This window comes from Pseudomonas sp. C7.1 (assembly GCF_056312395.1).
This window is the reverse complement of sequence record NZ_JBWDTL010000003.1, coordinates 3,066,222-3,123,892: the sequence shown is the minus strand read 5'-3', so window position 1 is coordinate 3,123,892 and position 57,671 is coordinate 3,066,222. Positions and strand designations below refer to the sequence as shown.

Here is a 57,671-nt window from a genome sequence, read left to right as displayed (position 1 = left end):
GTCTGGCGCAGGCGTGTGGGATCGCCGCTGATCACCCGTGGCACTTGCGGTTGCATAAAGCTGATCAGCTCGACCTTCTGCTGTTCGGCCTTGGCGCGGAAGATATCCAGGCAGTCTTCGATCAGCGCGTTAAGGTCGAATTGCACGTCATCCAGCTCGATCTGTCCGGATTCGAGCTTGGAGATATCGAGAATTTCGTTGATCAGGGTGAGCAGTTCGTTGCCCGAGCTGTGGATGGTCTGCACGTAATCGCGTTGCTTGGCCGAGAGCGGGGTGCCGAGTAGCAGTTCGGTCATGCCCAGTACGCCATTCATCGGGGTACGGATTTCGTGGCTGATTTTGGCGAGAAATTCCGCCTTGGCTTTTAGCTCGGCGGAGCTGGCTGCGAGTTCGCGGCTGGTGCTGAAGTGATCCTGCATGATGCGTCGCTGTCGCTCGCTCAGCGCCATGCTGAGGATAAAACCGCTGACCGCAGTAACCGCTAGCAGGCCGTAGGCCATCCACTCGCTCTGCACCGCCCAGTAACCGAAAAGGATTGGCAGTGCGCAGATAAAAGCCGCGCAGAACAGCAATACCGCCAGGCTGAACAGCCGCGCCGGCTGGTAGCCATGCCGCCAGTGGGTCAGCGATACCAGCAGGATACTCAAGGCGGCGATGGCGTTGAGTAGGTAGACCAACTGATTGAGTTGCAGGTTAGTGACCACCAGCAGGGCTACGCAGGCCAGACTGATTACCACCACTTCGCCGGTGAGCAGATGGTTTAGCGGCGTGCTTGGGCAGACCGTATGGAAAAAACTGGCGGTAAAGCACAGGGCGCAGAGTGCGGCCAGCAGCATCGACAGGTTGGCGATCTGCGGTTGCAGGCTTTGCCATTCGCTAAGCCAGGGCGCACTGATGCCGAGCAGGCTGACCACCGCGATCAGCTGGCAGGCCTGGGTGGCCGCCAGCCAAAGGCCGCTGACAGCGCGGGTGTAGGCAAAACGCACAAGGTTATAGGCCACCAACATGCCGAGGCAGCCGAGCAACAGGCCGAACAGCAGTGGGCGATTGTCATCGGCGACCATTGCCTGCGCGCTTTGCAGGGTAATGCTGGGGCGCAGTGCATGCTCCGAGGCCAGGCGTAGGTAGATATCCAGCGGCTGTTCGGTCTTGGGCAAAGGCAGGAGGAAGTCGCGGCTGGCCAGTGGCCGGCTGGAAAACGGTAGATTGCTGCCGGTGTGAGCCTGCTCGATCAGCGTATCGTCTTGCAGCACATACAAATCGAGATAGGCCAGATAGGGCGCGAACACCCGCAGCATCTGCGCGTCAGTGTTGGCCGGTATACGGTGATGCAGCCACAGCGCGCTGTTGCCGCCGGGGGTATAGAGCTGAGTGAGATCGGTGGAGCGGAACTGCGCCTGGCGCTCGGGGCTGCGTACATCATTGAATTGAAGCTCGGCGCTTGGGTCGGTGAGGCTGGACCAGGAAGCCTGTGCCCCCGCCTGAGCCGACGCTGCGGTGAGCGCCATCAGCAGCGTACTGAGTAGCAGGTAGGTGGCAATCCTCAGCCGGCGCACAGTGAAGTCCCTTCAGAAATAAGTGGTCGGATTATAGCCAAGCTGTTCGCGAGGGAAATATGACAAAGGTGGCCAATTGGCCACCTTTGTCGTTATTTACCTTCACTTATCCCCGCGTTCGCGGGCAATGGCGCGGTAACCGATATCGGTGCGGTAAAAGCTGCCATTCCAGCGGATCTTCTCAGCCAGGCGGTAGGCCTGTTGCTGGGCTTCCTCAACGGTGCGGCCAATGGCAGTGGCACAGAGTACACGGCCGCCAGCGGTAACGATCTGGCCGTCTTTGAGTGCAGTGCCGGCGTGGAAGACTTTGCCTTCCAGTTGCGCGGCAGCATCCAGACCTTCGATCACATCACCCTTGGCGTAGTCAGCCGGGTAACCGCCGGCGGCGATCACTACGCCGACCGTCGGGCGCGGGTCCCAGGTGGCTTCGACCTTATCCAGCGCCTTGGCCAGTGCAGCTTCGACCAGCAACACCAAAGAGCTTTCCAGGCGGCACATGATTGGCTGGGTTTCCGGGTCGCCAAAACGGCAGTTGAACTCGATAACCTTCGGCTTGCCGGCTTTGTCGATCATCAGCCCGGCGTAGAGGAAGCCGGTGTAAACATTGCCCTCGCTGGCCATGCCGCGCACGGTCGGGTAAATCACTTCGTCCATCACCCGCTGGTGTACGTCAGCGGTGACTACCGGGGCGGGGGAGTAAGCGCCCATGCCGCCAGTGTTGGGGCCGGTGTCAGCATCGCCAACGCGCTTATGGTCCTGGCTGGTGGCCATGGGCAGCACGTTCGCGCCGTCGACCATCACGATAAAGGAGGCTTCTTCGCCATCGAGGAACTCTTCGATGACCACACGCGAACCGGCGTCGCCAAAGGCATTGCCGGCGAGCATATCGCGCACGGCGTCTTCAGCTTCAGTCAGGGTCATGGCGACGATCACGCCTTTACCGGCGGCCAGGCCGTCGGCCTTGATTACGATTGGCGCGCCGACTTTTTGCAGGTAGGCCAGGGCTGGTTCGACTTCGGTGAAGTTCTGATAGTCGGCGGTAGGGATCGCATGGCGCGCAAGGAAATCCTTGGTAAAGGCCTTGGAACCTTCCAGCTGCGCGGCGGCAGCGGTGGGGCCGAAGATATCCAGCTTGCGCGAGCGGAACAGATCAACCACGCCCTTAACCAGCGGTGCTTCCGGGCCGACGATGGTCAGCTGCACGTTCTTCTCGGCGAAATCAGCCAGCTGCTCGATGGCCAGCACGTCGATATTGACGTTCTCGCACTTGGCTTCAGTGGCAGTGCCAGCGTTGCCTGGCGCAACGAAAACCTTCTGCACGCGCGGGTCTTGCGCGACTTTCCAGGCCAGGGCGTGTTCACGACCGCCGCTGCCGATGATCAATACGTTCATGGGGTATCTCCTGAGCGTAGCCCGGATGCAATCCGGGGCTTTTAAAGGGGCGCTCCCGGATTTCATCCGGGCTACGTTGTTGCAATCGTGTAGCGATGGGTATCGCCTACGGCTCAACCCATCCTACGAATCTTCGCTGCCCGTAGGATGGGTGGAGCGCAGCGATAGCCATCAAATCAATGACGGAAATGACGCATGCCGGTGAAGACCATGGCGATGCCTGCCTCGTCTGCCGCTGCGATGACTTCCGCATCGCGCATCGAGCCGCCTGGCTGAATCACTGCAGTGATGCCATTGGCAGCCGCATTGTCCAGGCCGTCGCGGAACGGGAAGAAGGCGTCGGACGCCATCACCGAGCCGGCAACCTGCAGGCCTGCGTGCTCTGCTTTGATTGCGGCGATGCGGGCGGAGTTGACCCGCGACATCTGGCCGGCGCCGACACCGATGGTCTGACGGCCTTTGGCGTAGACGATGGCGTTGGATTTAACGAACTTGGCCACTTTCCAGGCGAAGATCAGGTCATGGATTTCCTGCTCGCTGGGCGCGCGTTTGGTGACGATCTTCAGGTCGCTTGCTGCGATCATGCCGATATCGCGGCTCTGTACCAGCAGGCCGCCGTTGACGCGCTTGAAGTCCCAGCCAGCGCTGCGCTCGGCCGGCCATTCGCCGCATTCGAGCAGGCGTAAATTGGCTTTGGCGGCGACGACGGCGCGCGCCTCGGCACTGATTTTCGGCGCGATAATCACTTCGACGAACTGACGCTCGACGATGGCCTGGGCGGTGGCACCGTCCAGCTCACGGTTGAAAGCGATAATGCCGCCAAACGCGGATTCGGTATCAGTGGCGTAGGCCAGCTCATAGGCCTGGCGAATGCCGCCTTCGCTGTCCAGGGCCACGGCCACGCCACACGGGTTGGCGTGCTTGACGATCACGCAGGCCGGCTTGACGAAGCTCTTCACGCATTCCAGGGCAGCGTCGGTGTCGGCGACGTTGTTGAACGACAGCTCTTTGCCCTGCAGCTGGATGGCAGTGGCGACACTGGCTTCACCCTTTTGCGCTTCCACGTAGAACGCCGCGCTCTGGTGCGGGTTCTCGCCGTAGCGCATTTCCTGGGCCTTGACGAACTGGCTGTTGAAGGTGCGCGGGAAAGCGCCGCGTTCTTCGGTAGACAGGCTGTCGCGGCTCTGGTCGATGGTGCCCAGGTAGTTGGCGATCATGCCGTCGTAAGCTGCGGTGTGCTCGAAGGCTTTCAACGCCAGGTCGAAGCGCTGGGCGTAGCTCAGGCCGCCGGCTTTCAGCGACTCGACGATGCCGGCGTAGTCGCCCGCGTTGACCACGATGGCCACGTCTTTGTGGTTCTTCGCGGCGCTGCGGACCATGGTCGGGCCGCCGATGTCGATGTTCTCGATGGCGTCAGCCAGGTCGCAGCCGGGCTTGGCCACGGTGGCGGCGAAGGGGTAGAGGTTGACCGCGACCAGGTCGATGGGCTTGATGCCGTGCTCGTCCATCACTGCGCCATCAATGGCACGACGACCAAGGATGCCGCCGTGGATCTTCGGGTGCAGGGTCTTGACGCGACCGTCCATCATTTCCGGGAAGCCGGTGTAGTCGGCCACTTCCACAGCAGCGATGCCGTTGTCCTTGAGCAGCTTGTAAGTGCCGCCAGTGGAGAGGATTTCCACATTCAGGGCGACGAGCTCGCGGGCAAACTCAAGGATGCCGGTCTTGTCGGAAACACTGATCAAGGCACGGCGAACGGGGAGGCGGGTGGTCTGGTCGGTCATTTCAGAGTCCATCAGGCGGGAGTTTTGGCAATCAAAAAGCTATCAGCAAAAAAGGCGGCTTATGTGGGCCGCCCTTTTCGGGAGTTCGGGGTTACAACAGGTCGTATTGCTTGAGCTTCTTGCGCAGGGTGCCACGATTCAGGCCGAGCAGCTCGGAGGCCTTGGTCTGGTTGCCCTTGACGTAATTCATCACGGTTTCCAGCAGTGGCGCTTCCACTTCGGTAAGCACCAGGTTGTACACGTCACTGACGTCTGCGCCCTCAAGGTGGGCGAAATAATTGTGCAGGGCCTTTTCAACGCTGCCGCGCAGGGTTTGTCCCTCTTCGCTTGGCGTATTGAGATGCTGTTTCAAGCTACTGTTATCACTCACGGGAGCCATTCCACTCTCTAAGGTCTCAGTCAACATCGTCATGCGGCCACCCCTTCTCCATTGTTATGACGTTCGCTGAAAAACTCGCGAACGTTGGTGCACTGCGCGTCCGTACTGTCCAGACGATTGAAGTGGGCGCGGAACTCCCTGGCGCCCGGCAAGGTTGCGAGATACCAACTGACATGCTTGCGGGCAATGCGTACGCCCATTACATCGCCGTAGAAGGCGTGCAGTGCAGCCAGATGTTCAAGCAGAATGCGTTCCACTTCGAGCAGGCTGGGCGCCGGGAGTTGTTCACCGGTACGCAGGTAATGCTCGACCTCACGGAATATCCACGGCCGGCCCTGTGCCGCGCGACCGATCAGCAGGCCATCGGCGTCGGTGGCAGCCAGTACGGCTTTGGCCTTCTCTGGCGAGTCGATGTCGCCATTGGCCAGCACCGGAATCGACACCGCCTGCTTGATTGCGGCAATGGTGTCGTACTCGGCCTCGCCCATATACAGGTCGGCGCGGGTGCGGCCATGCACGGCCAGCGCGACAATCCCGGCGTCTTCGGCGATTTTCGCCACGGCGATGCCGTTCTTGTTTGCACGATCCCAGCCGGTGCGGATCTTCAGGGTCACCGGCACATCCACGGCGGCGACCACGGCCTGAAGAATCTCGCGAACCAGTGCCTCGTCTTTCAACAGGGCGGAGCCGGCGGCCTTGTTGCAGACTTTCTTGGCCGGGCAGCCCATGTTGATGTCGATAATTTGTGCGCCCATTTCCACGTTGCGTCGCGCCGCTTCGGCGAGCATCTCGGGATCACCGCCGGCGATCTGTACCGAGCGTGGCTCGGGATCACCACTGTGCATCATGCGCAGGCTCGACTTGCGGGTGTTCCACAGGCGCACATCGCTGGTGACCATTTCCGACACCACCAAACCCGCACCCAGTCGCCTGCACAGCTGACGAAACGGCTGATCAGTGACACCCGCCATGGGGGCGAGGATCAGCGAGTTGGACAATGTATAGGGGCCGATGCGTAGCGCCGACATAGGGCTTCCCTGCTCAAGAGACCTGCTGTTGAACAAATAGGAGAGTGCGAAAAAGGGTGGGCATGATACCCGCTCTGGGTGATCGGAGAAAGGCTGTTTTGAACAAATTCTGAACAGTTCTGGGCTTATCGCGAAGGGTTTGGTTGCGGCGGATTTTCAAGCAATCCGCAGCGTGTAGGCTATTCCGGCGAGTGAAAGCTCAGGCTGTAGTTCACCGCCTGGGTGCCTGGGTCGAGGATGTCCAGGGAGATATGAATAGGCGTCTGCGGCGGCATTTCCGCATTGCCGGCCAGCTCGCCTGCGAGGTATTCGCTGGGTTTGAAGCGGCGGCTGGCGAGCAGTTGGCCGTTGATATCGGCAAAGCGCATTTCCAGCAGCGGGAAGGGCTGGGAGAAGGGCGCGCGGTTGTAGAGGATGGCGTCGACCACCAGCGCGCCGCTGAATTCCGGATGGCTGCGCACCACCAGGTTGCTGCTCTTGACCTGGGTGATGTCGACCTTGGACGGCAGTTGGCAGCCGATTGACGGGCACAGCTGCTCAAACCAGGGGCGGTACTGGTCTTGGCGCGCCAGCTCATGGAAGTGATACATCACGTACTGCCCGGCAAGCGCCGCAGCGCCGATGAAATTCAGCAGGCCCCAGCCGATCCAGCGGCCCCAGGGCTTCTTCGGTTGTTGCCAGTCCAGTTGCAGCGGTTCGTCATCCAACTCGAACAGGCGCTCATCGCGCAGTTCGGGTTCGCTGCGTGCGGTCTTTTTGGGTGCGGCTACGGCGGGCTCTTCATCGGCCAGGTTATCGGCTGGCGCGCTAAAGGGCTTGCGCTCGGCATGCAGTTCAATGTGCTCGATTTCCGGCTCGGGGTGGCGACGGTCGAGAGCGTTGAGGTCGAGCGGCGGCTCGCCATCGGGCTTGCTAATCGCTGCGGGTGCAGGCGGCGGAATGGGGCGCGCCGGCGGCGTCAGCGGCTGGGGTTTGACGCTCAAGGTGGTGGCAGGCTTGCTCAGTTCATCCTGCAGCAGGGCTTCGGCCCAGCGCTCGTCGTGCGGGTCGTGCTCAGTCGGCTCGGGCGTCAGAAAATTTTCGTTGTATTTCGGTGCGCTATCAATCGCCAGGAACTGCTTGGACAGCTGCTGTTCCTGGGCTTCGAGTTTGGCCAGCTCTTCATCCAGATCAAGGCTGTCCAGGTCCAGGTCGTCATGAATCCACAGCGTGTCGCTGGCTTTGCTGCTGGCGGGCGCGGCCGGTAGTGCAGGTGCTGCGCGGGGCATAGCTGGGCGCGGAGCGGGCGGCTTGCTGGGTTGTGGCGCTGGCGTTGGTGCAGCCGCAGCGGGGCCAGGCAGTTGCTGGCCCTGCTCGCGCAGCTGTTGCGCGGCATTGAACACATGCAGGCAGGCTCCGCAGCGCACGGCACCATGGGCGGCACCCAGCTGCGTGAGGTTCACGCGAAAGCTGGTGCGGCAATGGGGGCACTGGGTGACGAAGCTCTGGGTCATGCGGCGATCCGGCTAAACGAGGCGGCTAGTCTAACGCAAGTGCTTGGTAATGCAGCAGCTGCGTACTGGGGCGGTTAGCGGCGTACGCCACTAATACGCACCCAGCCGTCTTTATCGGCTGTCGGGTCGAGGATAAAGGCGTCGTTGTAAGCGGCGCGCACCTCGTCGGCCTGTTCGGCGAGGATGCCTGACAGCGCCAGGCGGCCGCCCGATTTGACCAGTCGGGTGATCTGCGGTGCCAAGGCCACCAGCGGGCCGGCGAGGATATTGGCAACCACCACGTCCGCCGGCTGTTGTGGCATATCGTCTGGCAGGTAGAGCGGGAAACGCGCCGGATCGATGCCATTGCGCCCGGCGTTGTCGCGCGAGGCCTCGATGGCCTGGATGTCGATATCGGTGCCGACTGCCTGCGGCGCGCCAAGCAGCAGGGCAGCAATTGCCAGGATGCCCGAGCCGCAACCGAAGTCGATCACGCCGCAATCCTGCAGGTTCTGGCCATCCAGCCATTCCAGGCAAAGTGCGGTGGTCGGGTGGGTGCCGGTGCCGAAAGCCAGGCCCGGATCGAGCAGCAGATTGACGGCGTCCGGCTCTGGGGCTGCGTGCCAGCTCGGCACAATCCACAGGCGCTGGCCGAAACGCATCGGCTCGAAGCCATCCATCCAGCTGCGCTCCCAGTCCTGGTCGGCGATCACTTCGGCGTGGTGCTCCGGCAATTCGGCGCCTGTCAGCAGTTGCAGGTGGGCGAATACCGCGTTTTCGTCGGTATCGGCCTCGAACAGGGCAAGCAGGTGGGTGTGTGACCACAGAGGCGTGGTGCCTAGGTCCGGCTCGAAAATCGGCTGGTCTTCGGCATCCATAAAGGTCACCGACACGGCGCCGACTTCCAGCAGGGCGTCTTCATAGGTTTGCGCCTGCTCTGGGGTGATGGCGAGACGGACTTGTAACCAGGGCATGGGAAACCTCGTGAACGTTGTGGCGTGATGGCGCAAAGTGGCGCGCAGCTTACTTGAAGCGGTGGGGCGGCTGCCACTGCCGGTCAGGCAGAAACGACAAAGGCTGCCCAATGGCAGCCCTTGTCAAAAACTTGAAGAATGACCTCGCGAGCTAGAGCGAGACAAGGAAAAAACAGCCGAGGAAGCGGAGTTTACGTCTGTAAATGAGCATTCCGAGGCTGTTTTTGACGCAGTATCGCCGACGCGCAGCAGGTCATTGCGGTTTAGTGCTTATCCATACCCAGTTTCTTTTCTAGATAATGGATATTCACGCCGCCTTTGCAGAAGCCTTTATCGCGAACCAGCATGCGGTGCAGCGGCACGTTGGTCTTGATGCCGTCGACGACGATCTCGTCCAGGGCGTTGCGCATACGGGCTAGGGCCTCGTCGCGGGTGGCGCCGTAGGTGATCAGCTTGCCGATCAGTGAGTCGTAGTGCGGCGGTACGGTGTAGCCGCTGTACAGGTGCGAGTCGACGCGGACGCCGAAGCCGCCTGGGGCGTGGAAATGCTTCACCTTGCCGGGGCAGGGCATGAAGTTGTCCGGGTCTTCAGCGTTGATCCGGCACTCCAGGGCGTGGCCCAGCAGTTTCACGTCTTCCTGCTTGTACGACAGTTTGTTGCCGGCGGCGATGCTGAGCATCTCCTTGACGATGTCGATGCCAGTGACCATTTCCGAAACCGGATGCTCAACCTGTACGCGGGTGTTCATCTCGATAAAGTAGAAGTGGCCGTCTTCGTAGAGGAACTCGAAGGTGCCAGCGCCGCGATAACCGATCTCGATGCAGGCATCGACGCAGCGTTGCAGCACTTCGGCGCGAGCTTTTTCATCAATGCCCGGTGCTGGCGCTTCTTCCAGGACTTTCTGGTGGCGGCGCTGCAACGAGCAGTCGCGGTCGTACAGGTGGATGGCGTTGCCCTGGCCGTCAGAGAGTATCTGGACTTCCACGTGACGTGGGTTGCCGAGGAACTTCTCCAGGTAGACCATCGGGTTACCAAACACCGAACCGGCTTCGCTGCGGGTCAGCTTGGCCGATTTGATCAGGTCTTCTTCCTTGTACACCACGCGCATGCCGCGACCACCGCCGCCGCCAGCGGCCTTGATGATCACCGGGTAGCCCACTTCGCGAGCAATCTGCAGGGCAGTTTCCTCGTCTTCCGGCAGCGGGCCGTCAGAGCCAGGCACCACAGGCACGCCAGCCTTGATCATGGCGTGCTTGGCCGAGACTTTATCGCCCATCAGGCGAATGGTCTCGGCTTTCGGGCCGACAAAGGCAAAGCCGGAGTTTTCCACCTGTTCGGCGAAATCGGCGTTTTCCGCCAAAAAACCATAGCCGGGGTGAATAGCGGTGGCACCGGTGACTTCAGCGGCGCTGATGATCGCTGGAATATTCAAATAGGACAGCGCGCCAGTGGCGGGGCCGATGCACACCGACTCGTCAGCCAGGCCCAGGTGCATCAGTTCACGGTCGGCGGTGGAATGCACCGCGACGGTCTTAATGCCCAGCTCTTTACAGGCACGCAAGATGCGCAGGGCGATCTCGCCGCGGTTGGCGATCAGAACTTTTTCCAACATCGCTGGCTCTCCGTGGATCAAACGATGGTGAACAGAGGCTGGTCGTATTCCACCGGCTGACCGTTCTCGCCCAGGATGGATTCGATCACGCCGCTGGTTTCGGCCTCGATGTGGTTCATCATCTTCATCGCCTCAACGATGCAGAGAATGTCGCCTTTCTTCACGCTCTGGCCGACTTCAACGAAGTTGCCCGACGTCGGGCCGGAGGCGCGGTAGAAGGTGCCGACCATCGGCGAGCGCACCACAGTGCCATTCAGCTTGGCGGCAGCCGGGGCTGCAGCTTCAGCGGCGACTGGGGCGGCAGCAACCGGGGCAGCTGCAGGCGCAGGCGCCTGGGCGTACATCGGCTGTTGCATAAAGGCTGGCTGCTTGCTGTGACGGCTGATGCGCACGGATTCTTCGCCTTCGCGAATCTCCAGCTCGTCAATACCGGATTCTTCCAGCAGCTCGATCAGTTTTTTGACTTTACGAATATCCATAGTGGTTCAACTCCCGGTGAGGTCAGGGGCGCTTAAGTTCAAGTTGTTCGAGTGCAGCCTCCAGGGCCAGCCGATAACCGCTGGCGCCAAGGCCGCAGATCACTCCCACCGCTACATCGGAAAAGTAGGAGTGATGGCGGAAAGCTTCGCGTTTGTGCACGTTGGACAAATGCACTTCGATGAATGGGATGCTCACTGCCAGCAATGCGTCACGTAATGCGACGCTGGTGTGAGTAAAAGCGGCAGGATTGATCAGGATAAAGTCGACACCTTCGCCTTTCGCGGCGTGAATACGCTCAATTAGCTCATACTCGGCATTGCTCTGCAGGTACAGCAGATGGTGGCCCGCCTCACGCGCACGGCGTTCCAGGTCGAGGTTGATCTGCTCCAGGGTGACGGCGCCGTAAACGCCCGGTTCGCGGGTGCCGAGCAGATTGAGGTTGGGGCCGTGCAATACCAATAAGGTCGCCATGATCCTTAATCCTTGTTTTTCTACTGCGCAGGACTATGCCGCGACAGCGCGGGGCTGTCCAGTTCTCAGCAATAGTCGACACGATGACCGCAGATTGCGGCAAATATATGACTCGGGAGGTTAAAAACGTTCCCGTGCCGTGCCCAGGCGGGCTGCAAAGGTTGTCGCGTCCACCTCACCTACGACACGCAAGTCCAGCCATTCGTCACCCTTGGCGTCGAACAGCAGAATCGCCGGTGGGCCGAACAGCTGGTAGCGGTCGAGCAGGGCGCGCTGTGCAGGGTTGCTTTCGGTGATGTCGAAGCGCACTAGCTGATAGTCGCCCAGCTGGCGGCCGACTTCCGGGGCGTTGAGTACTTCGCGCTCGATCACCTTGCAGCTGATGCACCAGTCGGCGTACCAGTCGAGCAGCAGCGGTTTGCCGTTGTTTTTTGCAGTGAGCAAGGCCGCATCCAGCTCGGCGGGCGTGCTGATGGTTTGCCACTGGCCGGTTTGTACCTGGGTGGCTTCGGCGCTGCTGACCACACGGCCGAGGGGGCGCAGCGGATCATCCTGGCCTTGCAATGCGCCGACCCAGGCCACTAGGGCGTAGACCAGCAGCGGCAGGCCGAGCAGTTGCGCGAGTTTCTGATGATGGGTTTTCGGCGTCAGTTCCAGCGCGCCGAGCCAGAGTGCGATGCCGGCGGCGAGCAGGCCCCACAGCGCCAGGCTGACTGGGCCGGGTACGACGCGCTCAAGCAGCCAGATCGCCACCGCCATCAGCAGTGCGCCGAACAGGTTGCGCACGGTGAGCATCCACGGGCCGGATTTTGGCAACAAGGCGCCGCCGCCGACGGCGAACAGCACCAGCGGTGCGCCCATGCCCAGGCCCAAGGCCAGTAATTTGAGGCCGCCGCCGAGGGCATCGCCGCTGGCGCTGATATACAACAGCGCGCCGGCCAGTGGCGCGGACACGCAGGGCGAAACCAACACGCTGGACAGTACGCCGAGGGCCGCTGCGCTGAGAATCGTGCCGCCGTGCAGGCGTTGGCTCAGGCGCTGTAACCGGCCGTCGATGGCTGCCGGCAGGCGCAGTTCGAGAAAGCCCAGGCTGGCCGCGCCAAACAGGGCGAAGAAGACCGCAAAGGGCACCAGCACCCAGGGTGATTGCAGGCGTGCCTGCAGGTTGAGTTCCGCGCCGAACAGGCCCATCAGCGCACCGAGAATGGCAAAGCTCAGGGCCATCGGCAGCACGTAGGCCAGGGACAAGACCAGGCTGCGCATACCGCCCGGTTGGCCGCGCAGCACCACGCCGGTGAGGATCGGCAGCATCGGCAGTACGCAGGGGGTGAAGGTCAGCGCCAGGCCGCCGAGAAAGAACAACGCCAGATCTGTCCAGCTCCAGGGTGTTGGTGCATCAGGTGTGGAATTGCTGGATACCGCGCCGCCGCCAATGGCCAGTACCTCGGTTTCCGGCGGGTAGCACAGGCCTTTATCGGCGCAGCCCTGGTAGTTGACGCTGAGGTTGAAGGGGCGATTGTCCGGGTTGTCGACCGGCACCTCGACATCCAGCACCTCGTAGTACACCTCGACATCGCCGAAGTACTCATCATGCTTGGCCTGACCGGCCGGCAGCACGGCCTGGCCCAGGCTCACGTCGGCCGGCTCGCTGCTAAAACTGAAGCGGTGCCGGTACAGGTAATACCCTTCGGCGGCGACAAAACGCAGCTTCACCGATTCGCTTGAACTGCTGATCAGGCTGAGCTTGAACGCCTCGCGCACCGGCAGGAAGTCCGCGCTGTTGTTTAGCGGCGCGCCGAGTTGCGCAGGGGCGGGCGGCTTGTCGAACAGGCTGGCGCTGGCCGGCAGTACGACCAGAAGCAGAAGCAGGCTGAGTAAACGGTGCATGGCAGGCTCGTGAGACGGGAGTTGCCGCATCATAGCGGAGGCGGGTGGCTCAGGGCACGGCCCAGGCTGTAAGCGGTCTTGTCTACAGGCTAGATGGTGCGCGACAGATTGCCGCGCTAGCTGCTGTTAAACGCGAAACGCCTGCACGGCAGTATGCAGTTGGCCGCCAAGCTGCAGCAGTTGCTCGCCCTGATTGCGGCCCTCGCCGATGCGCTGCAAGTTGTCGCCGCCCAGTGTGTGGATGCGCTCGCTGTGGCCGCGAATCTCGCTGACCGCATCACTCTGCTGCGCAGTGGCATCGGCAATGCGCTCGGCCATGTTGGCGATGGTGCGGATCGCCGCGACGATCTCATCCAGTGCGCCATCGGCGGCTTCGGCCTGGCTGGCGGTCGCTTCGGCATGCTCCACCTGGGTACGCATGGCCTGCACCGATTGTCGCGCGGCCTGTTGCAGGCGGCCGATCAGCTCCTGAATTTGCGCGGTGGCGCCGCTGGTGCGTTGCGACAGCGAGCGCACTTCATCGGCGACCACGGCAAAACCACGCCCCTGCTCACCGGCCCGCGCCGCTTCGATGGCGGCATTCAGCGCGAGCAGATTGGTCTGCTCGGCGATGCCGCGAATCACCGTCAGCACATTGCCGATGGTCGCGGTTTCCTCGGCCAGGCGTTCGATGGCCTGGGCGTTGCCCTGTACTTCATCGACCAGCGAGTGCAGGCCGGTAAGGCTGTGGCCAATCACCTGCTGGCCCTGTTCCAGGGCGCGGTTGGCGTCGCGGCTGGCGTCCGCGGCCTGGCTGGCGTCGCCGGCTACCTGTTGGATGGTGGCCTGCAGCTCGCCGAGCGCATCGCGAATCTGCGCGGTGTCGCCGGCCTGGCGCTCGGCGCCGGTGTGCAGGCCGCCGCTGAGGTCGGCGAGGGTACGGCTGGAGCCGACCACCTGTTCGGCATGTCGGCGAATGGTGCCGACCAGATCGACCAGGTAGGCGCGCAGACGATTTAGCGATTCTTCGATATCGCACAGCTCGCGGGCGCGTGAGCCGAGATGGATGTCATTGGCAAAGTCGCCGGCGGCCCATGCCGACAGGGCAGGCACCAGGCGCTCCAGTACACGGGTGAGGCGACGCTGGATGGTATCGATGATCAGCGCAATCAACAGAATCAGGCCGATCATCAAACCGAGGATCAGCTGCACCTCGCTCTGGATACGCCCATGTTCGGCACGCACCAGCGGCTCCAGTGCGGCCAGCGCCTGTTGCACCTGGTCGATCTGTGTGCGGGTGCTGTTGGCCAGGGTGGTACGTTGTTCGATCAGGCTGCGGGTGCGTTGCAGCTCGGCCGGGTAACGGCTGATCAGGTTGGCCAGGTCGCGCTTGAGGGCGATGCCACGGTCTTCGGCCTGACTACTCTCGCTGCTGGCGTCCAGCCCCAGTAGGTCGGCAAACGAGTCGCTGGACGATTGGCTGGTGCCGGCCACCCCAAGTAGAGGCAGGTCACTCAGCGCTTGCGCCGGTTTGCCCAGGGCCGTCAGCTCGCGCTCGACCTCGCTGGCCAGCTCGCTGCGACCGCTACGCACCAGCTTGTCGCGGGCATGAGCCAGGCGGGTGAGATGGCGTGCAGCGATAAGCAGTGGTTTGCGGTAGTTGGCGGCGGCACTGGCTTCGCCGCTGTCGGCGTACTGTGCGAGTTGCTCAAGTGTGCCATCTATTTCCCGCTCGGCCTGCAATAGCAGGCCCTGGGGGTCGCCCGATAGCTTGCCAGCGGCCAGTAGCTCGTTGGCGCTAAAGGCTTTGAGTTCGGCGAGGCTGGGGCGCAGGTTGGCGACCAGCTGCGTGGGCAGCTCGGTCAAGGCCTGTTCGAGGCTGTCCAGTGATTGCAAGGCGGCGCTGTGGCGCAGGGCGTCACCGCTTTCCAGGTAGACGCTGATGTTCTGCGCGACTTCGCCCTGAAACTGCTGCGACAGACTCAGGTAGCGCGCCATCAGCAGATAAGGGCGCTCCAGGGCGCGCTGTGACCACCAGAGGGTGATGGCCAGGGCCACGCAGACGGTGACCAGCAGCAGGGTATTGAGATTGGTAAGGGATTTAAGGCGCATAGGGCTCGACCGGCAGCGAACGGTTCCGGCCGCTGACGCATGGGTCAAGGCGGCTGCTAAGCCTCAGAATTTATTGCTTTTTCGTGACCGGAATATGACAGCATCGACTGCGTCACAGTTTTCTGCTGGATGGATGGATGGATGGATGGAGATGGCGATGGCTCAGGTGCAGCGGGGCGAGTCTCAGTCGCCCTGGTAGATCGCCACCTGATTGCGTCCGCCGTGCTTGGCCACGTACAGCGCCAGGTCGGCCTGCTGCGAGAGCAGTTTGCCGTCCAGTTGTGGCGCCAGCTGGGCGATGCCGCAGCTGAAGGTGCAGGACAGGTCGTGGGGCTGCGCCGAATACTGGATTTCTGCGAAGCGCTGGCGGATTTCGTCGAGCACCCGCCGCGCCGACTCGGCGTCGGTGTCGGACATCACCACAGCGAATTCTTCACCGCCGTAGCGGCCGATATGGTCGCTCTTGCGCAGGCGCTGCTTGAGAAACAGCGCCAGGCTTTTGATCACCCGGTCGCCCATGGGGTGGCCGTAGGTGTCGTTGACCTTCTTGAAGAAGTCGATATCGATCATCGCAAAGCTCAGCGGCTGGCCGTCGCGCTCGGCGCGGAAGCGTGCATCTTCGAGCAATTGCAAAGTGTGGGTGTGGTTGTACAGGCCGGTCAGGCTGTCGCGCACCATACGCGCCTTTAGGCTGCGCGCGCGGGCGGCGCGGTTGCGCACAGTGGCGATCAGATGGCGCGGCTTGATCGGCTTGGTAAGGAAGTCGTCGCCGCCCTCGCTCATCGCATCGAGCTGCTTGTCCAGATCGTCTTCGGCGGACAGGTAGATGATCGGCACACTGACATAGCGGTCGTTGTGGCGGATCACCTGGGCCAGTTCCGGGCCGTTGCACTCGGGCATATACATGTCGAGGATGATCAGGTCCGGCTGAAAATCGGCCAAATGGCTCATGGCCTGGATCGGCTCGATCAGGGTGCGGGTGACAATGCCGGCGCTGTTGAGTACGCGCTCGGTGTGCGTGGCCTGGGCCCGCGAGTCGTCGATGATCAGCACCTTGTAGGGTTCGTACTGCGAGACGTGGGTCAGCACTTCGATGCGCTCGAACAGGTTCGAGGCGTCCAGGCTGCCGGTGAAGAACTCCTGACCACCGGCGCGCACGGCAGACAGGCGGGTCATGGTGTCGGTGTCTTCCGGGCTGAAGAACAGCAGCGGGATCTGGTGCTCCAGGCCTTCCTGCACGCTTTTGGCCAGCTGCAGGCCGCAGCCGGGGCCGGAGAAGTCGACTTCCATCAGAATTGCCGCCGGGTGGCGTTCGCGCATGGCATTGCGAAACGCGTTGGCGCTGTCCAGGGCAATTGCGTTCATGCCGAAGAATTCCAGGCGTTGTACCAGCTGTTCGGCGCGCTCCAGGTGTTGCAGCGCCAGGTACACCGGTTTGCGCAGCGGTGGCAGCACGGTTTGCTCGAAGCGGTCGCCGTGGCGCAAGCCGGTGCGTGACAGGCGCTGCAACAACTGGTTGAGCTGGCTGATCAGCTCGCTATTGAGGCGACCACGGTTGTCGGTCACCAGTTGCAGGCAGCTTTCGATTTCCTGGGCCAGCTGGCTGTGTTCGGCTTGATCGAAGCGTTCGGCATAGCGCTGCAACAGTTGCGTTGCCTCGCGCAGTTCGCCCATGCCGGCTTCATTCCACTCGCTGCGCTGCAGTCGCTGCCAGACTTCCAGCACCTGGCGCGCCTGATTGATCACGCGCTGGGCGAAGTGCTGCTTGAGACGGTCGCGGCTGGGGTCTTCTTGCTCGATCATGGCCCGGTGTCGGTTAGCGCAGCGCGTGGCTGCAGGTGATGGCTTAGTGCTAGCAATGCTAACACTCGTTTGAATTTTTGCGAGTGCCGTCGATCTATTGGCGTCGGCCTTCTGTCTAAGGCATCACAGATATGCCATCGGCATAACCGGCGCTAAGTTTGCCGTTCGCCGCTGCGCAGAGGGTCGCGCTTCCCTTATAGTGCAAGGCAGTTGCGCAACCCTGCTTAAAGGTTGTGGTCGAACGAGGAGCCACCGGTTTGTGCAAGCCGGTCGCGAGCTTGTTACTTGGGTAATAAAAGGACATTGCCATGCTGGATTGGAAGAATCGAACTGCCGGTGCGCATGATGGCGCCGCCAATACCTCACCGAGCAAATCCACGGGAAGCCTGGCCACGCGTATGGTCGCTATCCTGCTTGGGCTCTACCTGGTGGTAGCGCTGATGGTGGGCTGGTACTGGAGCCAGGAGCCGGAACAATTCTCCGTGCAGCAGCGCGCCGAGACGGCCGCCCAGGCCAGCGGGCGCAGGCTGGTGAATGGTTACACCACGGTGGAGACCCTCAGGCAGGTTGCCAGCACTTTGCTCGACAAGCCGGGCGGTTATCTGTCCAACGACCTCGCCCCGCCAGGCTTGTGGCTCGACAATATGCCGAGCTGGGAGTTTGGCGTGCTGGTGCAGGTGCGCGATATGTCCCGCGCGCTGCGTAAGGACTTTACCCGCTCGCAGTCGCAGTCCACCGAAGACGCCGATTTGGCCAAGGCCGAGCCGCGTTTCCACTTCGACCATAAAAGCTGGGCGCTGCCGGCTTCTGAAGCTGAATACGCCGAAGGCATCAAATCGCTGGACCGTTACCTTGAGCGCTTGGGTGATTCGAACAAGGGCAGTGCCCAGTTTTATACCCGCGCTGACAACCTCAACAACTGGTTGGGTGACGCGGCCACACGTCTGGGTTCGCTGTCGCAGCGCTTGTCGGCCAGCGTTGGCCAGGTGCGCTTGAATACCGCAGAGGTCGACCCTGCGCAGGCCGATAGCGTGGCCCAGGCTGACTTTGTCGAGGGCGTGAGCTACGAGACGCCGTGGCTGCAGATTGATAACGTGTTCTACGAAGCCCGTGGCCAGGCCTGGGCCTTGGCGCACCTGCTGCGCGCCATCGAAGTTGACTTCGCCGATGTGCTGGCGAAGAAGAACGCCACTGTCAGCGTACGCCAGATCATTCGCGAGCTGGAGGCTGCGCAGGAAACCCTGTGGAGCCCAATGATTCTCAATGGCAGCGGTTATGGCCTGTTGGCCAACCACTCGCTGGTGATGGCCAACTACATCTCGCGTGCCAACGCCGGGCTGATCGACTTGCGCCAATTGCTGTCGCAGGGTTAAGCCGTGGCTTGGACCGCAGCCGAGGCGGCGCACCGCGCTGCCTCGGATGCCGAGCGCATCGCCTGGGTCGACGAGCAGGACCGCGTCCTGGGCGGCGTATTGCGCAGCGAGCTGCGCGCACGGCATCTGCTTGGGCGCGGCACCTACATCCTGCTGTTCAACAGCGCGGGTCTGCTGTGCGTACATCGGCGCACCCTGAGTAAGGCGCTGTACCCCGGTTACTGGGATGTGGCGGCTGGCGGCATGGTGCTCGAAGGCGAAAGCTACGCCGAATCCGCCGCGCGCGAGCTGGCTGAAGAGCTGGGTATTGAGGATGCGCAGCTGGTCGAGCATGCGCATTTTCTCTACGACGCGCCGGAAAGCCGCCTGTGGTGCATGGCCTATTCGGCAGTGTCCGATGCGCCGCTGCGCCTGCAGCCGGAGGAAGTACTGGAAGCGCGGTTTATTTCCATCGACCAGGCCCTGGCCGAGACGCAGCACCTGCCGTATTGCCCCGACTCGCTGGCCGCCTTGCAGCGTTATCTGGCGGCTATTGCGTAGGATGGGTTGAGCGCAGCGATACCCATGTGGTTGTGACGCCTCAAGCTGAATTGATGGGTTACGCCTGCGGCTAACCCATCCTGCGTTGTGCTTTGTCCGGGATTTTGAGCGCTGTTGTAAGGCATCCTGAACGACGTCGCCAATCCGCCGATTAATGGCGCATTTTTACACTTAGCAGCTGCGGTTTTTGCCGTTACACTGCGCCGCCTTTAACGTGGCTGTCGCGTAGCGACGACTTCCTTTTGCCCCTCTCCCCCGGGAGAAGGTGGCGCGAAGCGCCGGATGAGGGAGTCCTCACGCCATACCCATTATGCCCTGGCCGTGTATCGCCAGGGTGCGCTGCCTGGGGCTTCGCGGTCGGCTACGGTCGACCAGTCGCTATCCTGACCCCTTCGAGGAGCAACCGGTGGTCAAGAAAGCTTCCTCATTCGCCGCTCTCAGCGGCCTGGTGTACTCCACCGACAGCGGCCGGCATTGCCCGGGCTGTAGTCAGCCGGTGAACGCCTGCATCTGTAAACAGTCCCTGACCCCTGAAGGTGATGGCATTGCCCGCGTACGCCGCGAGACCAAAGGTCGCGGCGGCAAGACGGTGACCGCGATCAGCGGTGTACCATTAGCCGAAGAGCCTCTTAAGGATCTGGTCAGCGCTTTGAAGAAACGCTGCGGTTGCGGTGGTTCGCTCAAGGATGGGGTGATCGAGATTCAGGGCGATCACGTCGAGCTGCTGATTGCCGAGCTGATCAAGCACGGCTTCAAAGCCAAGAAATCCGGCGGTTAAACCGGTCTTTTCTAAACTTCCTCGGCAGGTGGACAGTCCACAGCCGGGTAATTGTCATTTCCAGACTTTAATCTGTAAGCGTCTTGGCTGTGCCAAGGCCATTATCGCCAGCAAGGGAGACATCGATGTCTGCACGACGCACACGTAAAGATGACGGCAGCCAGTGGACCGTAGCGGATAGCCGCAGCGTCTACGGCATTCGCCATTGGGGCGCGGGTTATTTCGCGATCAATGACAAGGGCCGTGTCGAAGTGCGCCCGAATGGTCCACAGAGCACGCCGATCGATCTCTATGAGCAGATCGACGAGCTGCGTTCCAGCGGCCTGTCACTGCCGTTGCTGGTGCGTTTTCCGGACATCCTGCAAGACCGCGTGCGCCAACTGACTGGCGCCTTCGACGCCAATATCGCGCGCTTGGAATACCAGAGCCCGTACACCGCGCTGTACCCGATCAAGGTCAACCAGCAGGAAGCGGTGGTGGAAAACATCATCGCCACGCAGAACGTTTCTATCGGCCTGGAAGCCGGCTCCAAGCCGGAGCTGATGGCCGTGCTGGCGCTGGCGCCGAAGGGCGGCACCATCGTTTGCAACGGTTACAAGGACCGCGAATTTATCAAACTGGCGCTGATGGGGCAGAAGCTCGGTCACAACGTATTTATCGTCATCGAGAAAGAATCCGAAGTGCAGCTGGTGATCGAGGAGGCGGCCGAGCTCAAGGTTGCCCCGCAGATCGGTCTGCGTGTGCGCCTGTCGTCGCTGGCATCGAGCAAGTGGGCCGATACCGGTGGTGAAAAGTCCAAGTTCGGTTTGTCCGCAGCGCAGCTGCTGTCGGTGGTCGAACGCTTCCGCGCGGCCAAGCTGGATCAGGGTATCCGCCTGCTGCACTTCCACATGGGCTCGCAAATCGCCAACCTCGGCGACTACCAGCACGGTTTCAAGGAAGCCATCCGCTACTACGGCGAGCTGCGCGGTCTGGGCTTGCCGGTCGACCATATCGACGTTGGCGGTGGCCTGGGGGTGGATTACGACGGCACCCATTCACGCAATGCCAGCTCAATCAACTACGACATGGACGACTACGCCGGTGTGGTGGTGGGCATGCTCAAGGAGTTCTGCGACGCTCAGGAGCTGCCGCATCCGCATATCTTCTCGGAAAGCGGCCGCTCGCTGACCGCGCACCACGCCATGCTGGTGGTGCAGGTTACCGATGTGGAGAAACACAACGACGAGATCCCCAAGATCGAAGACGTCACCAGCCTGCCGGAAACCGTGCGTTACCTGGTCGAGCTGCTCGGCCCGACCGATATTGAGATGGTTACCGAGACCTACTGGCGCGCCACCCACTACATGAGCGACGTGGCCAGCCAGTACGCCGACGGCAAACTCAGCCTGACCGAGAAGGCCCTGGCCGAGCAGTGCTACTTCGCCGTATGCCGACGTTTGCACAACTCGCTGAAGGCCCGTCAGCGCTCGCACCGTCAGGTGCTCGACGAACTCAACGATAAGCTCGCCGACAAGTACATCTGCAACTTCTCGGTGTTCCAGAGCCTGCCGGATACCTGGGCCATCGGCCAGGTGCTGCCTATTCTGCCGCTCAATCGCCTCGACGAAGAGCCGCTGCGCCGCGCTGTGCTACAGGACCTGACCTGCGACTCCGACGGCAAGATCCGTCAGTACGTCGACGAGCAGAGCATCGAGACCAGCCTGCCAGTGCACGAAGTGCGCGAGGGCGAGGACTACCTGCTGGGCATCTTCCTGGTCGGTGCCTACCAGGAAATTCTTGGTGACATGCACAACCTGTTTGGTGACACCGACTCGGTGAACATCTACCAGAATGCCGACGGCAGCGTGTACCACGCCGGGATCGAGACCCACGACACCATCGAGGACATGCTGCGCTATGTGCACTTGTCGCCAGAGGAATTGATGAACCACTACCGCGACAAGGTCGCCAGCGCCAAGATCAGCCCGCGCGAACGCACCCAGTTCCTTGATGCGTTGCGGTTGGGGTTGACCCGTTCGTCTTACCTGTCGTCATAAGCTCGCACTGAATGCAAAAGGCCCCGCAATGCGGGGCCTTTTGCTATCTGCTGACATTAATTAAAAACCGTGGATGTAGGGTGGATGACGCTCTTTTCATCCACCTTCAGGATGCAATTGGTGGATGGGTGAAGCGTCATCCCCACTACGCCAAACCAGTAGCCCGGATGCAATCCGGGGGGGGTTAAGCCCCGATCAGGCTCTGCCCGCATACGCGCAGCACTTGCGCGGTGACGGCGCCTGAACCCGGCTGGGCGAACCAGGCCACGGCTTCGGCGACATCTTGCGGCAGACCGCCCTGGCCCATGGAGTTCATTCGCCGGCCGGCTTCGCGGATGGTCAGTGGGATGGCGGCGGTCATCTGGGTTTCAATAAAGCCGGGGGCCACGGCGTTGATGCTGATGCCGCGCTTGGCCAGCATTGGTGCCCAGGCCTGGGCCAGGCCGATCACGCCGGCCTTGCTCACTGCGTAGTTAGTCTGGCCCATATTGCCGGCGATGCCGCTGATCGAGGCGATCAGCACCACGCGGCCATTATCGTGCAGCTTGCCGGCGTCCAGCAGGGCCTGTGTCAGCACCTGCGGGGCGTTGAGGTTGACGTTGATCACCGAGTTCCAGAAATCGTCGCTCATCTTCGCCAGGGTCTTGTCGCGGGTGATGCCAGCGTTGTGCACGACGATATCGATGCCGTCCGGCAGCGCATCAATCAGCTGTGCGGCGGCATCTGCGGCACAGATATCCAGAGCCAGGCTACGGCCACCCAGGCGTGCAGCCAGGGCGTCGAGAGCGTCTTTGGCCGGTGGCACGTCCAGCAACACCACGTCGGCACCGTCGCGGGCCAGCGTTTCAGCGATGGCCGCACCGATGCCGCGCGAGGCACCGGTGACCAGAGCCTTCTTGCCGGCCAGGGGGCGCGTCCAGTCCTTGACCTGCTCGCTGCAGGCATTCAGGCGCAGCACCTGGCCGGAGACATAGGCGCTTTTCGGTGAGAGAAAGAAGCGCAGCGTGCCTTCCAGCTGCGCCTCGCCGCCCTTGCCGACGTAGATCAGCTGCACGTTGCCGCCATGGCGGATTTCCTTGCCCAGGGAGCGGCTAAAGCCTTCCAGCGAGCGCTGCACGCTGGCGGCAATCGGGTCTTTCAACGATTCCGGGGCGCGGCCGAGGATCACCACGCGCGGGCATTTATCCAGGCCCTTGAAGGCCGGCTGGAAGAAGTCGCGCAGCTCGATCAGTTGCTCGAAACGGGTAAGACCGCTGGCATCGAATACCAGCGCCTTGAGCTTGGGGCCATGCTCGGCGGTCCAGCGCGGCAGCTCGAATTGGCCTTCGCGGGTGGCGAACAGGGCATCGGTCAGCTTGTTGGCAAAAGGCAGCACGGCGCTGACCAGGCTGCCTTCGCCGCCAATCAGCAGGGCACCGTCCACCGGTCGGCTGCGCCCGGCCATCCAGCGCTCCAGCAGTAGCGGCGCGGGCAGGCCGAGCGCGCTTACCAGGCGGCGACCGGACGTGGAGTTGGCAAAGGCGAGATAACGGTCGGACATGGGGCGGCTCCTGCGCACGGATAAAAAGTGCACCCACTCTACGCAGGCGACAGAAATGCGCAATTGACCGCGTCGCCTGCTGCATTGGCAAGGCGGCCAATGCCACACTGCAGGGACAGGTTAGCCTGTGCGCCATTATTCTAAGACCCATCCCAGATCAGGAGTCATCCATGACCCAGCCGCGTCGCGTCGCCATCGTTGGTGGTAACCGCATTCCGTTCGCCCGCTCCAATACCGTCTACGCCACCGCGAGCAACCAGGAGATGCTGATCAGCGCGCTGGATGGCCTGGTCGAGCGCTTCAACCTGCATGGCGAGCGCCTCGGTGAGGTGGTGGCCGGTGCAGTGCTCAAGCATTCACGGGATTTCAACCTGACCCGTGAGTGCGTGCTCGGCTCGCGTCTGGCCCCGCAAACCCCGGCCTATGACCTGCAGCAAGCCTGCGGCACGGGCCTGGAAGCAGCGCTGCTGGTGGCCAACAAGATCGCCCTGGGGCAGATCGAGTGCGGCATCGCCGGCGGCGTCGACACCACCTCGGACGCGCCGATCGGGGTCAACGAAGGGCTGCGGCAGATTCTGCTGCAGGCCAACCGTGGCAAGAGCACCGGTGACAAGATCAAGAGCCTGCTGCAGATTCGCCCGCGCCACCTGGCTCCGGCCATTCCGCGCAACGGCGAGCCGCGCACCGGGCTGTCGATGGGCGAACACTGCGAGCTGATGGCGCAAACCTGGGCGATTCCTCGGGATGAACAGGACCAACTGGCTGTGGCCAGCCACCAGAAACTCGCCGCCGCCTATGCCGAAGGCTGGCACGATGACCTGCTCACACCGTTTCGTGGCCTGACCCGTGACCAGAACCTGCGCGCCGATATCAGCCTGGAAAAACTCGCCACCCTCAAACCCTGCTTCGAGCGCAGCCCGCGCGGCACCCTCACTGCCGCTAACTCGACGCCGTTGACCGATGGCGCATCCCTGGTGCTGCTGGCCAGCGAGGACTGGGCCAAGGCCCGTGGCCTGCCGATCCTCGCTTACTGGAAGGACGGCGAAGCGGCGGCAGTGGATTTTGTGGGTGCGGGCAAGGAAGGTCTGCTGATGGCCCCGGCCTACGCTGTGCCACGGCTGCTGGCGCGCAACAAGCTGACGCTGCAGGATTTTGACTACTACGAAATTCACGAAGCCTTTGCTGCCCAGGTGCTGTGCACCCTCAAGGCCTGGGAAGACGCCGACTACTGCAAGACTCGCCTGGGCCTCGCCGCGCCGCTGGGTTCCATCGACCGCAGCAAGATGAACGTCAAGGGCAGCTCGCTGGCTGCCGGCCACCCCTTTGCCGCCACTGGCGGGCGCATCGTCGCCAACCTGGCCAAGCTACTTTCGGTGGCGCAGGAAGGGCGTGGGCTGATCTCGATTTGCGCCGCAGGCGGTCAAGGTGTGACTGCAATCCTGGAAAAGTAATCAAACAGCGGTATCCGCACGCGGTGCGGGTACTGATGTATGCAACTCCGTGATTTGGAGCGGCCCACGAAAGTGGCGCCGCTCTTTTTTAGGCCATGTCTGCGTTAGCAGTTGCAGGAAATCTTAAGAAAGAGCGCCGCTCATACAAAGGCCTACAGCACGGAGCAACAGGTAATGAGTACATGGCCCTTATTGCCAGTCCAGGCTTAGCTGCGCCTGCCAGGCAAAGCGCTCGAAGTGCGTGGCGATCAGGTGCTTGAGCTTTTCCAGGTCTTGCTGGTTATTGCTCAGGGCGGTGATATGCAGGCCCGCGTTGTCTGCATGCAAGTGCGAGAGGCCGAAGGCGAACTCGATGCGCCCTTGGTACTCATCAAAACTGACCGGCAGTTTGTGGGCGAACTGCGTGCACAGGCGGCTGATATAAAGCGCCGGCGTGGCGGTGGCGACATAGCTGGAGGCAATGCACGGTGCGTTGATGCCGTTGCAGCGGTCAGGGTGGGCATGGCGCTGGAGGGCCAGCTCGTTAAATGCGTTGTGCGCGTAGAGGTCAGGCCTCTGGGTAACAATGCTGATGCCAGATTGGGCACGTTTCATGGTTATCTCCCCCAATCACTGCAGGCTCAGGCAAAGCGCCTGTGCTGGGTAAAAATCAGGTCCAGTGCGTTAAGGCATGAGGTACTGGCCGAATATGAATTCCATGGGACAGTGCTTAAAGCCTTTTGGTTGCATCGGGCGCTTGCTTGTAACGCCAGGTTTACTCCGTTTGGTGGGCTATAACGCGCCGTCAGCCGGCGTGGTTGAGCGGTTTTTGCCATCTTTGTGAGGTCTGCGTAATACCCCATAACATGGGTCGTGCTGACAGGAGGGTGGGCGCTGCGTAAAGATTGCCGTATAACGGGCAGCAGAGTCGATTTGGGCAACACAGGACCCCTGATTAAAGCTGATGAAGACGCCAAAACGTATTGAACCCCTGGTCGAAGCCGGGCTGGTCGATGAAGTGATACGCCCGCTGATGAGTGGTAAAGAAGCGGCGGTCTATGTGGTGCGCTGTGGCGAAGAGCTGCGCGTCGCCAAGGTCTACAAGGAAGCCAACAACCGCAGTTTCCGCCAGGCCGCCGAGTATCAGGAAGGCCGCAAGGTGCGTAACAGCCGTGATGCCCGGGCCATGGCCAAGGGCTCGAAGTACGGTCGCAAGGGTCAGGAGGACGCTTGGCAGAATGCCGAAGTGGCTGCGCTGTTCCGTCTGGCCAATGCTGGCGTGCGGGTGCCCAAGCCATATGACTTCTTGGAAGGCGTGTTGCTGATGGAGCTGGTCGATGACGGTGAAGGCGACGCCGCTCCGCGCCTCAATGATGTCGACCTGCACCCGGACGATGCCCGTGAGTTTCACGCTTTTATGATTCGTGAAGTGGTGAAAATGCTCTGCGCCGGCCTGGTGCATGGTGACCTGTCGGAATTCAACGTGCTGCTTGATCCTGGCGGCCCGGTGATCATCGACTTGCCGCAGGCTGTAGACGCCGCCGGCAACAACCATGCGTTCAAGATGCTTGAACGTGATGTCGGCAATATGTCCGCTTACTTCGGCCAGTTCGCCCCGGAATTGAAGTTCACCAAGTACGCCAAGGAAATGTGGGCGCTGTATGAGGAAGGTGCGCTGACCCCGGAGAGCCCACTGACCGGTGAGTTCGATGACCCGGAAGAAGACGCTGATATCGACGCAGTCATGCGCGAGATCAAGGCCGCCCTAGCCGACGAAGCGCGCCGCCAGGCGCTGCTGAATGCCGAAGACGAACCCAAAGGCGAAGAGCCGCCACCGCCTTGGGCACAGTAGGCAGACAGTGTTGCTGATAAAAATGCCGCTTACCTGATCAGGTAAGCGGCATTTTTTATGTCCGTTATTCACGGGTGCCAGCGTTCAGTTTGTAGGGTGGATGACGCTTTTTTCATCCACGCATCCAGATGCGAGGTGGTGGATGGGTGAAGCGACATCCATATATGGACTCCTCCCGTTTTGCCAGTGAAATACACATCCAACGAACCTAGGTACGACTGCTTCCGTATATCCGGCTTCTGATAAGGCGTTGGGTGCCTTGAGCCATGATGAATATCCGCTCATGTGTTCCTGATCGCCCTAGCGGCCTTGGTTTACAGAGGGCCTGTGGGTAAAGCAGGTTTTACACATGCCGGCTCGACCGGTTCGTCATCACTGCATGTCACTGTGCAATCGTGGTGGATCTTCTACGGTGTCACTTCATTCCTGCTTGGGTACTTCAGGTTTACGCCTCAGCAGGTTGATAGTCTTCCCCTTGCTGAGGATCGCCCAGATGATCCGGGCATTCTTGTTCGCCAAGGCGACCGTGGCGATATTTGTGTTGCGTCGACACTGCAACTGCTGCAGCCAGGTGCTGCGTCGATCCGTCTTTTCCTTACAGGTCTTCAGCACCGCACGAGCGCCATGGACCAATAACGTGCGCAGGTAACAGTCACCCTTTTTGCTGATGTGCCCCAGACGTTCTTTGCCGCCACTTGAATGCTGGCTCGGCACTAATCCCAGCCAGGCCGCGAACTGTCTGCCCGAACTGAACTGCCGTGCATCACCCACTGCAGACACCACGGCAGTCGCGCTGATCGGGCCAACGCCCTCCACCTGCAGCAAACGCTGGACACGCTCATCCGTCTTAACCTGACGGTGAAGCATGCCGTCCAGCTGTTTGATTCGCTCATCCTGTCCCTGCAGCTCATCACGCAAGAGCTCCAGCATTTCGTGCAGCTCGCCCGGTAATGTCTGGTGTTCGTCCAGCGCCTGCTGCAGCAACGCGCGGGTGGCCGCTATTCCCTGGCGACTCGCAACCAAACCGAACTCGCCAAGCAAGCCACGTATCTCGTTAACCAACGCTGTACGCGCCCTGATTAACCGGCTTCTGATCCGGTGCACCGACTGCCCAGCTTGCTGGTCGGCACTCTTCACCGCGACATAACGCATCGTGGGTCGGCTGGCAGCCTCGCAAATCGCCTCCGCGTCGTTGGCGTCGTTCTTACCACTCTTGACGTAGGGTTTGACGAACTGCGGCGCAATCAACCGCACTTCATGCCCCAACTTGCCTAGCTCGCGCGCCCAGTAATGCGAACTACCACAGGCCTCCATCGCCACCAGGCACGGCTCTTGTTGGCGGAAGAAATCCAGCATCTGTGAACGCTTGAGCTGCTTACGGCACTTCACCTGCTCGTGGCTATCGACGCCATGAACTTGAAAAACCTGTTTTGCCAAATCGATGCCGATTCGCTTAAGTTTCATGGTGACTCCTCCCTTCGTGGCTGTTTGGTTGTGACAACCTCAGTCTGGCGCATAGACGCCGTAGGAGGGAGGAGTCCATCTCATTGCCCTACGGGGACCGCGCCATAAACGTAGGCGTAAGGCTATAGGCGGGCTGCCTTGAAGGTGTCGCAGCGGCCGACATCGCCGCCGTCGAAACCGGTCTTGAACCAGCGCACGCGCTGCTCCGAGGTGCCGTGGGTGAAGGAGTCCGGCACCACCTGGCCGCGCGCCTGTTTCTGTAAGCGGTCATCGCCGATGGCGTTGGCGGCGCCCAGTGCTTCCTCGATATCGCCTGGCTCCAGCCAATCATGTCGGCGCTGGCCATGGAAGGCCCACACGCCTGCCAGGCAGTCTGCCTGCAACTCCTGACGCACCAGTAGGCCAGTCGCGCCCTCTACTCGCTCGCCGCGCTGGCGGGCGGCGTTGACCTTGGCTGAGACGCCGAGCAGGGTTTGCACATGGTGGCCGACTTCATGGGCAATCACATAGGCCTGGGCAAAATCGCCGGCCGCGCCAAAGCGTTGCTCCAGCTCGCGGAAGAACGCCAGATCGATATACACCCGCTGATCGCCTGGGCAATAGAAGGGGCCGACCGCTGCGCTGGCGAAGCCGCAGGCGGAATTCACTCCGCCGCGAAACAGCACCAGAGTCGGGTCACTGTACTGACGGTTGGCGCCCTGGAAGATCTCCCGCCAGGTGTCCTCGGTGTCGCCGAGCACCGCGCGAACGAACTCCGACTGCTCATCGTTAACCGGCGGTGCCGAGCTTTGTTGTTGGGTCGGCGCGCCGCCTTGCATGGCTTGCCCGGCTAGCTGGCCAAGGATCTGCATCGGGTCCTGCCCGCTGAGCAAGCCGACGATCACCACGATGGCCACGCCACCGAGGGTCAGACCCTTGCCGCCGCCCATGCGTGAGCCGCTGCCGCGTGCATCCACCACATTGTCACTGCGTCTTCCGCGTTTCCAGCGCATTGCTTTCGTCCTGTGTGTGCCGACTGTGAGTGTTGACTGTTGGTCTGGGCGGCGCCAGTCCGTCGTAGGCTATTTAGTTGGCCGGGTATTCGCTGATCACGCGCTCTGTGCCCTGTTTATCCAGGCCGATGACCTGATAAGCGTCGCGTACATTGCCGTATTCCATGCCCGGTGAGCCGGTGGGCATGCCAGGCACTGCCGCGCCGAGCAGGTCGGGTTGCTGGCGCAGCTTAAGAATATCGGCGGCCGGAACATGGCCTTCGACAAACTGGCCGTTGATCACCCCTGTATGGCAGGAGGCCAAGCGCGGCGGCACGCCCAGGCGCTGTTTGACTGCACTCATATCGGTTTCGACATGGTCGACCACGTTAAAACCGTTGTCCTGCAAGTGGCTGATCCATGCTTTGCAGCAACCGCAGTTGGCATCGCGGTGCACGTCGATGGTCGGGGGCTCGGCGGCAAAACTCAGGCTGCTGACAAACAGTCCGGCGAGAACAAGCAACTGGCGCATGGGGCGACTCCTGGCAGGTGAAAAACTGAGCATAACGCCGGGCGGCCCTGGCCAACCATCAGTGATTTCCGAAACGCGCGGCGGGGCTTATGCTGCGCGCTCGATTTCCAAGCTCTCTATTTCTAAGTAAAGGATGCTGTCCATGTTGTTTGCGCGCGTCGTACTGGTGATTCAACTGCTGGCATTGGCCGGTTTGGGCCTGGCTTATTTTGTTCGCCCCCATGAAATGGCCAACCTCAGCGGCATGCTGCTGATGGCTCCAGCGGCCGCCACTGATGTGCGGGCGTTCTACGGTGGTCTGCAACTGGGCCTGGCGGCTTTTATCGGCCTGTCGCTGAGCCGGCTGGACCTCACCCGCGCCGCGCTGACCCTGCTGGTGCTGCTCTACAGCGCCCTTGCGTTGGCGCGTATTGGCGGGTTGTGGCTGGATGGCGGCGCGCAGCAGACGTTCAACCTCTACGCGCTGCTGCTGGAAGTGGTCTCGGTGGGTCTGTGCTTCTGGGCGCTGCGGGGTTTGCAGCGCGTCTGAGTCAGCGTGCAGTGGGGAAGCCTTCGAGGATTTTGGCCACGCCACGGTCGAAGTTTTCCTGGCTTATGTCCGGGTTGTGCAGCTGCCGGTTGATCTGCGCTTGGAACAGCACTGCCTGGGTCTTGCTATCGAGAATACGCAGGGCCAGACGTGCGCGCTCATCTTCGGTGGCGCGGGTCTGGGTATAGACCGTGCCGCCGACCGCTACCGGGACGAGCTCAATGCCGTGTGCCTGTTCCAGGCCCAGGGCGTAGATAACCTGCATATCAGGCTGCGTTTCAGTGAAGCGGTAACCCTTGGCGCTGAGTGCGTTCTGCACCGCCTGGTTAAAACGCTGCTCCAGATCCATGCGATGACCGCTGGCCTTGATCGCGCGCACGCTAAAGCTCTGATACGGCGTGGCTTGTACAGGCAGCAGCACCTGTACCGACGAGGGCTCGGGGGTGCTGGTGCAGCCGCTCAGCAGGGGCAGCAGCAGGGCTAACAGATAACGACGCATCGGCAACTCCTTGGTGGGCGGGTGTTCAGACTCTCTGATCACCGCAGTCTAGGCCGTGCGCCGAAACCTTGCGCCAATCCGCTGATTGGTTTGTAGCTGGCTAGCGGCGTTCCAGCAGCACACCCGATTCCATATGGTGGGTATAGGGGAACTGGTCAAACAGCGCGCAGCGCGTCACTTTGTGCGTATCACTGAGCTGGGCGATGTTGGCGGCCAGGGTTTGCGGATTGCAGGAGATATACAGAATGCGCTCGAAGCGCCGGGTCAGTTCGCAGGTGTCCGGGTCCATGCCGGCGCGCGGCGGGTCGACGAATACGCAGCCGAAGTTGTAGCTCTTAAGGTCGATGCCGGCCAGGCGGCGGAAAGGGCGCACTTCGTTCAGTGCCTCGGTCAGTTCCTCGGCGGATAGGCGCACCAGGCTGACGTTGTCCACGCCATTGTCTGCCAGGTTGGCCAGCGCGGCGTTGACCGATGACTTGCTGATCTCGGTGGCCAGCACCTTGCGCACGCGGGTGGCCAGCGGCAGGGTGAAGTTGCCGTTGCCGCAGTACAGCTCCAGCAGGTCATCGCTGCGCTCGCCGAGTGCGTCATAGGCCCAGGCGAGCATCTTCTGGTTCACCTCGCCATTGGGCTGAGTAAACGCGCCTTCCGGTTGGCGATAGCTGAAGGTGCGCCCGGCGACCTGCAGTTTTTCCTCGACGTAATCCTTGCCGATCACCATGCGCTTGCCCTTGGAGCGGCCGATGATGCTGACCTGCAAGTCGGCCGCGAGCTTCTCGGCTCCGGCCTGCCAGGCGGCATCCAGTGGGCGGTGGTAGCACAGGGTGATCAGCCCGTCGCCGGCCAGGGTGGTGAGGAATTCAACCTGGAACAGCTTGAAGCTCAAGGCGCTACTGGCCTGCCAGGCAGCTTTCAAACGCGGCATCAGCGCATTGATCTGCGCGCTGGCGATGGGGAAGTCTTCGAAGAAAATCGGCTTGAGGTTATCGCCGGCCTCGAACATGGCGTAGTGACGGTCCTCACCCTCGCGCCACAGGCGGAATTCGGCGCGCAGGCGATAGTGCTCGCGCGGCGATTCAAATATCTCGGGGGCGGGCGCATCGAATGGCGCCAGCAGCTCGATCAGGCGCTGCTGCTTGTCCGCCAGCTGGGCGGCGTAGGTGGCGGGATCGAACGGGGAACGGCTCATGGCTTACTCGGTACTCGTTATGGTTAACACTGGTAGGAGCGGGCCATGCCCGCGATAGCGGTTCGCGGGCATGGCCCGCTCCTACAGTTTGCTGCGTGATTAAGCGAAGTAAGCCAGTTTGATCGCAAACAGCACTGAGAGCACCACCAGCGCCGGGTTGAGTTCGCGCCAGCGGCCGGCCAGCAGCTTGATCAGGGTCCAGGCGATAAAGCCGAAGGCGATGCCATTGGCAATCGAGAAGGTCAGTGGCATGGCCAGGGCGGCGACTACCACCGGGGCTGCGACGGTGAGGTCGTCCCAGTCGATCTGCGCCAGGCTGCTCATCATCAACACCGCGACGAACAGCAGCGCCGGCGCTGTGGCGTAGGCGGGTACGGCGCCGGCCAGCGGGGCGAAGAACAGCGCCAGGAGGAACAGCGCGGCCACCACACAGGCGGTCAGGCCGGTGCGCCCGCCGGCACTGATGCCGGCGGCGGATTCGATATAGCTGGTGGTGGTGCTGGTGCCCAGTGCGGCGCCGGCCATAGTCGCAGTGCTGTCGGCCAGTAGGGCGCGGCCGAGCTTGGGCATCTTGCCGTCCTTGTCCAGTAGGTTGGCTTTCTGCGCCACGCCGACCAGGGTGCCGGAGGTGTCGAACAGGTCAACGAAGAGGAAGGCGAAAATCACGCTGACTAAACCGATATCCAGCGCGCCCATGATGTCCAGTTGCATCAGCGTCGGCATCACCGAAGGCGGCATGGATACCACGCCGTCCAGCTTGGACAGGCCGAACAGAATGGACAGGCCGGTGATCAGCAGGATGCCGATCATCACCGCGCCGGTCACGCGGCGCTGTGCCAGTGCAGCAATCACGAAGAAGCCCAGGCAGGCCAGCAGTGCACCGCCTTGGGTCATGTCGCCGAGGGTCACCAGGGTGGCCGGGTGATCAACCACGATACCGGCGTTTTTCAGGGCGATAATCGCCAGGAACAGGCCAATACCGGCGGCGATGCCGGCGCGTAGAGCCAGGGGGATGCTGTTGATGATCCACTCGCGGATCTTGAAGATCGACAGCAAAAAGAAGATCACCCCGGAGAGAAACACCGCGCCCAACGCCACCTGCCAGGTGTGGCCCATGGTCATCACCACGGTGTAGGTGAAGAAGGCGTTAAGGCCCATGCCCGGCGCCAGGGCAATCGGGTAGTTGGCCCACAGGCCCATGATCAGCGAGCCGATGGCGGCGGCCAGGCAGGTGGCGACGAATACCGCGCCATGGTCCATGCCGGTTTTGGCCAGCATCTCCGGGTTGACGAAGAGGATATAGGCCATGGTCAGAAAGGTGGTCAATCCGGCGAGCATTTCCGTGCGCACCGTGGTGTTATGGGCTTTGAGTTGGAACAATCTTTCCAGCATGTGGCACTCCCCGTACGGCTTTTTTGCCGTGTTTATGCAAACCGAAAGCAAAGCACATCCACGTGTGGGTGCATGTTTTTGCTGGTGATCTGGAAAAAGGCGCGCATCATATCAGCTCGACTGAAGTGGGTGAATTTATGACCGCTTGGACAGTTTGTGCACGGCTACAACAAGGAGCGAAACCATGACTGCACGGGCCCTGATCAGCGTTGCCGATGGTGTTGAAGACCTCGAATGTGTGACCCTGATTGATGTGCTGCGGCGTGCCGAGGTTGAAGTGGTGGTGGCCAGTATTGAAAGCCGGCGGATGATCACCTGCGCCCGTGGCACAAGGCTGACCGCCGACACCATGCTGGTGGACGTGCTGGCTCAACCTTTCGATCTGATCGTGCTGCCCGGCGGTATGCCCGGCGCGCAGCACCTGGCCGAACACGAGCCGCTGGCCGAGCGAGTGCGCGAGCAGGCCAAGGCCGGCAAGTTGTTCGCCGCCATTTGCGCGGCGCCCGCGCTGGCCTTGCAACAGTACGGTGTGCTCAAGCAGCGGCGTATGACCTGCTACCCGGCGTTCAGTGATCGCCTGAGCGGTTGTGTATTTGTCGATCAGCCGGTGGTGGTCGATGGCAACTGCATCACCAGCCAGGGCCCCGGCACTGCGCTGGAGTTTGCCCTGACCCTGGTCGAGCAGTTGTGTGGCAGGGCCGTGCGCAAGCAGGTGGCCGAGGCCATGCTGGTCGGCTAACGCGTCGGGTTCCGTTGCGCTCAAATCTAATGACAGCAGACCGCGCGACAATCGACCACAGCTGAACTTACCCCTGCAAACGCTACTCTCTGTACATAGCTTGATCCGCGTCAATATCTTCGACGTACGGTTGTGAGGGCACTTTGCCCGGCTTTATGGCTGTCTACCCAGAACAATAATCCCCCCGACTGATTGCTTGTGACTGGCATGCGCGTCCGTGGCCGTGCCCCGTATCACCTGACTGAGGAAACGCCATGTTTGGATTGGAGGCTCTCGACCTCGCTCGAATCCAGTTCGCTTTTACCATCTCCTTTCACATCATCTTTCCGGCCATCACCATCGGCCTGGCCAGTTACCTGGCCGTGCTTGAAGGGCTATGGCTGAAGACCCACCAGGAGGTGTATCGCGACCTGTACCACTTCTGGGCGAAGATATTCGCGGTCAATTTCGGCATGGGCGTGGTCTCCGGCCTGGTCATGGCCTATCAGTTCGGCACCAACTGGAGCGCCTTCTCCGACTTTGCCGGGGCGGTCACCGGGCCGCTGCTGACCTATGAAGTGCTCACCGCGTTCTTCCTCGAGGCGGGTTTTCTTGGCGTTATGCTGTTCGGCTGGCACCGCGTCGGGCCTGGCCTGCACTTCTTCTCCACGGTGATGGTGGCGGTCGGCACGCTGATTTCGACCTTCTGGATTCTCGCTTCCAACAGCTGGATGCACACCCCGCAGGGCTTCGAGATCATCGACGGCCGGGTGATCCCGGTGGACTGGTTCGCCGTGGTGTTCAACCCTTCGTTCCCCTACCGTTTGGCGCATATGGCCACAGCGGCGTTTCTTGCCACCGCTTTCTTTGTCGGCGCGTCGGCGGCCTGGCACTTGCTGCGCGGCCGCGACAACCCGGCTATCCGCAAGATGCTGTCGATGGCCATGTGGATGGCGCTGATCGTTGCGCCAATCCAGGCGGTAATCGGCGACTTTCATGGCCTCAATACCCTTAAGTATCAGCCGGCGAAGATCGCCGCTATCGAAGGTCACTGGGAGAACGTGGGCGATGAGCCGACCCCGCTGATCCTGTTCGGCTGGCCGGACATGCAGCGCGAAGAAACCCGCTTCAAGATCGAGATTCCGGCCCTCGGCAGCCTGATCCTGACCCACAGCCTGGACAAGCAGGTGCCGGCGCTCAAAGAGTTCGCCAAGGAAGATCGGCCTAATTCGACCATCGTGTTTTGGACCTTCCGGGTCATGGTCGGCCTGGGCATGCTGATGATCCTCACCGGCCTCTGGAGTCTGTGGCTGCGTGCGCGCGGAACGCTGTTCCAGAGCCGGGCGTTCCTGCACCTGGCCGTGTGGATGGGGCCGTCGGGGATCATCGCTATCCTGGCCGGCTGGTACACCACCGAGATCGGTCGTCAGCCGTGGATCATTCACGGCCTGATGCGCACCGCCGATGCCTCCTCCGGGCACAGCTTCGCGCAGATGAGCCTGACCCTGATTCTGTTCGTAGTGGTGTATTTCGCCCTGTTCGGTGCCGGCATCGGTTACATGATGCGCCTGGTGCGCAAAGGCCCGGTCACCGACGAAGGCAAGGAACCCACCGAAGGCGGCCCTGGCCAGAAACGCACGCCGTCCCGTCCGCTGTCTGCGCCCGAAGAGGGCCTGGATGAAGGTGAAACTGATTCGCTTGCTGAGAGGAATTGAATATGGGCATTGATCTCTCGCTGATCTGGGCCGTGATCATCGCCTTCGGGGTGATGATGTATGTGGTCATGGACGGCTTCGATCTGGGCATCGGCATCCTCTTTCCCTTCGTCAAAAGCGAAGGCGAGCGCGATGTGATGATGAACACCGTGGCGCCGGTCTGGGACGGTAACGAAACCTGGCTGGTGCTCGGAGGTGCGGCGCTGTTCGGCGCCTTTCCGCTGGCCTATGCAGTGGTACTCAGTGCGTTGTATTTGCCGCTGATCTTTATGCTGCTGGGGCTGATCTTCCGTGGCGTGGCGTTCGAGTTCCGCTTCAAGGCCAAACCGGCCAAGCGGCATATCTGGGACAAAGCGTTTATCGGCGGCTCGCTGACCGCGACCTTCTTCCAGGGCGTGGCGCTGGGGGCTTATATCGATGGCTTTGAGGTGGTCGACCGGGTGTATGCCGGTGGCGCGCTGGACTGGCTCACGCCGTTCTCGCTGTTCTGCGGCCTGGCGCTGATCGCCGCCTACGCCTTGCTCGGCTGCACCTGGCTGATCATGAAGACTGGAGGCCGCCTGCAGCAGCAGATGCATGATATGGCGCGGCCGCTGGTATTCGTGTTGCTCGGCGTCACCGGCATTGTCAGCCTGTGGACGCCACTGGCGCATGCCGACATAGCACAGCGCTGGTTTAGCATGCCGAATGTCTTCTGGTTTATGCCGGTGCCCTTGCTGGTGCTGCTGTGCACCTGGGCGCTGCTGCGCGCGGTGGCGCGCAACGCCAACTACTCACCGTTTCTGCTGACGTTGACGCTGATCTTCCTCGGCTACAGCGGCCTCGGTATCAGCTTGTGGCCGAATATCATCCCGCCGTCGATCAGCATCTGGGAAGCCGCCGCGCCACCACAAAGCCAGGGCTTTATCCTGGTCGGCGCGCTGTTCATCATTCCCTTCATCCTGATGTACACCGCCTGGAGCTATTACGTGTTTCGCGGCAAGGTGACCGAAGAAGATGGCTATCACTGAGGCCCATGCGATGAACGAAGCCGACGAGAAAAAACCGTTGTGGCAACGCATCGGCTGGCTGATCGCCATTTGGGCCGGCAGTGTGCTGGCCTTGGGCGCGGTGTCCTATCTGCTGCGCCTGTTTATGCAGGCAGCGGGGATGGGTACGCCGTAAAGGCGGGCGTTTTTGTAGGGTGGATGACGCTTTTTTCATCCGCCGTGCCGACGCCATGGTGGATCGGTGAAGCGTGATCCACCCTACATTCGCTATCGTTATTTGATCGCCTTGAGCACCACAAACTTCGGCGTCGCCGCCACCTGTTCGACGCCACGGAACAAGCGCTTCAGTTTGGCGTGGTAGCCCAGGTGGCGGTTGCCGACTATCCACAGTTCGCCGCCGGTGACCAAGGCTGCGCGGGCCTGTTGGAACATGCGCCAGGCGAGAAAGTCGCCGACCACCTGCTGCTGGTGGAAGGGCGGGTTGCACAACACCAGGTCCAGGGAGTCCGCCGCCTGTTCGGCCAGGCCATCGCCGGCGCGGACCTCTACCGGACGTTCACCCAGCGCCGCACGCCAGTTTTCCTCTGCCGATTGCACGGCCATATACGACTCATCCACCAGCGTTAGCTCGGCCTGCGGGCTACCCAACGCGTAGGCAATGCCCAGCACGCCATTGCCGCAACCAAGATCGGCCACGCGCACGCGGCTAAGGTGTTTGGGCAGGTGCGGCAGGAAGGCGCGGGTGCCGATATCCAGGTCTTCACGGCAGAACAGATTGGCGTGGTTAAGCAGCTCTATGGCCGGCTTTTCCAGGCGATAACGCGTCGGGTAGGGCGATACAGGCGCGGCTTTGGCTTCGGGGGTGGCAAACAGCAGGCGGGCTTTTTTCACCGCGAGCGATGCCTGCACCGGGCCGATATATTTCTCCAGCAGATCACCGGCGGCGCGCGGCAGATGCTTGATCATGGCCGCGGCAATCACCTGTGCGCCTGGGGCGAGCTGGCCGTGTAGGCGGATCAGTTGCTCCTCCAGCAGCGCCAGGGTTTTCGGCACGCGGATCAGCACCGCATCAAACGGCCCCTGGGCGACTGCGCTGGCCGGGATAAACGTCACGGCATCCGCCGGTAGCTGGTTGCGCAGCAGATTGACCTGCAAGCCCAGGTGGCCGAGGTGTGAGTCGCCGCTGCTGGTCACGTGCGCCTGCCCGGCCAGGCTGGCCGCCAGGGCGCCGAAGCTGTCATTCAGCACCAATACCCGCGCACTGCTCGTCAGCCCTCGTTCATGCAGATGGTCGAGCAGGTATTCGTCCGCCGCATCGAACGGCTGCAGCGGCTCGTGAGGCTGGTCGGGTTGGCGGATCATGTCGAGTTGGGCGAACGGGGTGCTGAACACAGGCATGGAAAACTCGGGTAGCAGGGCGCAAGGGCGCGATAGAAAGTGCAGTTGGTCGCTATTGTCGGTGCAAGTGGCGGAAAAGTCTCGGAACTGAGAGCTGGTTCAGCAAATCACGGTTGTGTCGCGCGCGGCTTTGCCGAAGAATGCCGCCCCCTTGCAGATCTGCTCAGTCGTGTTCAATACCGTTGAGTCAGCAAGGTCGGCATTCAAATAATAACCAGGCCCCGAGCGTTACGCCCGGCTGCGATCTGGTAGCGCCTGATGATCAGGACTGCGCCGCTGCTCTGCCGCGTCCGCCGAATCATCCATAGCCCACACCCCCACTCAATGAGGCCTGCTTATGCAGGCTTCACGGCGTTCTATTTGCAAAAAGGTATGTTCATGTTCAAGTCCCTGTTGTCTTTAACCGTCACTGCGTTGCTGGTTGCGGCAAGCCCGGCCCAGGCGGAAGGCAAGGCGCCCATCGTTATCAAGTTCTCCCACGTGGTGGCCGAGGACACTCCCAAGGGCAAGGGTGCGCTGCTGTTCAAAAGCTGGTGGAAGAGCGCCTGGCCGGCCAGATTACGGTTGAGGTTTACCCGAACTCGACGCTGTTCGGTGATGGCGAGGAGATCAATGCGCTGCGCGAGGGCAAGGTGCAGATGCTGGCGCCTTCGCTGTCCAAGTTCGAGGCCTACACCAAGCAGCTGCAGGTGTTTGACCTGCCGTTCCTGTTCGATGACCTGGAGGCCGTCAAGCGCTTCCAGAAGCGCGACAAGAGCCGTGAGCTGCTGCATTCCATGTCCAACCAGGGCATCTACGGCCTGGCCTACTGGAATAACGGCATGAAGCAGCTGACCTCCAACCGTGAGCTGCGCAAACCTGAGGATGCCAAAGGGCTGACTTTCCGCATCCAGCCTTCGTCGGTGCTGGAAGCGCAATTTGCTCAGCTTGGCGCCAAGGCCGTGAAAATGCCGTTCGCCGAGGCATTCAAGGCGCTGCAGGCTGGCACCATCCAAGGCACCGAAGGGCCGTGGTCGAACATCGCCAGCCAGAAGGTCGACACCGTGCAGCCGTTTATCAGCGAGCTTAATCACGGCTCGCTGAGCTATATGCTGATCAGCAGCAAGGAGTTCTGGACCAGCATTCCCTACAAGACCCGCACCGAACTGGAAGCAATCATCGAAGAGGTCTCCTTCGCGGTGAGCAAGGACGCTGAGGCGCTGAACAACAGTGATCGCGAACGCATCATCGTCGCTGGCAATGCCAAAGTGGTCACCCTTACGGCCGAAGAGCGTGCCGCCTGGCGCACGGCGCTGAGCCCGATGTGGAAGACCTTCGAAGCGGAAATCGGTGCGGATGTGCTGCGTGCCGCGCAGGCGGTCAATCGCCGCTAAGAACAGGTTCTAAGGGTAAAGGCCAAGAGTCCCCAGGTTTTGCCGGTGTTTGTCAGCCCGGCGTTGCGCCACACTGGGGTTATGCAATCCGCATAAACCCGGTGTCCGCATGACCAGCGACGACAAGTTCACCCAGCAAACCCTTACCGCTATTCAGGTCTGGTCGCCCAGCCTGTTTAGCCTGCGCTGTACGCGTGATGTGGGCTTTCGCTTCCGGGCCGGGCAGTTCGCCCGTCTCGGCGTAGAAAAAGCTGACGGCTCGGTGGTTTGGCGCGCGTATTCGATGGCGTCGGCGCCCCACGATGAATTCCTCGAATTCTTTTCCATCGTCGTGCCGGGCGGCGAGTTCACCTCCGAGCTAAGCCGGTTGCAGGTCGGCGACAGCCTGTTGGTGGAGAAACAGGCGCTGGGTTTTCTCACCCTGGATCGCTTTGCCGATGGTCGCGACCTTTGGCTGCTGGCCAGCGGCACCGGCCTGGCACCGTTTCTGTCGATTCTGCAGGGATTGGAGGTATGGCAACGCTTTGCCCGTGTGGTGCTGGTGTACAGCGCACGCACGGCCAGCGAGCTGGCCTATCAGCCGCTGATCCACGGGTTGATGCAGCAGGAGCATCTGCAGGCGTACGCCGAGCGTTTTGTCTATCTACCGCTGGTCACCCGCGAGCAAGTGCCCGGCTGCCTGAATGGGCGCATCACCCGCTTGCTGGAAAGTGGCGAGCTGGAACGAGCGGCAGGGCTAAGCCTTGATCCGGCGCATTCGCGGCTGATGGTCTGCGGCAACCCGCAAATGATCGACGACACTCGCGCGCTGCTGAAACAGCGCGATTTGCAGCTCAGTCTGACTCGTCGGCCGGGGCAGGTGGCGGTGGAGAACTATTGGTAGCGGCTGGCGCATCAACAGGCGGCGCGTCAGCGAGCGGAGCACTGATCGGCAGACGAATGGCGAAGCGCGCGCCCCAGCCCAGCTGGCTGGCAACCTCTAACCTACCGCCTAGGACGCCTGTGACCAGGTTGTGCACGATGTTTAGCCCCAGCCCGCTGCCACCTTGACCCAAGCGGGTGGTGAAGAAGGGGTCGAAAATACGCGACAGATTTTCTTCGCTAATTCCGTGGCCGTTATCCGACAGTGCCAGCTCAATCCAGCCTGGCTCATAGGGGAAGGCATACAAGCCGATTTTGCCGCGCGTAAGCCCATGCAGGCCGTGGATCAGGGCGTTGTTTATCAGGTTAACCAGCACTTGCCCCAGCGCACCGGGATAGCTGTCCAACTCAATGCTGTCGTCGATGTTGCTCTCGATCTCGAACGGTGTCTTTTTTAGGGTTGGGCCCAGGGTGATGAGGATTTCCTTGATTACCTCGTTGAGCTGGAAGCGCCTGCGTTGGGCGCTGGCCTGATCGACCGCCACCTGTTTGAAACTGGTAATCAGCTCGCTCGCTTTGCGCAGGTTGCGCACAAGAATGTCGGTGGCTGTTTTGTTGTCCTCGATAAACTGTTCCAGCGTGGAGCGTTTCAGCGTGCCGCTTTCGATGGTGGAGGCAATGCTGCGGCTATGATCTTCCAGGGTGCTGGCCGCCATTAAGCTGTTGCCCACTGGCGTATTGAGTTCGTGGGCAATGCCGGCCACCAGCGAGCCAAGCGCTGCGAGCTTTTCACTCTGCACCAGTTCATTGTGCGCCCTTTGCAGGGAACTCATGGTTTGGTTGAGTTCTGTGTTGCTCTGGCTAAGGGCTTCGGTGCGTTCTGCAACGCGCAGCTCCAGGTTGGCATTCAGTTCGCGGTAGGCGATTTCTGCTTTTTTCTGCTCTGTGACGTCGATGTCCATACACACGAAGATCTGTTGCCCTTGATTGCTCGGCAAAGCGAATGTCGTACCTAGAACAAATACTTGGCGCTTATCCGGCAGGCGCACTTCGCTCAGGTAAGGGCCTATAGCAGTGCCCTTGGCGGTTTCTTTGAGCATGGCTTTAAACAACTGCTGTTGTTCGGCGGTATAGAACAATTTGTCGAGGGTCTGGCCTATCGCCTGGTCGCGGCTAACGCCGTACAGCGTTTCACTGGCATGGTTCCACAGCACAATGTGGCCTTGCGCGTCGAACCACTGTATGGCCACGTTGGGTGTGTTTTCCAGGGTGGCAAGCAGGCGATCTTCACTTTCGCGGAAGCTCTGCGCCGTCGCCTGCAAGGCTTCTTCCCGTTCGCGGATCGCCCCCACCATGCGCTTGAGGCTGTCGCCCAAGGTATTGAGCTCACTGATTGATGCGGTTTGTACCGCTAGGTCGTAACGACCGTCGGCAATCTGACTAACCTGGCGGCTGAACAGCGATATTTTACTGGCCAGGCTCCAGCTGGTGAGTGCCGCAATGCCCATTGCCACTGCCAGCGTGGCAGCCAGTGAAAAGAGCAGGCGCTGCCAAGTTGAGCTCAGCAGGGCGTAGGCTTGCTCGCTGGGTTGAACTACCAGCACTTGCCACTCGGGGCCGTGTACGGTTCGCACCAGGCCGACCATGTCCTGATTATCAATCTGTAAGGGCTGCAAGTGTCTGCTTGTGCCTTGGAGCACGGCTAGATGACCTAAATTCAGTTGCTGACCGACTTTGCGGGTTTTAGAACTGGCGATCAGCTGGCGCTGGCGATCCACTATCAGTACTTGCAGCGCACCATCTTGGCTTAACTGGCGGGCCAGTTCGGGTAGGGGTGTGATGGCCACTTCACCGATCAGCATGCGTTGGCCGAGTGGCCAGGCGAGGGCTACAGCCAGGCGTGAGCTGACGGTGGACATAAAACTGTCGGACCAAGCCCCCGTTTGTTCGGTCTGAGCTTTACGTACGAAATCCCGTGCCGAGATGTCCAGGCCGTAGAGGTTTTGCCGTAGGCTGCGTTTGGCTTCAGGTATGCCGATTGCGCGGATGCGCCCTTGCGCGTCGCTCAGGTAGATGGCCTCGTAGAAGTCTGAGGTGTCCGCATAGGCGTCGAGCAGCGTCTGTATTTGCGCTTCACTGAGGTCTGCCGCACTGTTGAACAGTTTGGCCAGTGAACCCAGTTCGCGGTCGGCGGTGGCAAAGTGGCGTTCCAATTGACGGGCGATATTGTCGGCGGCGAGCCCCTGGCGAGTATTGATGCCCTCGAGCATCAGGGGTTCATAGTACAGCCGAAATAACAGTGCAACAGCGAGGATTGGCAGCGCCGCCACGAGGGTAAATCGGCTGGCCAGGGTGATCAGAAGAGGGCGTGCCTTGAGCAGATTTTTCAAGGGCGATGAGGCAACCATGCTGGATCACTCGTAGGTAGAGACGGTTGTTTGTCGTCGCTGAACTCATCGAGGCCGATCGGCTGTTTGGGCCTATTCGATATCCTGCAGGCGCTGAGCCGCGTGGTGACGGTCAGGTCTGCGGTGCGGCGTTTAATCAGCATAGTGGTACTGGCCGTTGCGGATATAGGTGAGGTAGGTGCTCGTGTGTGCGTCACCGAAGGCGTTGAACTCTATGGAGCCCTGCACGCCAGGGAAGCGGCGTAGGCGCAAGAGGGTTTGTTTGAGGGTTTCATCGTCGCGTTGCTCGCTCAAGCCCTGAAGTACTATGCGCGTGGCGTTATAGGCGGTTATGGCCGGAAAACCGGGATCTTCCCTAAAACGCTCGATAAAACTCTCGCGAAACGCGATATAGGCCGGGGACTGGTCTTGGGTGTTGATGTACTGCGCGACGATCACGTCCTCCGCCGCTTGGCCGGCTAACTCAATTAGCTTGCCGCTACCGGCCCACTCAGAGGTGGCAATGGTCAGCGACTCTTGCTGTTGGCGCAGCTGATTGATCAATAAGGCGGCGTCCAGGCTACTGGTGATCAGTAGCACGGCTTGAGGTGCTTTGGCTAAAGCTTGGCTGGCTATCAGGGCATAGTCGGGCGATGAGGACGATTCAAATGCTGTGGTCTGCACCATGCTTCCGCCCAGTTCGTCAAAACGCGCGTTGAAATGGCCTGACCAGGAGTCGGTGTAAGCTTTATTGCGATGATCGACAATCAGGCTGATGCGTTCGATATTGTGGGTTTGCCGTAGGCGAGTGGCTATCGAGCGGGCATGTTCATCATTGCTGCCAATGGTGCGGAAGAATTGATCGTCGCGGCGGTTAAGCCTGTCGGTGCTCACCGTACCCCCCATCAACAGCACCCCTGCCTCAGTGGCCAATGGCGCGAGGGCCATGGCAACCGCGCTGGTCATAGGGCCTATGATGGCGTGTACCTGTTGTTGAAGAAGGCCGGCCAGGGCTTTTTTACCTTGTTCCGGGTTCAGCTCGTCATCACGGATAATCAGTTGCACATGGCCTTTGCTGTTATGCGTTGCCGCGTTGTGTTGTTCAATGGCCAGTTGTGCTCCGTTGCGGGCTGCCAGGCCGAGGTCGGCGTTGGCCCCGGACAGGCCTGCTATAAAACCCAGGCGGATCGGCTCGGGGTCACTGCAGGCGCTGCCGAACAACGCCAATACCATGAGGGCTAGGTGCGGTAAGCTCAAACGGTGCATGGCTTATTCGCTCTGTTGCATGGTGATAAAGGTCAGCAATTCGTGCAGCGGCATGGGCTTGGCAAACAGGTAGCCCTGACCCTCGTGGCAACCCATCTGCTTGAGCAGTGTTGCCTGGCTTTGCTGTTCAATTCCTTCGGCAATGACCTCCAGGTTAAGGCTCTGACCCAGCTGGATAATTGTTTCGACAATGCGCCGACTGCCGTCGCTTTGCTCCAACTGGCGAATAAAACTAAGGTCTATTTTCAGGCGGTCTACGTTCAATTGCTCAAGGTAGCTGAGCGAGGAAAAACCTGTGCCGAAGTCGTCCACGGCCAGTGTTAGGCCACGCGATTTGATCTGCTCGATGAGCACGGTCATCAGATCGGCCTCGAGCATGGCTATAGACTCGGTGATCTCAAGCTCAACTAGCTGCGGTTGTACGCGGCTCTCCGCCAACGCGCTGCTGAGCATGTCGATAAAACCTGGATGGCGCAGTTGCACCATTGATACGTTGATCGCCATGCGCAGCGCATAGGGGCTGTGTTGGTTGATTTTGCCCAAGTCATGGCAGGCCATGCGTAGCACCCACTCACCCAGCGCGACGATCAAGCCTGAGCTTTCGGCCAGTGGAATGAACTCGGCCGGCGAGACGAAGCGGTTGTCTTCGGTGCGCCATCGCAACAGTGCTTCGACGCCGACCAATTGGTTGCTTTGTAGGCTGAACTGCGGTTGGTAAACCACGTACAGGCGCTCGTGTTCGAACGCCAGGCGCAGGTCTTGAAGTAACTGCACCCTGGCGCGGGTCTCAAACTCCATCAGGCGGGTAAAGTTATGCACACTGCCGCGTTGCTGCTGTTTGCCGTGTTTAAGGGCGATGCTGGCCGCTTTAAGGACGTCGCTGCCTGTGCCATCCACTTGGTCCAGCCGGGCAAGGCCAATGGTGGCGGTGATGCGCTGGCTAAGCTTTTCAAGCTGCAAGGGGGCGTGTAGCAGGCTTTGCAAGTGCTCGGGGCTGAGTGTGCTGTGTTCGGCTAGGATGCCGAACACATCGCCATCCACCCGCGCTAGCAGGCTACTGCTCGGCAGCGAGATCTGCAGGCGCTTGCTCATGGCTTGCAGCATGGCATCGCCATACTTGTGCCCCATGGTGTCGTTGAGCTCTGAAAAACCATCGATATCGAGCACGGCCAGAGTCAGTTCGCCGCCGGTGGTGCTGGCCAGGGCGCGATCCAGGGCATGTACCAGCGCCAGGCGGTTGGGAATGTGCAGCAGCTGATCGTTGTAGGCGTGGTCCTTAAGCTGGTTGAGCAGTAGCACGTTCTCCAGGGTGACGACGATATTGCTGCAAAACACTTCCAGCAGCTGTTTGTCCAGCTCGTCCAGTGCGTGCTCGGTTTGTAGGTAGGCGGCCATGTGGTTGTGGCCTTGGCTCTGGAAGAACAACGTGGTGCTGGTCTCGGCGTAAAGATTACGCCGCTCGCTGAGCGCTTGCTTGAGGGCCTCCGCCACGTTCAGGTCGGGCAGCTGGCTCAGTTGTTTATCGATGCAGCTCGTAAGATTGCCGGCTGCGGCCACGATCAAGGCATTAGCCGGTAAAAGTTCATGGTCGTAAGCGCATACCAGCCCTTCAGGAGGGAGGCCGAGTAGGCCGCAAATCTGCGTGATGACGCCAGCGGCAAATTCACTGACGCCTTGGCGCGCCAGTAGCTGGCTGCTGGCGCGAATCACCATGCCCAGGCCACGGCGACTGGCGTTGATGGTGTGAATTTGGTCGTAGGAGCGAATGGCGGTGGTCAGCGAGGTGTAGAGGCGATTGCGGGTCAGCTCAGATTTGGTTTTGTAATCATTGATGTCGTAGTCGCGAATGGCTTCCAATTCCGGTGCGTAACCCGGTTGCCCGGTGCGAAGGATTATGCGCGTTTCGTTGTTGCCCATCTCTTCACGAATGCGTTTAACCAAGTGCAGGCCGGCATGCTCCGACTCCATCACCACATCCAGAAGAATCACCGCCACTTGAGGGTTTTCGTCGAGCAGGACGGTGGCTTGCTCGGCCGAGTAGGCATGCAAAAACTTGAGCGGGCGGCTGAGAATCTCTGTGTTGGCCAGGGCGAAGCAGGTGGACTGGTGAACGTCCTGGTCGTCATCCACGATCAGCACATTCCAGCTGTGTCGAGGGTTCTCCGCAAGCTCCTGGCCGGGTTCGGCGTCGAAGTTGAAGAGTTCGTCGTCGGCATTATCGGTCATGATTCGGCCTTAACTAATTAAGAAGAGCCCAGCGTCTAGAGGCCAGGGTTTGCGCTTGTTGCGCTACCTGTCCTATGTTTCGCTGCGCAGCCAGCGTTAGCTGCCTAGGCTAAAACGCATCACAGTTTTCTGCAGTCTAGTTAAAAAGCGGGTGTTGGCAGGGCCAATTTGTAAGGCTTAATGTGAGTTAAGGATGGTCTGAAAAAGCCTCCCCCTCGTAGAGTGCAGCCAATAGCCATATGGCTTGCGCGGCTATCGGTATTGTCACGCTCGACCCACAGGGGGGGGAGCAACCGGCACTGGAAATAGCAGCTTTAAAATACGGCCGCCGCAACAACAAGCTTGCAAAGCGCCGCAAGGACTGTAGACAGCCTCCCTGCCGGCTACTCCTTGGCTTGCTGCGCTTTGAGCAAGTCGCGGATTTCGCTGAGCAGTTGCTGATCCTTGGTCGGTGCGGCGGGCACTTCAGGTGCGGCTTCTTCTTCGCGCTTGAGTTTGTTCAGCACCTTGATGCCCATAAAGATGGCAAAGGCCACAATCACAAAATCAATCAGGCTCTGGATAAATTTGCCATAGGACAGGGTCACTGCGGCGATATCGCCCTCGGCTGCCTTGAGCACTATGGCCAGGTCGGAGAAGTCCACGCCGCCAATCAGCACACCCAGTGGCGGCATCACCACGTCACCGACAAAGGACGAGACGATCTTGCCAAAGGCCGCGCCGATGATGATGCCCACGGCCATATCGACCACGTTGCCTTTGACTGCAAAGGCTTTGAATTCACTGAGTATGCTCATACTGCGTTCCCTGGTAAGTGAGGTTGCGCTGAGTGTAATTCAGCGCGCGTCGCTTGCCAGCCACTTATCAAGCAGGGTAATTGACCTCGGGTAGCGACTCGAAGCCCGGTTTGGCCAGCAGGTAACCCTGAAACAGCTCCACGCCCATGTCGCGCAATGCATGCAGTTCACCGAGGCTCTCGATGCCTTCGGCAATCACTCGGATATTCAGTTTGCGGCACATCTGCAGGGCGGCTTCGACCAGAATCTGCCGCACGCTGTCCTGATCGATATTGCGGACCAAATGCATGTCCAGCTTGATCAGGTCGGGCTGAAAGTCGGCCAGCAGGTTGAGGCCGGCATAGCCTGCGCCAAAGTCATCAATCGCCGTCATAAAGCCCTGCTTGCGGTACGCGCGAAGGATGTTGGTGAGGTGGTCGATATCTTGCACCTGCTCCTGTTCGGTGACCTCAAAGATGATCCGCTCCAACGGGAAGTTGAAGCGTTTGGCCGCTTCCAGCGTCGCGCGGATGCAGGTTTCGGGCTTGTACACCGCGTTAGGCATAAAGTTGATCGAAACCATGGCCGGCACCTGCAGTTTGGCTGCCCATTCCAGGGCGGTAATCCGGCAGGTTTGATCGAACGTATAAAGATTATCTGCGTTGAGCTTACTCAAGAGGCTGCCGGCGGATTCACCGGCGGTGCCGCGCACCAACGCTTCGTGGGCGAATATGGTGCCGGTGTTCAGGTTGATAATGGGCTGAAAGGCCATGCTGATAGGGAATCCCAATCCTTTGCCGTCACGGCACGCCGAACATCCTGATGTTGTACTCATAACCTGTTCTCTTTAATGGCTCCTGACGCTTGGGCAAAGATAGCAGAAATTGCCTGGGACCCCTGTTGCAAGCCATTCGGCAGATGCGGCGCGACTGGGCTAGGCTCAGTGGAGGCCCGCCACGAGGATGTTGCTATGCCACTGGAACATCATCCGCTGCACCGCGAGTTTCCCGAATTCAAGACGCAGCTGCACACCTTGTTGTCCAGTGATGGGCACTTCGCTCGCCTGGCCGAGGAGTATGAAGCGCTTGATAAGCGCATCTATGAGGCGGAAAGCGGCCGGGTGGCCATGGATGAGATGTTGCTGCTGGGCCTGAAGATGCAGCGCGTCAGTCTCAAGGACGAGCTGGTCGGCCTTCTGGGTAGCGCGCCATAACGTCATTGGCTGTTTTTGCCTTGCAGGCTCCTAGCTCGCGAGATCCTAAACAGGTTCTAAGTTGCGGGACTGTAAATATATCCAGCTATTTCGTATGATCCGGGCTCAGCGTTTATAGGAGTCCGTCATGGCCAAGGCCAAGCGCATGTATGGCTGCACTGAGTGCGGCTCGACCTTTTCCAAATGGGCCGGCCAGTGCGGCGAGTGCGGGGCCTGGAACACCCTGGTCGAGACCCTGCTCGAAGCCAATGCGGCAACGCCCAGCGGACGTTCCGGCTGGGCGGGTGAGCAGGTGCAGATCAAGACCCTGGCCGAGGTTAGCGTCGAGGAAGTGCCGCGCTTTTCCACCGCATCCGGCGAACTCGACCGCGTACTAGGCGGTGGATTGGTTGATGGGTCGGTGGTGTTGATCGGCGGTGATCCCGGTATCGGCAAATCGACCATCCTGCTGCAGACCCTGTGCAATATCGCCACGCGCTTTCCCGCGCTGTATGTCACTGGCGAGGAATCCCAGCAGCAGGTGGCCATGCGCGCCCGCCGCCTGGGCTTGCCGGAAGACAAGCTCAAGGTCATGACCGAAACCTGTATCGAAAGCATCATCGCCACCGCGCGGCTGGAAAAGCCCAAGGTGATGGTGATCGACTCGATCCAGACCATCTTTACCGAACAACTGTCCTCCGCTCCTGGTGGCGTATCTCAGGTGCGCGAGAGTGCGGCGCTGCTGGTGCGCTTTGCTAAACAGAGCGGCACGGCGATATTTCTGGTGGGCCATGTGACCAAGGAGGGCGCCCTGGCTGGCCCGCGCGTGCTTGAGCACATGGTCGACACCGTGCTGTATTTCGAAGGCGAGTCCGATGGCCGTCTGCGCCTGCTGCGTGCGGTGAAAAACCGCTTCGGCGCGATCAACGAGCTGGGTGTGTTCGGTATGACCGACAAGGGTCTGAAAGAGGTCACCAACCCCTCGGCGATTTTTCTTACGCGCGCCCAGGAAGAAGTTCCCGGCAGCGTGGTAATGGCCACCTGGGAAGGCACCCGGCCGATGCTGGTGGAAGTGCAGGCGCTGGTCGATACCAGCCATATGGCCAACCCGCGCCGCGTGACGCTAGGTCTGGATCAGAATCGCCTGGCCATGCTGCTGGCGGTGCTGCACCGCCATGGCGGTATTCCCACCTACGACCAGGACGTGTTTCTCAACGTGGTTGGCGGGGTCAAGGTGCTGGAGACTGCATCGGATCTGGCCCTGATGGCCGCAGTGATCTCCAGTCTGCGCAACAAGCCGCTGCCGCACGATCTGCTGGTGTTTGGTGAGGTCGGTTTGTCCGGCGAGATACGCCCGGTGCCAAGCGGTCAGGAGCGTTTGAAAGAGGCGGCCAAGCATGGCTTCAAACGCGCCATTGTGCCCAAGGGCAACGCGCCGAAAGATCCGCCGCCGGGTTTGCAGGTGATTGCTGTAACGCGCCTGGAGCAGGCGTTGGATGCGTTGTTCGAGTAACAATCGAACAGGCAGGCGTAAAAAAGGAGGCGAGGCCTCCTTTTGCTTTACTCGTCTTCGCCTAATGCGGCCAGTTCGCGCTCCAGCAGGCTCTCATCGCCGAGGTTCAGCTCTACCAGACGGCGCAGGTGGCTGATCGAGTCGAGGTCGATATGCCGGCAAACAAAGCCGAGCAGGTCTGCCTGGGTGCGGGTCAGTACCATTTCCATCTGCACGCGGGTGTCGTCGGCCAGTTGGATATTGGCCTCGAATGGTTGGTTAGGATCGCCGTTCCAACCGTCGGGGCGCTTGATCAACAGGCCTTTCAGCGACACGTCATGCAGTTCAACTGCCCAGCGCCGCTCTTCTTGCACGATCTCTGTGGGGGCGTCGAAGGCGATGCGGTGAAAGCGCCGCCGCTCATTGGCTGTTTCGCTCATGCAAAGAAACTCCTGCGAGGTTTTATCCACTATAGCCAAGGCTGCTGCCGGTGGCCTGCTTTATCTGCGTGAGCCGCATTCTACACATAGAAAAAACCCGCCAAACAGGCGGGTTTTCCGTGTGGGCGCTGGCTGAACTTAGTTGCCGTAAACCGGGAACTTGGCGCAGACCGCTTTCACCTGCTCGCGAATACGGGCTTCAACCGCGTCGTCGCCCAGGTTGGCGAGGATTTCGCAGATCCAGCCCGCCAGTGCGCGGCACTCGTCTTCCTTGAAGCCGCGGGTGGTCACGGCTGGGGTGCCGATGCGCAGGCCGGAGGTGACGAATGGCGAGCGTGGATCGTTTGGTACGCTGTTCTTGTTCACGGTGATAAAGGCGCGACCCAGGGCGGCATCGGCGTCTTTGCCGGTGATGTCCTGCTTGATCAGGCTGAGCAGGAACAGGTGGTTCTCAGTGCCGCCGGAAACCACGTCGTAGCCGTTTTCAATAAACACGCTGGCCATGGCCTGGGCGTTCTTGATTACTTGCTGCTGGTAGGTCTTGAACTCAGGCTGCAGGGCTTCCTTGAAGCACACGGCCTTGGCGGCGATCACGTGCTCCAGCGGGCCGCCTTGGCCGCCTGGGAATACTGCGGAGTTGAATTTCTTCTCCAGCGCTTCGTTGGCGCGCGCCAGGATCAAACCGCCGCGCGGGCCGCGCAGGGTTTTGTGGGTGGTGGTGGTGACCACGTCGGCAAACGGCACCGGGTTCGGGTACACGCCAGCAGCAACCAGGCCGGCTACGTGGGCCATGTCGACGAACAGGTAGGCGCCGACCTTGTCGGCGATGGCGCGGAAGCGCGGGAAGTCTAGAACCTGCGAGTAAGCGCTGAAGCCGGCGATGATCATCTTCGGCTTGTGCTCAACGGCCAGGCGCTCGACTTCGTCGTAATCGATCAGGCCGGCATCGGTGATGCCGTACTGCACGGCGTTGTACATCTTGCCGGAGAAGCTGACGCTGGCACCGTGAGTCAGGTGGCCGCCGTGGGCCAGGCTCATGCCCAGTACGGTGTCACCGGTCTCCAGCAGGGCCAAATACACGGCGCTGTTGGCCTGGCTGCCGGAGTGCGGCTGAACGTTGGCGTAGTCGGCGCCGAACAATTCTTTGGCGCGGTCGATGGCCAACTGCTCAACGATGTCGACGTATTCGCAACCGCCGTAGTAACGCTTGCCTGGGTAGCCTTCGGCGTACTTGTTGGTCAGCACCGAGCCTTGGGCTTCCATCACAGCTGGGCTGGTGTAGTTCTCCGAGGCGATCAGCTCGATGTGATGTTCCTGGCGCTGGGCTTCTTGCTCCATCGCGGCAAACAATTCGGCGTCATAACGGGCGATAGTCAAATCACGGCTGAACATAGCATTCCCCTGAGAAAATCAGCTGGGCGGTAGAAAGAGGGGGCGAATTCTACCCCATCCGTCATAAACAGGCATATGAAGCGTGGTCATCTGGCGGACAAGCGGGGCTCATGCGCGCAGGCGGCTCAGCCCAGCATAAACAGCGCGGTGCCGGTGAACAGGGCGGTGAATTGGTGCGCCGGCATGGGCCGGCCGAGCAGGAAGCCCTGCACTTCGTCACAGTCGTGACCGCGCAGGAAATCCAGTTGGGCCAAAGTTTCTACGCCTTCGGCGATTACCGTGAGATTAAGGCTGTGGGCCATGGCGATGATCGCCCGGGCAATCTGGCCGTCCTGCTCGCCGTGGGGCAGGCCGTCGACAAAGCTGCGGTCGATCTTCAGCACGTCGATGGGGAACTGCTTGAGGTAGTTCAGCGAGCTGTAGCCGGTGCCGAAGTCGTCGATGGCGATAAATACGCCGAGTTTCTTCAGGCTGCTGAGGGTGAGCATGGCGTTGGCCACGTCTTCCATCAAGATACTTTCGGTCAGTTCCAGCTCTAGACAGCCGGCGGGAATGCCGCTTTCTTCAAGGACCTGCGCGATCCGCTGATGCAGGTCACCTTCGGCAAACTGACGGGCCGAGAGGTTGACCGAAATCTTCGGTACGCGAATCTTCGTCTCGTGCCACTCGGCCAGTTGCCGGCAGGACTCGCGCAGCACCCAGTCGCCGACCTGCACCACCAGGCCCAGCTCTTCGAGCACCGGAATAAAGTCATTCGGGGGCACCAGGCCGCGCTGCGGATGCTGCCAGCGCAGCAGCGCTTCGGCGCCGGTCAGGCGCTTGCCGTCGCCGGAAAATTGCGGTTGGTAATACAGCTTGAACTCGCCCTGTTCGAGGGCGTGGCGCAGGTCGCTTTCCAGCTCCAGGCGCTCCAGGGCGCTGGCGTTCATATCGGCCTGGTAAAACTGAAAGTTGTTCTTGCCGCGTTCCTTGGCGTGGTACATGGCTGTGTCGGCGTTCTTCATCAGCTGGCTCAACTCGTTGCCATCCTGCGGCGCCAGGGCAATACCGATACTGGCGGTGACGAAGAACTCACGGCCTTCAAGGATAAACGGCTGCGCCAGGCTGGCGAGAATCTGCTCGCCGACGTGAATCGCACGTTTCAGTGCGCCGTCACGCTGGGCCTGGGATTGCAGCAGCAGGGTGAATTCGTCGCCGCCCATGCGCGCCACGGTGTCGTCACTGTCTACGCAGGCGCACAGGCGCACGGCGACTTCCTTGAGCATACGGTCGCCGGCGGCGTGGCCAAGGGAGTCGTTGATCGGCTTGAAGCGGTCGAGGTCGAGGAACATCAGCACCACCCATTCCTGGTGCCGCTCGCCGTGCTGCAGGGCGCTGTGCAGGCGGTCCTGGAACAGCGTGCGGTTAGGCAGCTGGGTCAGGGCGTCGTAGTAGGCCAGGCGATGGATGCGCTGCTCGCTGGCTTTGCGTTCGCTGATGTCGCTGAAGAAGCACACGTAGCTGACCAGGTCGCCTTCATCGTCCCTGACGGCGGTGATGCCGACCCAGGCCGGGAATTTCTCGCCGCTGCGGCGCTTGAGCCACACCTCGCCTTCCCAGCTGCCCTGCTGGTTGAGCTGTTTGATCACATAGGCCAGGTGGTTGGCCTGCTGGGTGTCGGCGGTGAGCATGTTCGGCAGTTGGTCGAGAATCTGCTTGGAGCTGTAGCCGCTGACCCGGCTGAAGGCGTTGTTGACCTGGACGATATAGCCGGCCGGGTCGGTAACCAGAATCGCCGCCGTGGAGTGCTCGAACACCGTGGCGGCCATGCGTAGGTCTTTCTCCGCGCGGCGCTGCAGGCTGATGTCGCGGCCTACACCCAGCAGGCCTTCGAAGCGCCCGCTGTCATCCCACATTGGCACCAGGCGCAGTTCTATCGGGATTTTCTGGCCGTCGGCGCGTAGTGCATCGAAGACAAACAGCTGCGGCAGGAATTCAGCACGCAGTTCGGCCAGCCGCTGCGGATCGCCAAGAGCGTTGCGCACGCGGTCGAGCAGGGCGTAGAAGCCCATCAACTGACGCGGGTTGGTGGTCAGGCTCTCGAAGCCATTGGCCAGCGCCCACTCACTGTCATAGCCGAGCACCGGCATTACTGACGGGCTGACATAGTTGAGCTGCAGCTGAGCATCGGTGGAGAAAATCACGTCGCTGATGCTTTCCGCCAGCAGGCGATAACGCTGCTCGCTGGTGCGCAGGGATTCGCTGTGGGTGATCTGCTCGGTGATGTCCTTGGCCACGCCGATCAAGCGGCCAACCCTGCCTTTAGGGTCGCGTGACAGAGCCTGCTCGCGGATATCGAACCAGTGCCAGCTGCCATCGCGGTGCCGCCAGCGTAGCTCGAACTGCATCAGCAGGCCATTGCCCTGCACCTGCTGGATATTGCGCATGCGCTGGTACAGCTCGACATCGTCGGGATGGAGGATTTTCTCCCACGGACGCTCACCGAGATCGCGCATTTCCGCCTTGCTGTAGCCCAGCTGCGGGCCGAGGTGGTTGTTGCTGTACATCACCCGCTTGTCGGCGATGTCGTGCACATAGATGGTGTCGGGTACCGCGTTGACCACATCTGACCAGAAGCGCTCGCGCTCAATCAGCGAGGTTTCGATGCGTTTGCGGTTGGTGATATCGCTGATGCTTAGGGTCACAGCCTGCAGGTCGTCGATGCTTTCTGGTAGGCGCAGTAATAGCCACAGATGCCGCTCGTGGCCTTGCAGGGTAAGGATCTGGCGCTCCATTTCCAGCTGGCCGTCGCCGTTGAGCAAGGCGCCGATCAGCTGCATGCGGAAGCCTTCTGGGCGCAGCGGGCCGCTGTTGAACAGGTGCTGCCAGGCCTGCTGGCTGGAGTTGACGCCGAGCAGTTGCAGGGCCACCTGATTGGTTTCGGTCAGGCGCAGGCGCTGGCAGAGTTCGCTATGGTGCTGCGGGTCTTCGTCCAGCCAGCGTTGCAGGCTGGCCATGTTGCGCAGTTGCTGCTGTTGCAGATAACGCTGCAGTTCGGTGAGGTCGAGCACGCAGAGGGCGGTGCCGGTGCCATCGAAGATGTCCTGGTAACGCCTGCGGGTTTCCTGCAGCACGTGCGAGGCGTGCTGCTCTTCGGTGACATCGCGCAGCACCCAGACAAAACCGGTGCGTTTGTTGTCTTCGCTCAGGTCGCTGCGGCTGATGTCGTAAAGGTGGGGAACGCCTTCCTGCTGGATTTCCACCAGGTCCGGGCCGAGGTCGTTGTGCAGGGCGGTGTCGTGCAGCAGCAGCGGGTCGAGGCGCGGCAGCAGTTTGAGCAGGTGCCAGTTGCACGCCTCGCTGTTGCTCAGGCCGAACATCGCCTCGGCCTGCGGGTTGAGGTATTGCAGCTGGCCGCTGCTGTCGGTGACCAGCACGCGCTCCTCAATGGCGCCCAGTACGCTGGCGGCTTGCTGCAGCGAACGCCGCGAGGCGGTATTCAGGGCATGCAAGCTGCGTTGTTCATGCAGCAGGCGATACAGCGCAAGCAGCGTGAGGGTGGCGCAGAGAATAAACAGCAGCAGCTTGCTGGCTTGCTGCGGCAGTTGCTCGGCCCGCACCTTGCGTTCATTGAACAGCGCACGCAGTTGCCAGTCGCTGCCCTTTAACGGGGATTGCAGCATGCTCTGGTCAAGGTTCTCGGCGGTAACCGGCGGCGCCACCGATGAGCTGTTGGTGCTCTGGGGCGTGTTGCTGGCAATCACCCGTTGTGCGTTGCGGTCTTCCAGTAGCCAGTGGTGCGGGCTTTGATGATGCTCCTGCAGCCAACTGGTTAACGCCTGATTACTCAAACGCAACACCCAGTAGCCGCTGGCGGCGCTGTCGGTGTTGCGCCGCAGCAGCAGGTAGATACTTCCATGGTCGTTGGCACTGAAGGCGTAGAAGAAGCTTTCGCCGCCGCCGCGTTGCAGCAACTCGGCCAGGTACAGCACATCTTCGGTGGGCGCATGGCTGTCGGCGATAATCCGGCCTTGGCTATTCAGCCAGGCCAGGCTGCGCAGGGCCGGGAAGACGCCGCGTAAGGTGTGCAACAGCTCTTCCAGCTCATCTGGGCTGCTTGGCGGCAGCACATGGGACTGCAACAGAGCCTGGCCGGCGCCGGCCTTGAGCTCCATGTTCAGGCCCAGGTGGTTGGCCAGTTGCGAGCTGTAGGCCAGGCCAAGCTGGCGCTGGTTGTTGAGCAGTTGCTGGGATTCCTGACGCAGTTGCCAGAGCAACAACACCAACATGCTCAACACCAGCACCACCAGTGCGCCTCGCGTCGGCCCACGCATCGTCACAGCTGGCGCAGGGCCAGGTGTGCGCGGTGTAGTTGGGGGCGTGACTGTTGGCAAAGACTTACATCCTGGGGCGGCGGCGATGGGTGGGTCCCTGGCGGGTGCGCAGAACGGCCGGCATGCAGGGGGCAGCTAGCATGCCATAACCGTGGCAAAGTGCCAGCGCCGCCGACGAGCGTCGTTTGCCCTGTTCGGCACATTCCGGTAGCTTTGCCGCACGCGCGCGTGACTGTGCAACGTCCGCTGCGCTGGCATCGCCTGGCGGCTCCGCCCCCGCCGTGTGGTCTTAGGCTGCACGCATCAGTTGGCGGCTTCTCTTTCGTTTCAACCCAGAACCAAGGTCATCATGGCTCAATACGTTTACACCATGCATCGGCTCGGCAAAGTAGTGCCGCCGAAGCGGGAAATCCTCAAGAACATCTCCCTGTCGTTCTTCCCCGGCGCGAAGATCGGCGTACTCGGCCTCAACGGTTCGGGTAAATCCACCTTGCTGAAGATCATGGCCGGGGTCGACACCGAGTTCGATGGCGAAGCCCGTCCGATGCCGGAGCTGAATATCGGCTACCTGCCGCAGGAGCCGCAGCTCGACCCGAGCAAGACCGTGCGCGAAGTGGTGGAAGAGGCCGTGAGCCAGATCAAGGACGCCCAGGCGCGCCTGGATCAGGTGTACGCCGCTTACGCCGAGCCGGATGCCGACTTCGACAAGCTGGCCGCTGAGCAGGCCAAGCTGGAAGCCATTCTGCAAACCAGCGATGGCCACAACCTTGAGCGTCAGCTGGAAGTCGCCGCCGACGCCCTGCGCCTGCCGGCCTGGGATGCCAAGGTCGAATTCCTCTCCGGTGGTGAAAAGCGCCGTGTGGCCCTGTGCCGCCTGCTGCTGTCGGCCCCCGACATGCTGCTGCTGGATGAGCCAACCAACCACCTGGACGCCGACTCGGTGGCCTGGCTGGAGCACTTCCTCCATGACTTCCCCGGCACCGTGGTCGCGATCACCCACGACCGGTACTTCCTGGACAACGTCGCTGGCTGGATTCTCGAACTCGACCGCGGCGCGGGCATTCCCTACGAGGGAAACTATTCGGGTTGGTTGGAAGCCAAATCGGATCGTCTGGCCCAGGAATCCAAGCAGCAGTCGGCCCATGAAAAGGCCATGAAGGAAGAGCTGGAGTGGGTGCGCAAAGGCGCCAAAGCTCGTCAGTCCAAGTCCAAGGCGCGCCTGCAGCGTTTCGAAGAAATGCAGTCCCAGGAATTCCAGAAGCGCAGCGAGACCAACGAAATCTACATCCCGGTCGGCCCGCGTCTGGGCGACAAGGTCATCGACTTCGTTAACGTCAGCAAGGGCTACGGCGACCGCGCGCTGATCGACAACCTGTCGTTCAGCATGCCCAAGGGCGCCATAGTCGGCGTGATAGGCGGTAACGGCGCTGGTAAGTCGACCCTGTTCCGCATGCTGATGGGCAAGGAGCAGCCGGACTCAGGCAGCATCGAGATCGGTGAAACCGTACAACTGGCCTGCGTTGACCAGAGCCGCGACGACCTCGACGGCAGCAAGACCGTGTGGGAAGCCGTTTCCGGTGGCTCCGACATGATCAAGATCGGCAACTATGAAGTGCCGTCGCGCACCTATGTCGGTCGCTTCAACTTCAAAGGCGGCGACCAGCAGAAGTTCGTCAAGGATCTCTCCGGTGGTGAGCGCGGCCGTCTGCACCTGGCCCTGACCCTGAAAGAGGGCGCCAATGTGCTGCTGCTGGACGAGCCGTCCAACGACCTCGACGTGGAAACCCTGCGTTCGCTGGAAGAAGCGCTGCTCGACTTCCCAGGTGCGGCCATTGTGATCTCTCACGATCGCTGGTTCCTGGATCGCGTAGCGACCCACATCCTGGCGTACGAAGACGACTCGCATATCGAGTTCTTCGAAGGTAACTACACCGAGTACGAAGCTGACCGTAAAAAACGCCTGGGCGACGCTGCCGCGCAGCCGCACCGCGTGCGTTACAAGAAGCTGGCGCAGTAAGCTCGCGCAGCAATACAAAACGGAGCCGCAAGGCTCCGTTTTTGTGTGTGCATGCCGG

The 57,671-nt window shown here is 61.1% G+C and carries 44 protein-coding genes and 2 pseudogenes (1 of these 46 only partly in view); 16 read left to right on the top strand and 30 right to left on the bottom strand.

The window, feature by feature from the left end:
* From AC0T4W_RS18060 to AC0T4W_RS18000, 13 genes and pseudogenes are all read right to left on the bottom strand, one after another.
* A protein-coding gene (locus tag AC0T4W_RS18060) for a hybrid sensor histidine kinase/response regulator (RefSeq protein ID WP_476321315.1) crosses the window boundary here: on the bottom strand, window positions 1-1,556 show its 5' portion. The gene continues 1,225 nt to the left of window position 1, outside the view; 1,556 of the gene's 2,781 nt are visible here — the first part of the coding sequence; the start codon lies at window positions 1,554-1,556; the stop codon falls past the left edge of the window.
* A gap of 102 nt (window positions 1,557-1,658) precedes the next feature.
* The gene (purD, locus tag AC0T4W_RS18055; protein ID WP_476321313.1) at window positions 1,659-2,948 is read right to left on the bottom strand and encodes a phosphoribosylamine--glycine ligase; all 1,290 of its coding nucleotides are present in this window, start codon (window positions 2,946-2,948) and stop codon (window positions 1,659-1,661) included.
* 176 nt (window positions 2,949-3,124) lie between these two features.
* Window positions 3,125-4,732, bottom strand: a complete 1,608-nt coding sequence (purH, locus tag AC0T4W_RS18050; RefSeq protein WP_476321311.1) for a bifunctional phosphoribosylaminoimidazolecarboxamide formyltransferase/IMP cyclohydrolase — start codon at window positions 4,730-4,732, stop codon at window positions 3,125-3,127.
* 91 nt (window positions 4,733-4,823) lie between these two features.
* Window positions 4,824-5,144, bottom strand: coding sequence for a DNA-binding transcriptional regulator Fis (fis, locus tag AC0T4W_RS18045; protein WP_160013071.1), 321 nt, complete (start codon window positions 5,142-5,144; stop codon window positions 4,824-4,826).
* A complete protein-coding gene (gene dusB / locus AC0T4W_RS18040) occupies window positions 5,141-6,139 on the bottom strand; it encodes a tRNA dihydrouridine synthase DusB (protein WP_476321309.1) in 999 nt (332 codons plus the stop codon). The genes fis and dusB overlap by 4 nt, the downstream gene beginning before the upstream one ends.
* Before the next feature lie 179 nt (window positions 6,140-6,318).
* A complete protein-coding gene (locus AC0T4W_RS18035; RefSeq protein ID WP_476321307.1) occupies window positions 6,319-7,632 on the bottom strand; it encodes a DUF3426 domain-containing protein in 1,314 nt (437 codons plus the stop codon).
* Window positions 7,633-7,706: 74 nt separating this feature from the next.
* Window positions 7,707-8,585: a 50S ribosomal protein L11 methyltransferase gene (gene prmA, locus AC0T4W_RS18030; protein WP_476321305.1), complete on the bottom strand. Its 879-nt coding sequence runs from the start codon at window positions 8,583-8,585 to the stop codon at window positions 7,707-7,709.
* A gap of 263 nt (window positions 8,586-8,848) precedes the next feature.
* Window positions 8,849-10,198, bottom strand: a complete 1,350-nt coding sequence (accC, locus tag AC0T4W_RS18025) for an acetyl-CoA carboxylase biotin carboxylase subunit (RefSeq protein ID WP_476321303.1) — start codon at window positions 10,196-10,198, stop codon at window positions 8,849-8,851.
* A 17-nt stretch (window positions 10,199-10,215) separates the two neighbouring features.
* Window positions 10,216-10,677 (bottom strand): acetyl-CoA carboxylase biotin carboxyl carrier protein, encoded by a 462-nt coding sequence (gene accB, locus AC0T4W_RS18020; protein WP_304869465.1) that lies wholly within the window; start codon window positions 10,675-10,677, stop codon window positions 10,216-10,218.
* Window positions 10,678-10,699: 22 nt separating this feature from the next.
* The gene (gene aroQ / locus AC0T4W_RS18015) at window positions 10,700-11,149 is read right to left on the bottom strand and encodes a type II 3-dehydroquinate dehydratase (RefSeq protein ID WP_476321300.1); all 450 of its coding nucleotides are present in this window, start codon (window positions 11,147-11,149) and stop codon (window positions 10,700-10,702) included.
* 120 nt (window positions 11,150-11,269) lie between these two features.
* Complete coding sequence (locus AC0T4W_RS18010) at window positions 11,270-13,036, bottom strand: protein-disulfide reductase DsbD (RefSeq protein WP_476321298.1); 1,767 nt, start codon at window positions 13,034-13,036, stop codon at window positions 11,270-11,272.
* A 126-nt stretch (window positions 13,037-13,162) separates the two neighbouring features.
* Window positions 13,163-13,678: pseudogene (locus tag AC0T4W_RS18005) on the bottom strand (methyl-accepting chemotaxis protein); the annotation flags it as partial.
* 1,632 nt (window positions 13,679-15,310) lie between these two features.
* On the bottom strand, window positions 15,311-16,930 hold the full coding sequence (locus tag AC0T4W_RS18000) for a diguanylate cyclase (RefSeq protein ID WP_476321296.1): 1,620 nt from the start codon (window positions 16,928-16,930) through the stop codon (window positions 15,311-15,313).
* A gap of 398 nt (window positions 16,931-17,328) precedes the next feature.
* Between AC0T4W_RS18000 and AC0T4W_RS17995 the strand changes: the two genes are divergently transcribed.
* The 4 genes from AC0T4W_RS17995 (at window position 17,329) to speA (ending at window position 21,660) form a co-directional block, all read left to right on the top strand.
* Window positions 17,329-18,303 (top strand): DUF2333 family protein, encoded by a 975-nt coding sequence (locus AC0T4W_RS17995; protein WP_476323771.1) that lies wholly within the window; start codon window positions 17,329-17,331, stop codon window positions 18,301-18,303.
* A 3-nt stretch (window positions 18,304-18,306) separates the two neighbouring features.
* Entirely contained in the window at window positions 18,307-18,843 is a 537-nt protein-coding gene (locus AC0T4W_RS17990; protein ID WP_476321294.1) for an NUDIX hydrolase, read from the top strand.
* A 406-nt stretch (window positions 18,844-19,249) separates the two neighbouring features.
* Window positions 19,250-19,621 (top strand): translation initiation factor Sui1, encoded by a 372-nt coding sequence (locus AC0T4W_RS17985; protein ID WP_476321292.1) that lies wholly within the window; start codon window positions 19,250-19,252, stop codon window positions 19,619-19,621.
* 125 nt (window positions 19,622-19,746) lie between these two features.
* Window positions 19,747-21,660 (top strand): arginine decarboxylase, encoded by a 1,914-nt coding sequence (gene speA, locus AC0T4W_RS17980; RefSeq protein WP_476321290.1) that lies wholly within the window; start codon window positions 19,747-19,749, stop codon window positions 21,658-21,660.
* A gap of 184 nt (window positions 21,661-21,844) precedes the next feature.
* On the opposite strand, the gene AC0T4W_RS17975 is transcribed toward speA, so the two are convergent.
* Window positions 21,845-23,200, bottom strand: coding sequence for a 3-oxoacyl-ACP reductase (locus tag AC0T4W_RS17975; RefSeq protein ID WP_476321288.1), 1,356 nt, complete (start codon window positions 23,198-23,200; stop codon window positions 21,845-21,847).
* A gap of 170 nt (window positions 23,201-23,370) precedes the next feature.
* Here AC0T4W_RS17975 and AC0T4W_RS17970 point away from each other — a divergent pair, with 170 nt between their 5' ends.
* Window positions 23,371-24,651, top strand: a complete 1,281-nt coding sequence (locus AC0T4W_RS17970) for an acetyl-CoA C-acetyltransferase (RefSeq protein WP_476321286.1) — start codon at window positions 23,371-23,373, stop codon at window positions 24,649-24,651.
* Window positions 24,652-24,840: 189 nt separating this feature from the next.
* Here AC0T4W_RS17970 and AC0T4W_RS17965 read toward each other — a convergent pair whose 3' ends face one another.
* The gene (locus tag AC0T4W_RS17965; RefSeq protein ID WP_476321284.1) at window positions 24,841-25,245 is read right to left on the bottom strand and encodes a DUF2218 domain-containing protein; all 405 of its coding nucleotides are present in this window, start codon (window positions 25,243-25,245) and stop codon (window positions 24,841-24,843) included.
* 349 nt (window positions 25,246-25,594) lie between these two features.
* On the opposite strand from AC0T4W_RS17965, the gene AC0T4W_RS17960 reads away from it, so the two are divergent.
* Window positions 25,595-26,482, top strand: coding sequence for a PA4780 family RIO1-like protein kinase (locus tag AC0T4W_RS17960; RefSeq protein ID WP_476321282.1), 888 nt, complete (start codon window positions 25,595-25,597; stop codon window positions 26,480-26,482).
* Between the two features lie 420 nt (window positions 26,483-26,902).
* Here AC0T4W_RS17960 and AC0T4W_RS17955 read toward each other — a convergent pair whose 3' ends face one another.
* The 3 genes from AC0T4W_RS17955 to AC0T4W_RS17945 all read right to left on the bottom strand — a co-directional run bounded on the left by AC0T4W_RS17955 (window position 26,903) and on the right by AC0T4W_RS17945 (window position 29,449).
* Window positions 26,903-27,946 (bottom strand): IS110 family RNA-guided transposase, encoded by a 1,044-nt coding sequence (locus AC0T4W_RS17955; RefSeq protein WP_476319088.1) that lies wholly within the window; start codon window positions 27,944-27,946, stop codon window positions 26,903-26,905.
* 122 nt (window positions 27,947-28,068) lie between these two features.
* On the bottom strand, window positions 28,069-28,938 hold the full coding sequence (gene ypfJ, locus AC0T4W_RS17950) for a KPN_02809 family neutral zinc metallopeptidase (RefSeq protein ID WP_476321280.1): 870 nt from the start codon (window positions 28,936-28,938) through the stop codon (window positions 28,069-28,071).
* Between the two features lie 73 nt (window positions 28,939-29,011).
* A complete protein-coding gene (locus AC0T4W_RS17945) occupies window positions 29,012-29,449 on the bottom strand; it encodes a DUF411 domain-containing protein (RefSeq protein ID WP_476321278.1) in 438 nt (145 codons plus the stop codon).
* Window positions 29,450-29,591: 142 nt separating this feature from the next.
* Between AC0T4W_RS17945 and AC0T4W_RS17940 the strand changes: the two genes are divergently transcribed.
* On the top strand, window positions 29,592-29,978 hold the full coding sequence (locus AC0T4W_RS17940) for a DUF4345 domain-containing protein (RefSeq protein ID WP_476321276.1): 387 nt from the start codon (window positions 29,592-29,594) through the stop codon (window positions 29,976-29,978).
* 1 nt (window position 29,979) lies between these two features.
* Here the strand turns inward: AC0T4W_RS17940 and AC0T4W_RS17935 are convergent, their stop codons facing one another.
* From AC0T4W_RS17935 to AC0T4W_RS17925, 3 genes are all read right to left on the bottom strand, one after another.
* Window positions 29,980-30,477, bottom strand: coding sequence for a DUF4136 domain-containing protein (locus tag AC0T4W_RS17935; RefSeq protein WP_476321274.1), 498 nt, complete (start codon window positions 30,475-30,477; stop codon window positions 29,980-29,982).
* Between the two features lie 100 nt (window positions 30,478-30,577).
* Complete coding sequence (trmA, locus tag AC0T4W_RS17930) at window positions 30,578-31,666, bottom strand: tRNA (uridine(54)-C5)-methyltransferase TrmA (RefSeq protein ID WP_476321272.1); 1,089 nt, start codon at window positions 31,664-31,666, stop codon at window positions 30,578-30,580.
* 99 nt (window positions 31,667-31,765) lie between these two features.
* Entirely contained in the window at window positions 31,766-33,058 is a 1,293-nt protein-coding gene (locus AC0T4W_RS17925) for an NCS2 family permease (RefSeq protein WP_476321270.1), read from the bottom strand.
* Window positions 33,059-33,242: 184 nt separating this feature from the next.
* Between AC0T4W_RS17925 and AC0T4W_RS17920 the strand changes: the two genes are divergently transcribed.
* The 4 genes from AC0T4W_RS17920 (at window position 33,243) to AC0T4W_RS17905 (ending at window position 36,655) form a co-directional block, all read left to right on the top strand.
* Entirely contained in the window at window positions 33,243-33,797 is a 555-nt protein-coding gene (locus AC0T4W_RS17920; protein ID WP_476321268.1) for a DJ-1 family glyoxalase III, read from the top strand.
* Window positions 33,798-34,051: 254 nt separating this feature from the next.
* On the top strand, window positions 34,052-35,491 hold the full coding sequence (locus AC0T4W_RS17915) for a cytochrome ubiquinol oxidase subunit I (protein ID WP_476321266.1): 1,440 nt from the start codon (window positions 34,052-34,054) through the stop codon (window positions 35,489-35,491).
* 2 nt (window positions 35,492-35,493) lie between these two features.
* Complete coding sequence (gene cydB / locus AC0T4W_RS17910) at window positions 35,494-36,501, top strand: cytochrome d ubiquinol oxidase subunit II (protein ID WP_476321264.1); 1,008 nt, start codon at window positions 35,494-35,496, stop codon at window positions 36,499-36,501.
* Entirely contained in the window at window positions 36,488-36,655 is a 168-nt protein-coding gene (locus tag AC0T4W_RS17905; protein ID WP_476321262.1) for a DUF2474 domain-containing protein, read from the top strand. Before cydB ends, AC0T4W_RS17905 begins: the two co-directional genes overlap by 14 nt.
* 98 nt (window positions 36,656-36,753) lie before the next feature.
* Here AC0T4W_RS17905 and AC0T4W_RS17900 read toward each other — a convergent pair whose 3' ends face one another.
* Window positions 36,754-37,878, bottom strand: coding sequence for a methyltransferase (locus AC0T4W_RS17900; RefSeq protein ID WP_476321260.1), 1,125 nt, complete (start codon window positions 37,876-37,878; stop codon window positions 36,754-36,756).
* A gap of 378 nt (window positions 37,879-38,256) precedes the next feature.
* Between AC0T4W_RS17900 and AC0T4W_RS17895 the strand changes: the two are divergent.
* Together AC0T4W_RS17895 and AC0T4W_RS17890 are read left to right on the top strand one after the other, a co-directional pair.
* Window positions 38,257-39,251, top strand: a pseudogene (locus AC0T4W_RS17895) (TRAP transporter substrate-binding protein).
* Window positions 39,252-39,360: 109 nt separating this feature from the next.
* Entirely contained in the window at window positions 39,361-40,134 is a 774-nt protein-coding gene (locus AC0T4W_RS17890) for a ferredoxin--NADP reductase (RefSeq protein ID WP_476321258.1), read from the top strand.
* Here the strand turns inward: AC0T4W_RS17890 and AC0T4W_RS17885 are convergent.
* The 5 genes from AC0T4W_RS17885 to AC0T4W_RS17865 all read right to left on the bottom strand — a co-directional run bounded on the left by AC0T4W_RS17885 (window position 40,085) and on the right by AC0T4W_RS17865 (window position 47,539).
* Window positions 40,085-42,520, bottom strand: a complete 2,436-nt coding sequence (locus AC0T4W_RS17885; protein ID WP_476321256.1) for an ATP-binding protein — start codon at window positions 42,518-42,520, stop codon at window positions 40,085-40,087. The two genes, AC0T4W_RS17890 and AC0T4W_RS17885, sit on opposite strands and share 50 nt — an antisense overlap.
* A 132-nt stretch (window positions 42,521-42,652) precedes the next feature.
* A complete protein-coding gene (locus tag AC0T4W_RS17880; RefSeq protein ID WP_476321254.1) occupies window positions 42,653-43,765 on the bottom strand; it encodes an ABC transporter substrate-binding protein in 1,113 nt (370 codons plus the stop codon).
* A gap of 3 nt (window positions 43,766-43,768) precedes the next feature.
* Complete coding sequence (locus tag AC0T4W_RS17875; RefSeq protein WP_476321252.1) at window positions 43,769-45,991, bottom strand: putative bifunctional diguanylate cyclase/phosphodiesterase; 2,223 nt, start codon at window positions 45,989-45,991, stop codon at window positions 43,769-43,771.
* Between the two features lie 383 nt (window positions 45,992-46,374).
* The gene (mscL, locus tag AC0T4W_RS17870; RefSeq protein WP_476321250.1) at window positions 46,375-46,788 is read right to left on the bottom strand and encodes a large-conductance mechanosensitive channel protein MscL; all 414 of its coding nucleotides are present in this window, start codon (window positions 46,786-46,788) and stop codon (window positions 46,375-46,377) included.
* Window positions 46,789-46,855: 67 nt separating this feature from the next.
* Window positions 46,856-47,539, bottom strand: a complete 684-nt coding sequence (locus tag AC0T4W_RS17865) for an EAL domain-containing protein (protein ID WP_476321248.1) — start codon at window positions 47,537-47,539, stop codon at window positions 46,856-46,858.
* A gap of 198 nt (window positions 47,540-47,737) precedes the next feature.
* Between AC0T4W_RS17865 and AC0T4W_RS17860 the strand changes: the two genes are divergently transcribed.
* Together AC0T4W_RS17860 and radA are read left to right on the top strand one after the other, a co-directional pair.
* Window positions 47,738-47,980 (top strand): HP1242/YdcH family protein, encoded by a 243-nt coding sequence (locus AC0T4W_RS17860; RefSeq protein WP_476321246.1) that lies wholly within the window; start codon window positions 47,738-47,740, stop codon window positions 47,978-47,980.
* Window positions 47,981-48,107: 127 nt separating this feature from the next.
* A complete protein-coding gene (radA, locus tag AC0T4W_RS17855) occupies window positions 48,108-49,472 on the top strand; it encodes a DNA repair protein RadA (protein WP_476321244.1) in 1,365 nt (454 codons plus the stop codon).
* A gap of 47 nt (window positions 49,473-49,519) precedes the next feature.
* Here radA and AC0T4W_RS17850 read toward each other — a convergent pair whose 3' ends face one another.
* The 3 genes from AC0T4W_RS17850 to AC0T4W_RS17840 all read right to left on the bottom strand — a co-directional run bounded on the left by AC0T4W_RS17850 (window position 49,520) and on the right by AC0T4W_RS17840 (window position 55,596).
* A complete protein-coding gene (locus AC0T4W_RS17850) occupies window positions 49,520-49,891 on the bottom strand; it encodes a PilZ domain-containing protein (protein WP_476321242.1) in 372 nt (123 codons plus the stop codon).
* Between the two features lie 138 nt (window positions 49,892-50,029).
* Complete coding sequence (gene glyA, locus AC0T4W_RS17845; RefSeq protein WP_476321240.1) at window positions 50,030-51,283, bottom strand: serine hydroxymethyltransferase; 1,254 nt, start codon at window positions 51,281-51,283, stop codon at window positions 50,030-50,032.
* A 125-nt stretch (window positions 51,284-51,408) separates the two neighbouring features.
* Window positions 51,409-55,596 (bottom strand): bifunctional diguanylate cyclase/phosphodiesterase, encoded by a 4,188-nt coding sequence (locus AC0T4W_RS17840; protein ID WP_476321238.1) that lies wholly within the window; start codon window positions 55,594-55,596, stop codon window positions 51,409-51,411.
* 349 nt (window positions 55,597-55,945) lie between these two features.
* Here AC0T4W_RS17840 and ettA point away from each other — a divergent pair, with 349 nt between their 5' ends.
* Window positions 55,946-57,613, top strand: coding sequence for an energy-dependent translational throttle protein EttA (gene ettA, locus AC0T4W_RS17835; RefSeq protein ID WP_275960645.1), 1,668 nt, complete (start codon window positions 55,946-55,948; stop codon window positions 57,611-57,613).
* Window positions 57,614-57,671 lie beyond the last annotated feature (58 nt).

Excerpts from the sequence above, each read along its gene's own strand:
- purD (WP_476321313.1), bottom strand. The coding sequence starts at position 2,948 with ATGAACGTATTGATCATCGGCAGCGGCGGTCGTGAACACGCCCTGGCC.
- purH (WP_476321311.1), bottom strand. The coding sequence starts at position 4,732 with ATGACCGACCAGACCACCCGCCTCCCCGTTCGCCGTGCCTTGATCAGT.
- fis (WP_160013071.1), bottom strand. The coding sequence starts at position 5,144 with ATGACGATGTTGACTGAGACCTTAGAGAGTGGAATGGCTCCCGTGAGT.
- dusB (WP_476321309.1), bottom strand. The coding sequence starts at position 6,139 with ATGTCGGCGCTACGCATCGGCCCCTATACATTGTCCAACTCGCTGATC.
- AC0T4W_RS18035 (WP_476321307.1), bottom strand. The coding sequence starts at position 7,632 with ATGACCCAGAGCTTCGTCACCCAGTGCCCCCATTGCCGCACCAGCTTT.
- prmA (WP_476321305.1), bottom strand. The coding sequence starts at position 8,585 with ATGCCCTGGTTACAAGTCCGTCTCGCCATCACCCCAGAGCAGGCGCAA.
- accC (WP_476321303.1), bottom strand. The coding sequence starts at position 10,198 with ATGTTGGAAAAAGTTCTGATCGCCAACCGCGGCGAGATCGCCCTGCGC.
- accB (WP_304869465.1), bottom strand. The coding sequence starts at position 10,677 with ATGGATATTCGTAAAGTCAAAAAACTGATCGAGCTGCTGGAAGAATCC.
- aroQ (WP_476321300.1), bottom strand. The coding sequence starts at position 11,149 with ATGGCGACCTTATTGGTATTGCACGGCCCCAACCTCAATCTGCTCGGC.
- AC0T4W_RS18010 (WP_476321298.1), bottom strand. The coding sequence starts at position 13,036 with ATGCACCGTTTACTCAGCCTGCTTCTGCTTCTGGTCGTACTGCCGGCC.
- AC0T4W_RS18000 (WP_476321296.1), bottom strand. The coding sequence starts at position 16,930 with ATGATCGAGCAAGAAGACCCCAGCCGCGACCGTCTCAAGCAGCACTTC.
- AC0T4W_RS17995 (WP_476323771.1), top strand. The coding sequence starts at position 17,329 with ATGGTCGCTATCCTGCTTGGGCTCTACCTGGTGGTAGCGCTGATGGTG.
- speA (WP_476321290.1), top strand. The coding sequence starts at position 19,747 with ATGTCTGCACGACGCACACGTAAAGATGACGGCAGCCAGTGGACCGTA.
- AC0T4W_RS17975 (WP_476321288.1), bottom strand. The coding sequence starts at position 23,200 with ATGTCCGACCGTTATCTCGCCTTTGCCAACTCCACGTCCGGTCGCCGC.
- AC0T4W_RS17970 (WP_476321286.1), top strand. The coding sequence starts at position 23,371 with ATGACCCAGCCGCGTCGCGTCGCCATCGTTGGTGGTAACCGCATTCCG.
- AC0T4W_RS17965 (WP_476321284.1), bottom strand. The coding sequence starts at position 25,245 with ATGAAACGTGCCCAATCTGGCATCAGCATTGTTACCCAGAGGCCTGAC.
- AC0T4W_RS17960 (WP_476321282.1), top strand. The coding sequence starts at position 25,595 with ATGAAGACGCCAAAACGTATTGAACCCCTGGTCGAAGCCGGGCTGGTC.
- AC0T4W_RS17955 (WP_476319088.1), bottom strand. The coding sequence starts at position 27,946 with ATGAAACTTAAGCGAATCGGCATCGATTTGGCAAAACAGGTTTTTCAA.
- ypfJ (WP_476321280.1), bottom strand. The coding sequence starts at position 28,938 with ATGCGCTGGAAACGCGGAAGACGCAGTGACAATGTGGTGGATGCACGC.
- AC0T4W_RS17945 (WP_476321278.1), bottom strand. The coding sequence starts at position 29,449 with ATGCGCCAGTTGCTTGTTCTCGCCGGACTGTTTGTCAGCAGCCTGAGT.
- AC0T4W_RS17940 (WP_476321276.1), top strand. The coding sequence starts at position 29,592 with ATGTTGTTTGCGCGCGTCGTACTGGTGATTCAACTGCTGGCATTGGCC.
- AC0T4W_RS17935 (WP_476321274.1), bottom strand. The coding sequence starts at position 30,477 with ATGCGTCGTTATCTGTTAGCCCTGCTGCTGCCCCTGCTGAGCGGCTGC.
- trmA (WP_476321272.1), bottom strand. The coding sequence starts at position 31,666 with ATGAGCCGTTCCCCGTTCGATCCCGCCACCTACGCCGCCCAGCTGGCG.
- AC0T4W_RS17925 (WP_476321270.1), bottom strand. The coding sequence starts at position 33,058 with ATGCTGGAAAGATTGTTCCAACTCAAAGCCCATAACACCACGGTGCGC.
- AC0T4W_RS17920 (WP_476321268.1), top strand. The coding sequence starts at position 33,243 with ATGACTGCACGGGCCCTGATCAGCGTTGCCGATGGTGTTGAAGACCTC.
- AC0T4W_RS17915 (WP_476321266.1), top strand. The coding sequence starts at position 34,052 with ATGTTTGGATTGGAGGCTCTCGACCTCGCTCGAATCCAGTTCGCTTTT.
- cydB (WP_476321264.1), top strand. The coding sequence starts at position 35,494 with ATGGGCATTGATCTCTCGCTGATCTGGGCCGTGATCATCGCCTTCGGG.
- AC0T4W_RS17905 (WP_476321262.1), top strand. The coding sequence starts at position 36,488 with ATGGCTATCACTGAGGCCCATGCGATGAACGAAGCCGACGAGAAAAAA.
- AC0T4W_RS17900 (WP_476321260.1), bottom strand. The coding sequence starts at position 37,878 with ATGCCTGTGTTCAGCACCCCGTTCGCCCAACTCGACATGATCCGCCAA.
- AC0T4W_RS17890 (WP_476321258.1), top strand. The coding sequence starts at position 39,361 with ATGACCAGCGACGACAAGTTCACCCAGCAAACCCTTACCGCTATTCAG.
- AC0T4W_RS17885 (WP_476321256.1), bottom strand. The coding sequence starts at position 42,520 with ATGGTTGCCTCATCGCCCTTGAAAAATCTGCTCAAGGCACGCCCTCTT.
- AC0T4W_RS17880 (WP_476321254.1), bottom strand. The coding sequence starts at position 43,765 with ATGCACCGTTTGAGCTTACCGCACCTAGCCCTCATGGTATTGGCGTTG.
- AC0T4W_RS17875 (WP_476321252.1), bottom strand. The coding sequence starts at position 45,991 with ATGACCGATAATGCCGACGACGAACTCTTCAACTTCGACGCCGAACCC.
- mscL (WP_476321250.1), bottom strand. The coding sequence starts at position 46,788 with ATGAGCATACTCAGTGAATTCAAAGCCTTTGCAGTCAAAGGCAACGTG.
- AC0T4W_RS17865 (WP_476321248.1), bottom strand. The coding sequence starts at position 47,539 with ATGGCCTTTCAGCCCATTATCAACCTGAACACCGGCACCATATTCGCC.
- AC0T4W_RS17860 (WP_476321246.1), top strand. The coding sequence starts at position 47,738 with ATGCCACTGGAACATCATCCGCTGCACCGCGAGTTTCCCGAATTCAAG.
- radA (WP_476321244.1), top strand. The coding sequence starts at position 48,108 with ATGGCCAAGGCCAAGCGCATGTATGGCTGCACTGAGTGCGGCTCGACC.
- AC0T4W_RS17850 (WP_476321242.1), bottom strand. The coding sequence starts at position 49,891 with ATGAGCGAAACAGCCAATGAGCGGCGGCGCTTTCACCGCATCGCCTTC.
- glyA (WP_476321240.1), bottom strand. The coding sequence starts at position 51,283 with ATGTTCAGCCGTGATTTGACTATCGCCCGTTATGACGCCGAATTGTTT.
- AC0T4W_RS17840 (WP_476321238.1), bottom strand. The coding sequence starts at position 55,596 with ATGCGTGGGCCGACGCGAGGCGCACTGGTGGTGCTGGTGTTGAGCATG.
- ettA (WP_275960645.1), top strand. The coding sequence starts at position 55,946 with ATGGCTCAATACGTTTACACCATGCATCGGCTCGGCAAAGTAGTGCCG.